The following is a 54,979-nucleotide window of genomic DNA, read 5'->3' on the forward strand; positions in this document are numbered from 1 at the left end:
GGGCTTTGTGGCGGAAACCCGCCGCATCGCCGAGTTGGTAGAGGCTGCATTGCAAGAGCTGGCTGAACTTCAGGCCGCGCATGTCTGAAAGCCTTCCTGATCTCCTTACTGGTGAATATCACGCCGTAAATCAGCAGCGGCGTGAAGTCTTTGGCATGTCCGCTCCGGCGGATATGTCCCTTTCTGAGCGCCGTCTCTGGAATGTGAATCCAGAGGACCACAACTGGCGCAGCCAATACCTGCAAAATATGCCGGATTATCTGGCCGGTTACTTTGCCGATCGCTACAGCAAAATCCTCTCAGCAAATAATGGCCGCCGTCGGGCCAATGCGTTTTTGCGCCAGACTATCGGTCAGAACGTATTGCCACGCCTGCAGCTGGTTCGCAGTCGCTATCGTCTTGATGAAGCCGCTCAACATGAACTGCCGTTCATCAAGCAGCTTGATCGGCTGCCCACGCTTGACCGGCAGGACGTGCGCGATCTGGCTTATAAAGTCGCATCCTATCTTTCGCTTAGCCTGGCTGAGTTTGTCGATAAAACCTCTATGCCGCAGGAAGCAGACGAGCAGACCGTAACCTGCATTGCGTATCGCTACGTTGCTGAACTGGCCGCATTGACAGGCACGCAGCCGCCATATTGGGCTGAGTTCAAAGCCTGCAAAGGTGAGCTTACTCTGCGCAAGGCACAATCGGGTCTATTGCGCATGATAGCGCCAGAGTGGTGGCGCGGCCGTCTTAAGCAGATGCGCGATCTCCAGCGCGAGCACATGGCAATCGCTGTTGGGCAGGTGCAAAAATCTGCTTCACCTTACGTTTCACGCGGCACGCTGGCGGAATGGGTCGAGCAGAAGAAACGCAACCGCGATTTCTTCAAACGCTACGACCTGATGAACAAAGAAACCGGTGACCGTATCGCAATGGATGAAATGGTCAACCGCAGCACCGCGAACCCGGCCATGCGCCGCCGTGAGCTGATGACCAGAATGCGCGGCTTTGAAGACATCGCCAATGAAACCGGCTGCGTAGGGGATTTTTATACGATCACCGCGCCGTCGCGTTATCACTCCGTTTACAGCCAGGGCGGTTTCATTACCAAATGGAACGGCTCAAGCCCGCGCGATACGCAGCGCTATCTCTGCCGCGTTTGGGCGCGCATCCGCGCCGCGTTGTCCCGCGGAGAAATCCATGTTTACGGCTTCCGTGTTGTGGAGCCTCATCACGACGGCACGCCACACTGGCACTTGCTGCTGTTTATGCTGCCGGAACATCGCGAGCGTGTGCAGCAGGTCATGCGTGAGCACGCCTGCAAAGAAGACGCCGACGAGCTGAACACGCCGCAGGCGCGCAAAGCGCGTTTTCACGTTGAGCCTATCGATCCCACCAAAGGCAGCGCCACGGGTTACATCGCTAAATACATCTCCAAAAATATCGACGGCTTCGCAATGGACGGCGAGAAGGACGATGAAACCGGTTCGAACATGCGTGATATGGCGAAAGCCGTTTGCGCGTGGGCGTCTCGCTGGTGCATCCGCCAGTTTCAGCAGATTGGCGGCGCGCCGGTCACTGTTTGGCGCGAGTTGCGCCGTCTCGGCGATACGCGCTTATCAAACGAGAAGATGGACGCCGTGCTGGCGTCTGCTTCCGTTGCCAGCTGCTGGGCGTCTTACACTATGGCGCAGGGTGGCCCGCTGGTCGCGCGTGATGACTTGGTGATCCGCCTTTGTTACGAGATCACCGAAATGGGCAACGAATACGCGGAGGACGTGCAGCGCGTTCAGGGCATCTACTCACCTCACTATCAGGATTCTGAAGTATTCACGCGTCTGGTGAAGTGGGAAGCCGTTGCCAAATTAGCCGACGCATCAGCGGAGGCTGGCCCTTCTGGCGGCATCGCCGCCCCTTGGAGTTCTGTCAATAACTGTACGGGGCCGGAGCGCCGGCGGTTAGAGCTGGAACTAAAAGCCCGTGGTTTTGAGGGGCATGAGGAGGAAATTAGCCTCCTTTCCCGAGGATGCAGCATAAATTCAGGCGCGCGAATGCGGCTGTTTTACCGAAACGGCAGACTTCAGGAACAAAAGATAACCATCTGATTAGTCCAGAGGATTTCTCACGGAAGGTAAAAAAACATTTCACATTTCGAAACTCATAATATACTGTACGTATAACCAGTTGTTCATTGTGCGGAGGGAATATGCAGGATTATTTTTTGGAGTCGATGAAGCTCCAGCGTATTGATTTATTTATGAAACTTGTTGCTGCTAGTGATTGCACGGATGACGAGAAGCAGCTTGCCATTCAGTGGGTCTCTGAACTGACCGATGAGCTGATGCGGAAAGTCAGAAGCCACGAATATTCGCGCATGATGCACGCTTCAGATTAGTTTTTTCAGATGTCACGCGTAGCAATATGTGATCGGATGGAAGCTACATATCACGCCGGGATGCTTACGGAAGGTGAGTCCGAACATAACGAGAGTTGCGAGGCGTTAAGCCATGGCTAAAAATCCCGAAAAATTCCAGATCGTTTACCGAGGTGAGGTACTCACTTACTACAAGCCAGGTGAATGGGTGTTTTTCCAACGGCCGAAAGAATGCGGCGGGGGTTACTGGCTCGGTAAAACCTACGACTTCGTTTTCATGCTTGAGATTCCACATCCCATTTCTTTACGGCAGGGCATGGATTTTCTGAACGAAGCAGAAGGAATTGGCACCCACAAACTCGATTCTGTGGACGACTTCAAACTGGAGTGAAGAGTGCATGACTATGCCGCATGAATTCGCATGATCCGAAAAGGATCGCTTTACCCTCGGCCCGCCAGTTCTGGCGGGCTTTCGTTTATGTCATGCAGGTGCATGAAAACCGCATCATAAAGCGGGCAGGCGTGGCGGGGGTACGAGCGCGCGCATCTTCACCTGATGTTTAATCGTAGCGATGTGATGAGAGTATTCAAAGCTGCACAAAGGTGGTTGACAAAGACTGAGATATGCACCAACATCCAAGTTGACAAAACATCATTTATGCACTCTTGGAGAGAGTTCTTTATGCCTAATCATTGTTCCCCATGGGAGTTTTACCCACAGCTTAGTGAAAGTCGTTTGAGTGTCATTGCTGAAGAACTACTTAAAGTCCTCGATGCTACTTATGAGCAGCTTTCAACGCCATTGGATGATAATTACACTCGTGGAACCTGCACTTTTGGCAGGCAACGCAACAAGATTTTGGAAATCGGTTTAAGTGATGAACATGAATGGATGGAAATTACTAACTCTGGAATGGATATAACATTCAATATTGGGAATATTCCAGTTCGTTTCTTCGCTGATGACCCGGAGAATCCTAAAAAACCTGGGTTCTACCGCCGTAACGAAGTTGATCAGTTGTTCGAGCCAGAAATCGCCGTCCCCACGATGCATCGTTTTGTCGTCGAGAAGCCAGAGTTTGAAGGGGAAGGCGCGAGAGTTCATTTCATTGGCTACAACGTCATGGAAGAAATTGTGTCAAAATGGACTTACGGTGAAGGGCGTATTACTACGCTTCATTCAACTGATGATACTCCTCCAACTCCTGTTACGATTGAACTGGATCCAATCAGTGCTTCGTTGCCTGAGAAGGACAAAAAAAGTAATTCTAAATAGTAGGTGAAAAGTGTTTAACGGTTCTAATTTACGCCTGGCTCGTCTGTATCACGAGCTATCACTTGAGCAAGTAGCTGAACGGGTCGAAAAGACCCGTCAATATATTCAGCGTCTGGAGTCTGGTGCAGCTGCACCTACTCCTGAGCTTGCTCATAAATTAGCTTCCGCTTTGCAGGTTAGTCCTGATTTTTTCATCGATGAACAACCTGTAGTTATTAATGAAGAAATTGTGCACTTTCGCAAACGCAGCTCTACTCGGTTAGCGACTAAACTGAGCACTATTGCTAAGGCTGAACTTTTTAAAAGACTTATTGATGTATTTGAAAATGAGCTAAATTTACCACCAGTAAAATTTCCTCAATTAAAAGTTTCGACACAAGAGGAAATTGAGAAGGCTGCTGAGCAGTGCCGAGTCGAATGGGGACTTGGTTTTGGTCCAATAGAAAATATGACTCGGCTGGCTGAAAAGCTCGGTGCTTTCGTAACCTCATTTGATTCAGTTTCTGATGAGGTTGACGCTCTATCTGTACCGTTAAGTCGGCCTTTTATTGTTAGAAACACTGCGAAAAAGTCTCCTTGTCGGCAGCGATTCGATATCGCTCATGAAGTTGCCCATCTAATACTTCATGAGGGTGTGTTAACAGGGGACCGTATTACTGAATCTCAAGCTAATCGTTTTGCTTCTGCTCTTTTATTACCAAGATCTGCTATGGCTAAATATTTTCCAAAGCCGGTGGGCGGTAGAATTGATTGGCAAGGTTTGAGTCAGTTTAAATTAACATGGAAAGTGAGCAAGGCTGCCATTATATATAGAGCGCATCAATTGTCATTACTTAGTGACGCACAATACAAGACTGCATTTTTTGGATTGAAACGTAAAGGTGAGGCTATTGATGAGAAGGAAGATTGTCTAATTATGCATGAAAGACCTGAGTTATTTAACAAGGCGCTAGCTTTTATTGTTAATGAATTGGGTTATGATGTTGATAAGATTTCTAATAAATTGAATGTTGAGCCTGGCTTAATATTGAATTTAGTTAATGATGAAGAACTCTTGAAAAAGAGAGCGTTAGTTGAGAATAACGTCATATCTTTATCCTCCTATCGCTCATAAGTGAGTTTAAGACCCTCTATAACTAGAGGGTCTTAATTTTCTTTATTAAGGATATATATGCTGCAAACCAGAAATGTTTTTATTGATACGCAGTGTTATGTAAAGGCAGGATTACATTTTGAAGGCGTAGCTTTTGAAGCTTTTAAAGAGCTTTGCGAAAAAGGGGAGTTGGCTTTAGTTATAACTTCCATCGTTGAGAGAGAAGTGAAAAACAAAATTGATGATTCAATTAAAGAAGCTCTGCAAGCAGTTAATGTTGTTCAGCGAAAGGCTAGAATACTAAAAAGTATTGATGGGAACCCTATTGAAGGTTTTTTTCAACCAATTGACGCTACTAGTGTTCATGAGTCGGCTAAAAAAGCTTTTAGTGATTTCCTTGATGATAGTAATGCAAAGATAGCACAATTAGAAGGCATAAATATCGATGGTATTTTTAATGATTACTTCGATGGAAATGCCCCATTTGGTGATGGGAAGAAAAAAAATGAGTTTCCTGATGCTTTTTCTCTAGCCGCAGTAAGGAATTATGTACAGGGTGACGGTGTTTACGTAATATCTGAAGATGATGATCTAAAAAGATTTTGTGCATCAAATCCAAATTGCCATCAGGTTGATACCCTTGACAAGCTTCTAGATATTTATAATGCACATGAAAACTCACTATCTAAAGCTATAACTAGTTATATATTGGATAATAAAGAATCATTGAATCAAGAGATTGAAGAGATATTCAACCGGTCAGAGGCATACAATGCATCGACATGGGATGATTCAGAGTTAGAGTCTTTTTCAGTCCTAAGTATCAGTGATCTCGATCCTTCAGTAATATCAATTGATGGCAATAGCTGTATAGTCACTATAGATGTGGCTGTTCAATTTGAAGTGACTGTCACTGGCCCTGACTTTACTAATGGTTACTATGACAGTGAAGATAAAGTTGTAATCCCAATGGATTCAACCAAAAATGTTGATATTGAAGAAAAAGAGTTTCTCATCGAAATAGAAATGGATTTTGATATCAATGGTGATGAGATAACCAATGTTCAGCATAGAATAAATATTGATAAGCTGTTTAGGGGTATCGAGTTTTCGGTAGAAGAAAATAGTTACGATTATTATTAAAAGCTTTGTCTCCCGGCGTCCTAAATGACGTCGGGAGACGGATTTATCCATTTATATTATATTCCTCAAATTTAATTATCTCGTCACCTAACCAATCATTAATCTCTTTAAAACGCTTTTGAAGGGGGAGTAACTCGTTTGTCACAAATACTCTGCTAGCCTTCTCAACATCCCCAAACCCCCCAACATTATTCGGCATAATCCCCATCATCTGCGGCGGGACGCGGTGCGCGGCCATCATGTCGTCACGGCTTACGTTTTTGATGTTAAGAAACTCATCTTTAGCCGCCACCTCTGACAGCGGGATGATCTGAATCCCATCTTTCTTCCCGTTCGGCGAGTACATAAACAGATTGCGGAAGTTGCCCGGTCCCTTGGCGCTTTTCATTGCATGGCGGATGTTGTTCACGTCTTCCTGATTCTGCGCGGCGTCGGTCATGTACATGATGAAACCGGCATGGCTGCCGTTCAGGTAGTATTTGCGGCGGAACAGCGTTGCCGACTCGTTTAGCAGGGTGGACGGGATCGCCGAAAGGTATTCTGGCAGGCCGTAAACCTCCTGATTTAAATCCGGCTCCATCAGGTGAAATACGCTGCCTTTGGTGAACTCATAAGGCTGCGTGTTCATGCCGTACTGCACGAACCAGTAGGTGTCTAAATCGGTGCCGCGCCGGGTGAATTTAGCCAGTGCCGGCTCAAGCGCCAGCACGCCGCCGAGCCTGTTGGTGCGCTTCTCCAGATAGGCGTTGCCGAAAACCAGATAGTCCTGCACGAAGCGGCTGAACGCCTGCTGACTAAGCAGCGGGTGAGGGATGAAGGTGCTGGTGAGGATGTTGCGCTTCACGTTGATCGGCGAACTGTGGTGCACGGCGGCGCGGAACGTGCGCGCAAGCCCGTCAAAGCTCACCGGTGGTTCATACCACTTATCCATTACCACGCACTCCACGTAATCCAGCAGCTCGCGGCGGTCCAGCACCGGCACCGGGTCGCCAAAGGTGAACGCTTCTGCCGCCGGGCCGCCGGTCATCTGTTCCTGCTGCACGGGCTGCGTACGCGTGCGGTTCCTGCGTTTTCTCATTTAAAAAATCTCCATAATGTTGCCGGTGTGGGCGGCTTCGCCCTGTAGCGGTTCGTTTGCCAGCGCGTGCATGGTCGCCCACGCCAGATCGGCGTGGCTTGCTTCTTCACTGCGGCTGGCTTCGTAGGTCGGGCGGTTTCCGCTGGCCGTGGTGGCGCGGCGGATTGCCATGAATGACTGGGCGATGTCGAGGTGTCCGGCGTCGAACTCCAGGCGCCCGCTGCTGATGATGTCGAACGCCTTCAGCACTAGGGCGTTTTTCACGTTCGGGTTATAAACAAACTCCTTCACCGCCGGATAAAACATCTTCACGTTCTCGTACACGCCGAGGCCGACGCCGGTGGAGTCGATGCCGATATAGGTCACGTTGTACTGCTGCGTCAGCTTTTTGATGGACTCGGCCTGCGCGCGGAAGTCCATGCCGCGCCACTGGTGGCGTTCCAGAATGCGGAACTTACCGCCCGGAACGGCAGGCGGGGCGATCACTACGCACCCGGCGCTGTCGCCGTTCTGCGTCCCTTTCGCCGGGTCGTAACCGATCCACACTTCGCGCCAACCGAACGGCCGCAGCGCCAGCGCTTCGAAGTCGCTCCAGATTTCCCAGCTGTCCACCATGCATTTCTGCAGCAGCTGCAGCGGGAACACGGACGCCAGATCGTCCACGAATTCGCACATCAGCAGGTTCTGGTATTCCGGCGGGCTGTATTCAAGGCGCAGCTGATCGAGGTCAAACAGGTTACAGCCACCGCGCACGGCGTCCTCAACGGTGACAATCTGGCGGAACTGGCCGTCATCGCAGAAGCGGCCCGGCGACAGATTCATGTGCGACAGGTCGATGTCCACGCGGTCCGCCTTCGCGCGGCCTCGGTTGAACAGGCCGCCGGACCAGAACGGATAGGCGCTATGCGTCAGGCTGGACGGGGTGGAGAAATAGGTTTGCCGCCACTTCTTGTGCAGCGCCATGCCGGACGCCACCTTGCGCAGCTCCTGAAATTTCGGGATCCAGAAGTATTCATCCAGGTACAAATTGCCGTGGTAGCTCTGCGCGGTGCGAGCGTTGGTGCCGAGGAAGTACAGGCACGCACCGTTGCTGAGCGTCATCGGGTCGCCTTTCAGCTCTACATCCACCTCTTTAGCGAACTCGATGATGTACTGCTTGAAGACGTGCGCCTGTGCCTTACTCGCTGACAGGAAAATCTGGTTGCGTCCGGTGGTCAGCGCATCCAGCAGCGCCTCACGCGCAAAGTAGTAGGTGGCACCAATTTGGCGCGACTTCAGCACGTTGCGGATGCGGTGCTTGTTGCCCGCATCCCACCACTGGCGCTGGTAGCCGAACATGGAGCCGTGGAAAATCTCCTGTAATTTCTCCACCTGCTCGTCGGTAAACACGTTCTTTTCCGGCGGCTTGCGCGGCCCGCTGTTGCGGTTCGCCACGTTCGGATTGAGATCCGCCTCGTTGCCGCCGTTGCTGAACTTGCCGATGCGGGCATGGCGCTCGGACTGACGCGCCAGCAGGTCAATCTCCTTGAAGTCTCTCCCTTCTTTTGTCTCCTTCATGATCAGCTGGCAGTAGCGCGCGGCGGTGGTCAGCTGCATCTGGTCAAGCGGGCCATAATCACCCCACTTGTCGCGCTTCTTCCAGCTGTGAACGGTTGCGGGTTTCTCTCCCAGCATTTCAGCAATGCGGGCGATACGGTATCCCTGAAAGTACAGCAGCATGGCCTGCCTGCGGGGATCGAGGTCTTCGGGGGCGAGTGTCGTTGTCATGGCCCCAAAATACGGCCCCGTTGATCCCTTTTCTGCCGCCTGCCGTTGTGTGGCTGCCCGCACAACGTGCCCGCGTTGTTTCGCCCCCCTCTGAACCGCAAACATAAGGCTTCTAAGCGATTTACCCAACGGAGCCTGACCTATGGCAGTTAAAGCAAAGCGTTTTCGTATCGGGGTGGAAGGTGCCACCACGGACGGACGCGAAATTTCCCGCGAATGGCTGGAGCAGATGGCCGCCGCCTACAACCCGGCGGTTTACACCGCGACCATCAATCTGGAACACATCAAATCGTACTCGCCGGACAGCACCTTTAACCGTTACGGCACGGTAAGCGCGCTGGGAACTGAAGAGATCACCGACGGCCCGCTGGCCGGAAAGCTGGCGCTGTATGCCGACATCCTGCCGACAGATTCCCTTGTGGCGCTGGTGAAGCAGGGCCAGAAGCTTTTCACCTCCATGGAAGTCAGCACCAAGTTTGCCGACACCGGCAAAGCCTATCTGGTTGGCCTGGCTGCCACCGACGACCCGGCAAGCCTCGGCACCGAAATGCTGGCCTTCAGCGCGAAAGCCGAGCTGAACCCGCTGGCGAACCGCAAGCAGCACCCGGAAAACCTGTTCACCGCTGCCACCGAAACCGTGATCGAGCTGGAAGAGGTGGAGGACAAGCCCGCACTGTTTGCCCGCATCACCGCTCTGTTTGGCAAAAAGCAGCTATCCGACGATGCCCGCTTTTCTGACGTGCATCAGGCGGTGGAGTTGGTTGCTACCGAGCAGCAGGAATTCAGCACCCGCACCGACAAGGTGTTGGGCGAGCAGGCGGATCGCCTGAGCCAGCTTGAATCCCTGCTTGAAACGCAGGTGAACGATTTCACCGAACTGAAGCAGCAGCTGGGCCGCGAAGACAGCCGCGCCGATTACCGCCAGCGCGCACCGGGTGGCAACGCGCCAGCCGCGAACATGACCAACTGCTAAAGGAGCAGCATATCCAATGAAAAAGAATACCCGCTTTGCCTTCAACGCCTACCTGATGCAACTGGCAAAACTCAACGGCGTGCCGGTTGAAGAGTTGTCCAGCAAGTTCAACGTTGAGCCATCAGTGGCGCAGACGCTGGAAGACACCATTCAGCAGTCGGCGGCCTTCCTGACGCTGGTCAACGTGATCGGTGTACCGGAACAATCCGGTCAACTGCTGGGCCTTGGCGTCGGCAGCACCATTGCCGGCACCACCGACACCACAGCCAAAGACCGTGAGCCAACCGATCCGACGGTGATGACGGATACTGAGTACCGTTGCGAGCAGACCAACTTTGATACGGCGTTGACCTACGCGAAGCTGGACCTGTGGGCGAAATTTCAGGACTTCCAGACGCGCATCCGTGACGCCATCGTGAAGCGTCAGGCGCTGGACCGCATCATGATCGGCTTTAACGGCACAGAGCGCGCCAAAACCTCCAATCGTACCGCCAACCCGCTGCTGCAGGACGTGAATAAGGGCTGGCTGCAGAAGGTGCGCGAAGATGCGCCGGACAACGTGCTGGGCAGCGTGACCAAAGACGGCGAAACCACCGCCGAGCCGGTGAAGGTGGGCAAGGGTGGCGTTTATGCCAACCTCGATGCGCTGGTAATGGACGCGGTCAACGAGTTGATTGACCCGATTTTCCAGGACGACGACGAACTGGTGGTGATCTGTGGGCGTGAGCTGCTGGCGGATAAGTATTTCCCGCTGGTCAATAACGAGCAGGACAACACCAACAAGCTGGCCGCCGATCTCATCATCAGCCAGAAACGCATGGGCGGCCTGCAGGCGGTGCGCGCGCCGTACTTCCCGGCCAACGCCGTGCTGATCACCCGCCTGGATAACCTGTCTATTTACTGGCAGGAAGAGTCTCGCCGCCGCTCACTCATCGACAACCCGAAACGTGACCGCATCGAAAACTTTGAATCGGTCAACGAGGCGTATGTGGTTGAGGACTACCGCTGCGCTGCGCTGGTTGAAAACATCACTATCGGTGATTTCACCGCTGGCGCGGGAGCGTAAGTCATGAGCCTGAGTCCCGCACGGCAGCACCGCCAGCGCGTCCAGGCTGAACAGGCCGCCCGTCAGGGCGGCAGTGTTCGCCACGCCAGCGGCTACGAGCTGATGCTGATGCAGCTCGGCGAGGACCGCCGCCGCCTCAAGGGCATTCAGTCCACCGTGAAGAAGGCCGAAATCAAGGTGGAAGTCCTGCCGAAATACGTGCAGTGGGTGAACGGCGTGCTGGCTGCCGACGGCGCGCAGCAGGACGACGTGCTGATGTACGTGATGCTGTGGCGCGTCGATGCAGGTGACTATGCCGGGGCGCTCACCATTGGCCGCCACGCTATCCGCCACGGCTGGTCGATGCCGCAGGGCTTTAGCCGCAACGTGCAGACGCTGCTGGCCGAGGAGATGGCCGACGCTGCCAAAAACGCCATCGTGGCTAAAACCGACTTTGACCCCGACCTGCTGATGCAGACGCTCGACGTGATCGGCGAACTGGATATGCCCGATCAGTCGCGCGCGCGCCTGCACAAGTCGCTCGGCTGGGTACTGCGCGAGAGCCAGCCCGTTGCCGCGCTGAACCATCTGCAGCAGGCCATGCAGCTCGACGAGCGCTGCGGGGTGAAAAAAGACATTGAGCAGCTGGAGCGGAAAATCCGCAACGCCAGCTGATAACCGGACGTGCCCACGCGCGGGGCGGCACGGGGTGGCGACAGGCAGCGCCGCATCAAAACCCCGTCCACCGCCCACCTATTCAGGAGAAACAAGGCCATGCAGTTTGTAGCGCCGGAAAAGGCGACGGGAACGCCGGAAATTATCCCCAACAACTCATTCTGGCCGGACATCGATCTGGCGACGTTTCGCAGCGTCATGCGCGTTGACGGCACCGTGACGCCGCAGCGTCTTAAGCAGGTGGTGCTTACCGCGATGGCGGAAGTTAACGCGGAGCTGTACCCGTGGCGCGAACAGCAGGAGCTGCGCGGCTTTAACGGTCTGGCCGACGTACCGGCTGAGCAGCTGGCCGGGCGCAGCGTGCGCCTGCACCACTATGAAAATGCGGTGTGGTGCTGGGCGCGCGCGGTGCTGAACGAGCGCTATCAGGACTTTGACGCCACCGCCGCCGCAGCGAAGCGCGGGGAAGAACTGGAAGACGCCACCGGCGACCTGTGGCGCGACGCGCGCTGGGCCGTCAGCCGCGTGCAGAACGCGCCGCACTGCACCGTCGAGCTTATCTGATGAAGGTGCGCGCGCAGCAGGGCGACACGGTAGACGAAATCTGCTGGCGTCACTACGGGCGCACGCAGGGCATGACGGAGCAGGTATTGCAGGCGAATCCGGGGCTGGCGGAGCACGGCCCCTTTTTACCGCACGGGCTGGAGGTGGAGCTGCCGGACGTGACGACGGCGGCCACCGTGCAGGCCGTCCAGCTTTGGGACTGAATCATGTGGGAAAGAATCCGCGCCGGGATCGTCTGGTTTATTGCTGTCGGTATGGCATGGCTGGGCGACCTGTCGCTAAAGGATGTTTCAACCGTGGCCGGGGTGTTAATCGGCCTGCTGATGGCGATCATCAGCTGGTACTACAAGCGCAAAACCTATCAGCTGCTGGCCGCCGGGCGCATTACGCGGGAGGAGTATGAATCTGCAAACCGTTAAGCGCTGCACCGTTGGCGCGGTGCTGGCCATTGCGGCGACGCTGCCGGGTTTCCCGCAGCTGCACACCTCCGTCGAGGGGCTGAAGCTTATCGCCGATTATGAGGGCTGCCGCCTGAAGCCGTACCTGTGCGACGCGGGCAAGTGGACCGACGGCATTGGTAACACCGTCGGCGTGGTGCCGGGCCGGACCATCACCGAGCGGCAGGCGGCGGGAAACTTCATCACCAACGTGTTACGCGTTGAGGCGGCACTGGCGCGCTGCGCTGCGGTTTCGATGCCGCAGCCGGTATACGACGCGCTGGTGTCGCTGGCGTTTAACGTCGGCACCGGCAACGCCTGCGGCTCAACCATGGTGGCGCTTATTAAACAGGAACGCTGGCGCGATGCGTGCTATCAGCTGCCGCGCTGGGTGTACGTGAAGGGCGTATTCAATCAGGGGCTGGATAACCGGCGCCAGCGCGAACTGGCGTGGTGCTTCAGGGGAGTGAAAGCATGATGCGCACGCTGGCGGCGGTGGTGCTTGTTCTGTTTGCCGCGCTTGGCGTGCAGTCGTGGCGACTCAGCACCGCCCACAACAAAATCGACGCGCAGGTGAAGGATTTAGCCGCGCAGGGTAAAAAGCTGTCGCAGAAAAACGGCCAGCTGCTTGCCCTCAACATCCTAACGCAGACCAGCAGCCGGGCGCAGACGCAGCTTTACGCCACCGCCGAGCAGAACGGCACGCTGCTGCGTGACCGGCAGCGCACCATTGAGGAACTTAAACGTGAAAATGACGAGCTTCGCCGCTGGGCTGATGCCGATTTGCCTGATCCTGTTATCCGGCTGCGCCAGCGTCCGGCCCTCACCGGAGGTCAGTCTTACCGTGAGTGGCTGTCCGCGAATCACCCCGTGCCGCATGGACGAAGCCGCACCGCGCCGTAACGGCGACCTGCTGGCGCAGCTGGACGACACCGAAGCCGCCTGGGCGGCCTGCGCCGATAAGGTAGACACCATCATCAGCTGTCAGGATAAAGACGATGAACAAGCCGCAGTCCTTGCGAAACGCCCTGAATAAAGCCGTGCCCTACGTGGCCGACAACCCGGACCGCCTGCACCTGTTCGTTGATAACGGCGCGGTGGTTGCCACCTCCGCCGCGTCGATTTCGTGGGAGTACCGCTACACCCTGAACGTGGTGGTGACGGACTTCACCGGCGACCAGAATCTGCTGATGGCACCCGTTTTATTCTGGCTCGGCGTCAACCAGCCGGACGCCCTGCAGAATGCCACCGAGCGTGAGCGGCTTTTCACCTTTGAAGCGGACATTCTCGGCAATGACCGCTGCGACATCAGCATGAACCTGAAGCTGACGGAGCGAGTGATCGCGAAGGAAGTGGACGGCGTGATGTCGGTTGAGGCAGTGCCGGAGCCGGAAGCGCCGGATGATGCTGACGAAGGCTGGACGGTGCGCCGTGGCTGAGTTGCATGAGGTCGAGGAGTGGTTGGGTGCGCTGCTGTCGCAGCTTGAACCGGCAATGCGCACAAAGATGCTGCGTGAAGTCGCGCGGGACGTGCGACGCATTCAGCAGAATAACATCACCATGCAGCGCAGCCCGGACGGCATGGCATGGGAACCGCGCCGCGTCACCGCCCGAACCAAACCGGGCCGCATTCGCCGCAAGATGTTTGCGAAGCTGAAAACGACGAAGTACCTCAAAGCGCAAGCAAACGCAAATATGGCAGAAATTGCGTTTGTGCCTGGCGTGCAGAAGCTGGTCCGCGTGCATCACTATGGACTGCGGGATCGGGTTAACCGGCGCGGCATGGAGGTCAAATATGCCGAGCGCCCGTTGCTGGGCATCAATGATGAGGTGGAAAGTAAGGTGCGGGAAGCATTGCTTCGCTGGCTTTCAGAATAACTAAGGGTGATGCTTTGTTTTCTCCCAGACTGCGCGTTCTCTCTGTAAGATTGGTACACAAATTTCCTTAGCTGACCATTCTGGTCGAATTGAAGTATGGAATATTGTTCGAAATGTATATTGGAAGCGATATTCAAAAAGCTCTTTCCCATACTGAGCTTCGAGAAGAATATGAATTGCAGCAACAGCATTAATTAATGCCTCAAACGTAGCTAGGTGTTTTGTTCCACCACGGTTATGCTTTACCTTATTGTATGCGTTATACCAGCTTAAAGATTTTGAATAGTTAGGTGCACTCCATTCTTTAAAGGGGCTGAATGAGCCTAACGAGGGAAAGGAGGGAAGTTCAACAACATACTCATTTAGTTTTTGAATGGGTAAGCACCAAATATAATCTTTTGTTGTATAATTGTCTTTACTATCGTTCAACGGTTTTTTACCATTTTCAATAACCGTTCGTTGTAATAAATATTCGACTTCAGTGCATGCAACTATCAGTTGCTCTCTTAATCTATTGCCATAAGCGTTGAAGTTTCCCTGCTCAGGCTCAATTGTTCTGAAAATTTCAACTAATGACTCCGCAATATTATCATAGGCTCGAATTTCATCTGCCCTTTCATTAGTATTAATTTGGTGATCGCTTAGGCCGGGTTCGTTGCGATTAATTCTTGGGAAGTAACTCCCTGCATCTATAACTTTAGATGTTTTTATTATTTTCTGTGCGCCAACATCAAAATGCTCCCGAATTTTTAATGACATAGCTTCATGTATCATTTCCTGAGTAATAATAAAAGACTCGGGGTCTCCTGAGAGAATTCTTTCAAACTCAAGGCCCGTTTTCCAAGAACCTCCACCAATGTAGTTCGCCGAATAATTATAGGGGAAAAATCTGCAACTCCCGTCTTCATCTTGAAAATACCCAATCAAGCCACCTGTTGTTTCATAGATATAGCTTTCAATCATGTGTGTTATCCATATCAACTTTTGTGCCATTGACCTTACAAGCTCAAAGTAGTGAGGTAAATATTTGTAGGTGCCATTGTGTGCTGATGAACGAAAAACTCACCGAAATCATGCGCCTTATCACCAACCTGATACGCACTGGCACCGTGTCCGATGTGGATCCGGCCAACTGGCTGTGCCGGGTGAAAACGGGCGAACTTGAAACCAACTGGATTAACTGGCTCACCTGCCGCGCCGGTAATACCCGTACGTGGTGGCAACCTTCCATTGGCGAACAGGTTGTGCTGCTGAGTCTCGGCGGCAATCTTGAAACCGCGTTTGCGCTGCCGGCCATTTATTCCGACGCCTTCCCGCCGCCCGATTATTCAGAGAACGGCAGCACCACCGTGTTCAACGACGGCGGCTGGTTCCAGTACGAGCCGGACACCGGCCAGCTGCTGATTAAAAACATCAAAAGCGTGCGCATTGAGGCCGCCGACGGCATACAGCTGATCACCGACCAGCTGGGCGTTGATGCCAGTCGGACGCTGATTAACAGCGAAATAGTGATGAACGGCGAGGTGACGCAGGGCGGCGGCGATATGAGTTCTAACGGCGTGGTAGTCGATAAGCATAAACACGGCGGCGTGAAGTCCGGCGGTGACACATCCGGAGGTCCGCATTGATGTATCTCGGCATGAACCGCGACACCGGCGCAGCCATCACCGACACCGAGCACATCCGCCAGAGCGTGCGCGACATCCTGATCACGCCGGAAGGCAGCCGCATCGGACGGCGTGAATACGGCTCGCTGCTGTCGGTGCTGATTGACCAGCCGCAGAACGACGTGGTGCGCCTTCAGGTGATGGCGGCGGTATATACGGCGCTGAGCCGCTGGGAGCCGCGTATCCGCCTCAGCTCTTTGAATATTACCAGCGCCTTTGATGGCTCCATGGTGGTTGAGCTGACCGGCCAGCGCGCCGACGGCTCACCGCTCGCAATGTCAGTGCCTACGGGGGTGAACAGTGGCAGTAATTGACCTTTCGCAGCTGCCCGCACCGGAAGTTATTGAGGTGCCGGATTTTGAAACGCTGCTTGCCGAGCGCAAGGAAGCGCTGATTGCACTCTATCCGGCGGACGAGCAGGCCGCCATGCGCCGCGTGCTGGCGCTGGAGTCCGATCCTGTCGTGAAGTGCCTGCAGGAAAATGTGTACCGCGAAATCCTGCTGCGCCAGCGCGTCAATGAAGCGGCGCAGGCGGTTATGGTGGCTTACGCGCTCGGCAGCGACCTCGACCAGCTGGCCGCGCGCAGCAACGTGCAGCGCCTGACAGTCACCCCGGCCAACCCGGACGCCGTGCCGCCGGTGGATGCGGTGATGGAATCCGACGACGCGCTGCGCGTGCGCGTGCCGGAGGCGTTTGAGGGGCTATCGGTTGCCGGTCCGACGGCGGCCTACGAGTTTCACGCCCGCAGCGCGGACGGACGGGTGCAGGATGTTTCCGCCATCAGCCCTTCACCGGCCACGGTGCTCATCACCGTGCTGAGCCGCGAGGGCAACGGCGCGGCCCCCGATGATTTACTGAGTACAGTGGACAAAGCGCTGAATGACGACAGCGTGCGCCCGGTGGCGGACCGCGTGACCGTGCAGGGTGCAACCATCAATGACTATCGCGTGCAGGCCAGGCTGCACCTGTTTGACGGCGTGGCCGCCGCGCCCTGTCTGGAGGCGGCAAACGCGCGGCTGGCCGCCTACCTCACCGAGCAGAAAAAGCTGGGCCGCAGCGTACGCCGCGAGTCGTACGGGGCGGTGCTGCGCGTGGCCGGTGTGGACTGGGTGGACATCACCGAACCGGCAGAGGACATCATCATGGACCGCACGCAGGCGGGCAACTGCACCGGGACGGACATCAGCGTGGCGGATGACGGGGTGATGGCATGAGTACCAGCCTATTACCGCCCGGTTCATCCGCGCTTGAGCGACGTCTGGTGCAGGCGTGCGCCGGAATCTCCGGCCTGAACGTGCCGCTGCGCGACCTGTGGAACCCGGACAGCTGCCCGGTAAGTTTCCTTCCCTATCTCGCCTGGGCGTTTTCGGTGGACCGCTGGGACGAAAGCTGGGCGGAAAGCGTGAAGCGTAAGGTGGTGATGGACGCGTTTTACATCCATCAGCACAAAGGCACCATCAGCGCGATCCGGCGCGTGGTGGAGCCGTTCGGCTTCCTGATCCGCGTGATTGAGTGGTGGAAGAACGGGGAAGCGCCCGGCACGTTTCGGCTGGACATCGGCGTGCAGGACGAGGGCATTACGGAGGAAACCTATCAGGAGCTGGAGCGGCTTATCAGCGATGCCAAGCCGTGCAGCCGTCATCTGATCGGTATGTCCATCAACCTGCAAACCAGCGGCCCGTATTTTGTCGGCGCAGGCACCTACATCGGCGAAGAAATCACGGTTTATCCCTACATCAACGAAACCATTATTTCCGGCGGCACCGCGTACGAAGGCGGGGCGCTGCAGATTATTGACACAGTGAGAGTGAACCCATGAGCGCAAAATTTTATACCCTGCTGACGGACATCGGCGCGGCAAAGCTTGCCAGCGCTGCCGCCCTCGGCGTGCCGCTGAAAATTACGCAGATGGCCGTTGGCGACGGCGGCGGCGTGCTGCCAACCCCGAGCGCACAGCAGACGAAGCTGATTGCGGAAAAGCGCCGCGCTGACCTGAATATGCTGTATATCGACCCGCAGAACAGCAGCCAGATTATCGCCGAGCAGGTTATCCCGGAAACCGAGGGCGGGTGGTGGATCCGCGAGGTGGGCCTGTTCGACGACACGGGCGCGCTGATTGCCGTGGGCAACTGCCCGGAGAGCTACAAGCCGCAGCTGGCCGAGGGCAGCGGGCGCACGCAGACCGTGCGCATGGTGCTGATTACCAGCAGCACCGACACTATCACGCTGAAAATCGACCCGGCGGTGGTGCTGGCGACACGTAAATACGTTGATGACAAAGTGCTGGAGCTGAAGGTGTACGTGGACGACCTGATGGCGAAGCACCTCGTCGCAGCCGACCCGCATACGCAGTACGCGCCAAAGGAAAGTCCGACGCTCACCGGCACGCCGAAAACGCCAACGGCGGCAGCGGGCAATAACTCGCAGCAGATTGCCAGCACCGCTTTTGTGGTGGCGGCGCTTCAGGTGCTGACCTCCGGCGCGCCGGGTACGCTGGACACGTTCAAAGAGCTGGCGGCGGCCATCAATAACGATCCGAACTTTGCCACCACCATCGCTAGTGCGCTGGCGCTGAAGGCACCGCTTGCAAGCCCCGCGCTGACCGGCACTCCAACCGCGCCGACGGCGGCGCAGTCGGTGAATAACACGCAGCTGGCGACCACGGCGTTTGTGAAATCAGCCATTTCTGCGCTGGTAGCGTCCTCACCGGCGGCGCTGGACACGCTGAACGAGCTGGCGGCGGCGCTCGGCAACGATCCGAACTTTGCCACCACCATGACCACCGCGCTGGCCGGAAAGATGGACATCAGCAAGAACGGTAGCGATATCGCGAACGTTCCGGCGTTTCTCGCAAACCTTGGTTTGGGCGAAGCGGCAAAGCGCTCAGTTGGTACAGGTGCCAATCAGATTCCGGATATGAGCAGCTTTCCTGCTCAGCGTGGCGGCGCATGGTACAGGCAGCACCCATCAGGGATGATTGAGCAAGGGGGATCATTCAGCGTTTCCGGCGCTTCTGGCGCTCAAAAAGTCACGGTGAATTTTCCTATTCCATTTCCTTCGGTGTGCGTAGGTATCTGGTTTACCTATCAGACTGAAGACCCAAGCTCTCGTTTTGTGGGTGTGTTTACTAAATCTGCAAGTTCATTCGTGGCATCAATCGTATGCAGCACAGCTAACACGATTTATTACAGGGCAGAGGGGTATTAAATGCACATGCTATGGTCAGCTAAAAACAATGTTTTCATTCCTGCTCAGATGCGTCAGCAGTATGAAGCCGCAGGATGGGATTTATCAGATTGCACAGAGGCCAGCAATGAGCTGGCTGCCGAATTTATGGGGCTGGCACCTTTAGGGAAAATGAGGATCGCAGGTGGGAATGGAATGCCTCAGTGGGGAGACATTCCGGTTAACCCTACTGAGCAGGAGCATCAGGCCAGCTGATAACTTCCGGTGATGTAACATCAAGAGCCTGGACTGCATCAATATAATCCAGCCAGTCGTTGAGACTTGCCTTATCTGCGTCACTGATGCGCCCAAGCAGTAACTTAGTTTGCCAGATGCTGATGGTGTCCTGCGCCATTTCCAGCAGGCTGGTTTTGCACTGCTCAGCCTGCTCTGACAACTGCGCGGGCGATGGCGGCGGAGTATCTGCCCATGCGGGTAAGCCATCAGGCCCGGCGCGCATAATTTTGTCTTGCGGTGCCTCCCCCATAAATTCCAGCGCGGTGGACGGCTCCAGCTCCACGGCGTCACCCGGCCATGTCCCCGCCAGCTCATAATCATGCTTTAGCGCGACGGCGCAAATCATATTCAGCGACGCGCTGTAAACGTAGTCTTTCATCAGTGGCCCACTCCCCATACGGTGACGGTTGACGTCGATTTGGAATAGCTGCTCGCTGCGGCAAACGTGGCGCGATCAATGGAGGCTGACGACGTGAAAGGCGTGCCATTGGTTGCGTAAATGAGCGAGTTGGTTAACGCCTGGATGGTTGACAGGCACGCCGTCGGAAACGCCACGGGCCATGATGTATTGACCACCTGCATGGTGCCGTCTGTCGACATCGGGACGCTCACCGATTTCCACTGCAGAATGATATTGCGGGTGACGCCGCCAATCAGCACAGGAATGGACAGCCAGCCCGCACCGTTGGTGATGGCGGATGCGGCGGGCATTTTCGCGGCTTCGCCCAAACCAAGGTTTATGACACTGATAGTAATGTCTCAGCGTTATTAGTCCGCTGTGTGCCAGAAGCGGACGTTTGTGCTTGAGACTATTCAAAAGCTACACTGGAAAGGCGCTATAGCGATTTGGGATGTGATCGACAATAACAGCCATATCATGTATCGTTAAATTCATGACAAAAGCTTTAAATACCATATTAAATGTTAAATTTCGGCATGCCACATGATAATAAAGCTTGATGTAAATTTAAAAGATTCTCGTTATTCTAAACAGGATATAATTTATGAGTGAATTAATAAAACAAATTGACACTAGAAGAAAGGAGATATTTACAGACTCCTATCCTATGTCTATTGGTGAGCTTGTTAATCTATATAAAGACGGAGAAATTGATATAAACCCGTCCTTCCAAAGGTTTTTTAGATGGAGTCACCAGCAAAAAGTAAGCTTAATTGAGTCTGTTTTGTTAGGAATACCCATACCGTCTATATTCGTTGCGCAAAGGGATGATGGCGTTTGGGATCTCGTTGATGGCTTGCAAAGAATATCAACCATATTAGCCCTTATGGGTGAATTAAAAGATGACAAAGGTGAGTTACAACCATCTTTAGTTTTAAAAGGAACCAAATACCTCCCGGGTTTAGATGGTAAGGTTTGGAACGGAGATGAAAATAACGAGATTGAAAAATCCATTAAGATGGCATTTAAGAGGGAAAAAATAGAAATAAAAATAATAAAAAAGGAAAGCGATGTAAATACTAAATTTGAACTGTTTCAAAGGCTGAATACTGGTGGTAGTGAACTATCTGAACAGGAGGTTCGAAACTGTCTTCTTATCATGCTCGATAAAAATGCATATGATCGTTTAGATGAACTATCAAAATACCAAACATTTAAAGATTCAATATCCATTACGGAAAGGCTATATGATGAAAGATACGATATGGAATTGGTTCTAAGGCTATTTGTTTTAGGTAACTCCAATGCACAAGAACTTCGCGGCATTGAAGAAGTATCTGAATACTTAACAAATAAGGTGACTGATCTTACCAGTGATAAATTTGATTGGGACAATGAATCTCAGTTGTTTAAAAAAACCTTTGATTTTATATATGAAGTTTTGGAAGATAATTCATTTAAAAAGTTTGATTTTCAAAGGGATGCTTTCCGAGGTGGATTCCACCTATCAGCTTATGAGGTTTTAGCTACTGGAGTTTACAAAAGCTTGAAAACTGGTCGAATGAGTGACAATGATGTTAAAAACACTTTGCACCAATCTTCAAGAGATATTTTTGCAGATGATGTATTCATCAAGCACAGTGGTTCAGGTGCTAAAGCAAACTATAGATGGCCGCGTTTTCAAGAATTAATTGATAAGGTGTTTCTAAATGGAAATAAACCTTAAAGATAAACTGCAGTCATTCATTGAGAGTGACAAGGCATGGCGAAAAAAAGAAATGACTTTACTCAAGTCGTTCGTTTTCTCTTCATCGGGAATGAACGAACATACTCATATAAGAGCTGGTGTTGCGCTTTTATACTCTCATTGGGAAGGGCATATAAAAGCCGCATCTTTACACTACATTGAGTATCTCAACTGCCTTCAGCTTAAGTTAAGCCAACTTTCAGATAATAATGTAACTTCATATATTTATGATAAATTAATTTCTCTTAATGGCTCAAAAGTCATAAGCTCTTATTCAGGGCTGTCAAATGCCATTTGTAATAATCTGGATAATGAGATTTTTAATATCACGGCATTAAGAGTAATTAAAACTGAAAGTAACCTTAAAATGAGGCGACTTGAGGATATTTTGCATGTTATTGGGTTGGATAATTCGGTTTTCATGGCGAACAAAGTACATATTGATGAGGTTTTACTGAATTATAGAAATAAAATTTCTCATGGGGAACGAACTGAAGGATGGCAAACCAGTACTCTAAGTAAATCTTCATATAATGATCTGCATGATAAGGTAATTGAGTTAATAGACCATTTTGATGAGCTGCTTATTCAGCATGTTTTGGATGAGAAATACCTTAAAGTATCTTCCTGATGATTTTAATGTTAATAATTTTTTTGTCAGACAAGACCCTCAGTAAAAGAGGGTCTTCTTGACATTATTATATGTATTTCTGTTATTTTTAATATTAAACATGACGACATAAAAATCTTCATGTCCGCTTCTCGCTCAAAGCGGACATATTCAAATAACAATGTTTGAGAGAAAGATATTCCTGGCACTTATTAACGGTCTGCTGGCACACTTCGCGGCTTTTAACGGAATGAATCCATGCTGATTGGCTATATCCGGGTATCAACAAATGAGCAGAATACGGATTTACAGCGCAACGCACTCAAGAGCGCAAATTGCGACCTGATTCTCGAGGATAAAATAAGCGGAAAATCCCGCGACAGGCCGGGACTTAAAAAGGCGCTGCGCACGCTGGGGCAGGGAGACACGCTCGTTGTGTGGAAGCTCGATCGGCTGGGGCGCAGCATGCAGCATCTGGTTATGCTTACCGAGGAGCTGCGCGAGCGGGGCGTTAACTTTCGCAGCCTGACGGACAGCATTGATACCAGCACGCCCATGGGGCGATTCTTTTTCCACGTGATGGGCGCGCTTGCCGAAATGGAACGTGAGCTAATCGTGGAGCGAACACGCGCCGGTCTGGCGGCCGCCCGCGAGAAAGGTCGCATTGGTGGCAGGCGGCGGTTAATGACGCCGGAAATCACGGAGCGCGCCCGGCGAATGCTGGCGCAGGGGGCGACGCTTCTCCAGGTGTCACTGGTGATCGGCGTATCGGTTAAAACGCTTTACCGCTATATCCCCGCATCAGAGCAGCGGGCGCTGCGCTCGTCGGTTGTGTCATCACCCACACAACAGCAAATCAGTGCCCCGAAGTAACATAGCGCCGACCATAGCGGAACCCCTTCACAGGAGAACCGCCATATGGCACAGGATTATCACCACGGCGTGCGCGTTGAGGAAATCAACGAGGGCACCCGAACCATTACCACCATCAGCACGGCGATTGTCGGACTGGTCTGCACCGGCGACGACGCCGACGCAGCCACGTTCCCGCTTAACCGTCCGGTACTGCTGACCGACGTCCTAACCGCGAGCGGCAAGGCGGGCGAGTCCGGCACGCTGGCCCGCTCGCTGGACGCCATCGGCGACCAGGCTAAACCCGTCACCGTCGTAGTGCGCGTGCCGCAGGGCGAAACCGAGGCCGAAACCACCGCCAACATCATCGGCGGCGTCACCGACGGCCAGCGCACCGGCATGAAAGCCCTGCTGGCCGCGCAGGCGGTGTGCGGCGTCAAGCCCCGCATTCTCGGCGTGCCGGGCCATGACACGCAGGCCGTTGCAACCGAGCTGCTGAGCGTGGCGCAGAGCCTGCGCGGCTTCGCCTACCTGTCGGCGTACGGCTGTAAGAGCGTGGAAGAGGCGATCGCCTACCGCGCGAACTTCAGCCAGCGCGAGGGCATGCTCATCTGGCCTGACTTCATCAACTTTGACACCGTGCTGAAGGCGGACGCGACGGCCTTCGCCACCGCCCGCGCGCTCGGCCTGCGCGCCAAAATCGACGAACAGACCGGCTGGCACAAATCCCTGTCGAACGTCGGCGTGAACGGCGTCACCGGCATCTCAAAAGACGTGTTCTGGGACCTGCAGGATCCGGCTACCGACTCCGGCCTGCTGAACCAGAACGACATCACCACGCTTATTCGTAAAGATGGCTTCCGCTTCTGGGGTTCGCGCTGCCTGAGCGACGACCCGCTGTTTGCGTTTGAGTGTTATACCCGCACGGCGCAGGTGCTGGCCGACACCATGGCCGAGGCGCACATGTGGGCGGTGGACGGCCCGCTTAACCCGTCGCTGGCCCGCGACATTATCGAGGGCATCCGCGCGAAGCTGCGCAGCCTCGTGAATCAGGGCTATCTCATCGGCGCGGACTGCTGGCTGGACGAGAGCGTAAACGACAAGGACACGCTGAAGGCGGGCAAGCTGCTGATTGACTACGACTACACGCCGGTGCCGCCGCTGGAAAACCTGCTGCTGCGCCAGCGCATCACCGATCAGTACCTGGTCGATTTCGCCAGCCGTGTCAGCGCATAAGGAGACTGAATCATGGCATTACCCCGCAAGCTCAAGCACCTGAACCTGTTCAACGCAGGCAACAACTGGCAGGGGCTGATTGAGTCCGTGACGCTGCCAAAAATCACCCGCAAGTTCGAAAAGTATCGCGGCGGCGGCATGGCCGGTGCGGTGGACATCGACATGGGCCTGGACGACGGCGCGCTGGACACGGAATTTACCTGCGGCGGCGTTGAGGCGCTGCTGTTCAAACAGATGGGCACCCAAACCGTGGACGGCGTGCAGCTGCGCTTTACCGGCTCAATTCAGCGCGACGACACCGGCGAGGTGCAGGCGGTGGAGCTGGTGACGCGTGGCCGCCACAAGGAGCTGGACTCCGGCGAGTGGAAGACCGGCGAATCCAGCACCACCAAGGTGTCCGGCACCAACAGCTACGCCAAGCTGACCATCAACGGCGAAGTGCTCTACGAGATTGACCTGGTGAACATGGTTCACATCGTAGACGGCACGGACCTGATGGAAGCGCACCGCAACGCGCTCGGCCTGTAATCAACCCGGCAGGGGAGACCCTGCCGCCTTTTACCCTTTAGCGAGACATCATCATGACCGACAAAACTACCGAAAAGACCGTTGAGCTGGACACCCCGATTTCGCGCGGGAAAACCGAGATTAAGAGCGTCGTCGTGCGCAAGCCGCAGTCCGGCGCGCTGCGCGGCACGCGCCTGCAGGCGCTGATGGACATGGACGTGAACGCCATGATCACCGTGCTGCCGCGCGTCACCACCCCGGCGCTGACCGTGCAGGAAATCACCGAGATGGACCCCGCCGATCTGGTGAGCCTGTCGGTTGAGGTGGTCACTTTTTTACTGAAGAAGTCGGTGCTGTCGGATTTAGCGACGGCCTGACGGTAGACGATCTGGTGGCGGACATTGCCACCGTCTTTCACTGGCCGCCGTCCGTTACCGAGTTCATGACGCTGACCGAGGTACTCGAATGGCGGCATAAGGCGATAATGCGACACGGGACCAGCGATGAGTGATAAAGACTTGCGCCTGCAGCTTGTTCTTAACGCGGTAGACAAACTAACCCGCCCCTTCCGTTCTGCAAAGGCCAGCACCCGCGAGCTGGCCGACTCCCTGCGCACCGCGCGCGCCAGCCTGAAAGATTTAGACGCGCAGGCCGCGCGCATCGACGGCTTCCGTAAAGCCCGGTCACAGCTTGCCATCACCGCAAACAATCTTAAGGGCGCGCGCGAAGAGGCGGCGAAGCTGGCGACGCAGTTCAGCGAGACCAACCGGCCCACCGCCGCGCAGGCGAGGGTGCTGGAGCAGGCGAAGAACCGCGTGCGCGAGCTGCAGCAGAGCTATAACGGGCTGCTGGGATCGGTACAGCGCCAGCGCGCCGCGCTCACCGAGTCCGGCGTTGATACCAAAAAGCTGAGCCAGGCACAGCGCGACCTGAAAGGCCGTGCCGACGAGGCACGCGCGGCGATTGACCGCCAGCAGAAGTCGCTGAAGCGGCTCGGCGAGCAGCAGGCGAAGCTCAACGCGGTGCGGGAGCGCCACGCCCGCTCGCTGGAGGTGCGCGATAAAATTGCCGGTGCCGGTGCGGCGACCACCGTCGCCGGGCTGGCGATGGGCGCGCCGGTGATGGCCGCCGTGAAAGCCTCGGCGGACATGGAAGACGCTATGAAGGGCGTGGCGAAGCAGGTTAACGGCCTGCGCGACAACAACGGCAACCGCACGGCGCAGTTCTACGACATGCAGGCCGCCATCAAGGCCGCCAGCGAGCAGCTGCCGATGGACAACGGCGCGATTGACTACGCCGCGCTGGTCGAGGGCGGGGCACGAATGGGCGTGACCAACCAGAACGATTCTTACGAGGACCAGAAGCGCGACCTGCTGGCGTTTGCCACCACGGCGGCGAAGGCGTCCACCGCGTTTGAGCTGCCCGCCGGTGAGCTGGCCGAGGGGCTGGGCAAGATTGCGCAGCTCTACAAAATCCCCACGCGCAACATCGAGCAGCTGGGCGACGCGCTGAACTACCTGGACGACAACGCGATGTCCAAGGGATCGGACATTATCGACGTGCTGCAGCGCATGGGCGGCGTGGCGGACAGGCTGGACTACCGCAAGGCCGCCGCGCTCGGCTCCACGTTCCTGAGCCTCGGCGCGACGGCGGAAACCGCCGCCAGCGCGGCGAACGCCATGGTGCGCGAACTCTCCGTTGCCACCATGCAGGGCAAGTCCTTCATGGGCGGCATGGCGCTGCTGAAGCTCGATCCGAAACAGATTGAAAAGCAGATGACTACCGACGCGATGGGCACCATTCAGCGCGTGCTGGAGAAGGTGAATAACCTGCCCGCCGACAAGCGTCTTACCGCGATGACCATGGTGTTTGGCAAGGAGTTCGGCAAGGACGCGGCGAAGCTCGCCAACAACATGCCGGAGCTGCGTCGCCAGCTGCAGCTGACGCAGGGCAACGCGGCCAGCGGCTCCATGCAGAAAGAGTCCGACATCAACAAGGACTCGCTGTCCGCGCAGTGGCTGCTGGTGAAAACCGGCGCGGCCAACACGATGAGCGGCCTCGGTGACACGCTGCGCCAGCCGCTGCTGGAAATCATGGACGCTGTGAAGCGCGTCACCGGCACCATGCGCCGCTGGGTGGAGTCGAACCCGGAGCTGGTCGGCAGGCTGATGAAAATCGCCGCCGTGGTGGCAACGGTCACGCTGGCGCTCGGCACGCTTGCCGTGGGCATGGCCGCCGTGCTGGGGCCGATCCTGATGCTGCGCTTCGGATTAAGCATGCTCGGCCTGAAGGGGCTGGCGACGCTCTCGCCGCTGCTGGGCGGGCTGGGCAAGGCATTCGCAAAACTGGCGCCCGGCCTTACATCTTCGAGTGACGGCATCAAAAAGCTGTTCTCACTGTTCAGCGGCGGCGAGGCCGGGGAGTCGGTGAACTGGCTGGAGAAAATCCGCGACGCGCTGGCCTCCCTTCGCGGCGGTGACGATGACGACGAGGACGGCGGCATACTGAACGCCTTCCGTGAAGGGGCGCTGGAGAAAATTAAGGAGAAGGCGCAGGACGCCGGGCAGACGCTGGTTGCCTCCTTCCGTAACCCGATGGCCGGTGTACGGGCGCTCGGCGCGCAGGTGCGCGGGCTGGCCGGTGCCGCCCTTGCGCCGCTGGCCGCCTCGGTGCGCGGTGCCGGTGGTGCGCTGATGTGGCTGGTGAAGTCGCCGCTGGCGCTGCTGCGCACGGTGCTGACCGGCGTAATCTGGGCGCTGGGTGCGCTGCTGAGTCCCGTCGGGCTGGCCGTCGCCGCGCTTGCCGGGGTGGCGCTGGTTATCTGGAAATACTGGGCGCCGATTAAGGCATTTTTAGGCGGCGTGGTGGACGGCTTCAGGGCCGCCGCCGGGCCGATCAGCGAGGCGTTTTCACCGCTGCAGCCGGTTTTCCAGTGGATAGGCGACAAGGTTCAGGCGCTTTTCGGCTGGTTTAAAGACCTGCTGACGCCGGTGCAGTCCACGGCGGCCGAACTGGACAGCGCCGCCGCGAAGGGCAAAGCGTTCGGGCAGGCGCTGGCCGACGGGCTGAACATGGTGATGCACCCGCTTGACTCTCTTAAGGCCGGGATCGGCGAGCTGCTGGACAAGTTCGGCCTCGTCAGCAAGGCGGCGGCTGACACCAGGCTGCCGCAACCGCCAAAAGCGGCCAGCGTCAGTGCGGGCGGGGTAACGTTGCCTACGGGCGGCTTCCCGGCGTTTGCGGGCATGTACGACACCGGCGGCAACATCCCGGCGGGCCAGTTTGGCGTCGTGGGAGAAAACGGGCCGGAAATCGTCGGCGGCCCGGTGAGCGTGACGAGCCGGAAACGCACTGCGCAGCTGGCGGCCATGGCGGCGATGACGCTCGGCATTGCGTCCGGAACGGCGGAGGCGAAGCCGCTGCACCCGCTGAGCCTGCCCGCGCAGGCGTACCGGCAGGACGCGCCGCGCCAGCAGCCCGGCATAAGCGCCGCGCCCGTGAGCATTCACGCGCCGATCACCATCGTGCAGCAGCCGGGCCAGAACGCGAAGGACGTGGTGGACGAGGTGATGCGCAGGCTGGAGGCAAAAGAGCGGCAGGCGCAGTCCCGCGCCCGCAGCAGTTACCGGGATCGAGGAGGGTTTGAATAATGATGATGACGCTGGGCCTGTTTGTTTTCATGCTCAAGACGGTGCCGTATCAGGAGCTGCAGCTCCAGCGCAGCTGGCGCTTCCCGTCGAACAGCCGCGTGGGCGTGCGCCCGGCGCTGCAGTTCCTCGGTCCGGATAACGACACCATCACGCTGTCAGGCGTGCTGCTGCCGGAAATCACCGGCGGCAGGCTGTCGCTGTTTGCGCTCGAGCAGATTGCCGAGCTGGGGCGCGCGTGGCCGCTGATTGAGGGCAGCGGCACGATTTACGGCATGTTCGTGATCGAGAGCCTGAGCCAGACCAAAGCGGAGTTCTTCAGCAACGGCGTGTGCCGCCGCATTGAGTTCACGCTGACGCTGAAGCGCACCGACGAATCGCTGGGTGAGATGTTCGGCAGCCTCAGCGATCAGCTGTCGGCCATGCAGGGCGCGGCCACCGACGCCGCCGGAAAAGTCGGTGCAGCAGTGGGCGGGCTGTTCTCATGATGGCGGGCAGCTGGATTAACGGGCAGGCAAACGCGCCCGCCTTCAGGCTGACGCTTGCCGGGGCGGACATCACGCAGAAGATAGAGCAGCGGCTCATCAGCCTGACGCTGACCGACAACCGGGGCTTTGAGGCGGACCAGCTGGACATCGAGCTGGACGACGCGGACGGCCAGCTGCTGATGCCGCGCCGGGGCGTTGAGCTGTCGCTGGCGCTGGGCTGGAAAGGGGAGGTGCTTTTCCCGAAAGGCACCTACACCGTGGACGAAATCGAACACAGCGGCACACCGGACCGGCTGACCCTGCGCGCGCGCAGCGCGGACTTCCGCCAGACGCTGAACACCAAGCGCGAGAAGTCGTGGCACCAGACCAGCGTCGGCGAGGTGGTTAAAGAGATTGCCGGGCGCCACAAGCTCAAAACGGCGATGGGCGACGACGTGGCGAAAATGGGGCTCGATCACATCGACCAGACCAACGAGTCAGACGCCAGCTTTTTGATGCGCCTGGCGAAACAGTGCGGCGCGGTGGCGTGCATCAAGGACGGCAACCTGCTGTTTATCCGTCAGGGGCAGGGCAAAACGGCCAGCGGCAAAGTGCTGCCCGCCATCACCCTCGTGCGCAAAGACGGCGACGGCCATCGCTTTACCCTGGCTGACCGGGACGCCTACACCGGCGTGATCGCAAGCTGGCTGCACACCCGCGAGCCGGACAAAAAGCCGGAAGCCACGGTGAAGCGTAAGCGGCGAAAGCCCGCCGCGCAGAAGAAGGAGCCGGAGGCGAAGCAGGGCGACTATCTGATTGGCACGGATGAAAACGTCCTGGTGCTGAGCCGCACCTATGCGAACCGGGCCAACGCCGAGCGCGCCGCAAAAATGCAGTGGGAACGGCTGCAGCGCGGTGTGGCAACGTTCTCTATTCAGCTGGCACGTGGCCGGGCCGATCTCTACACGGAAATGCCGGTGAAGGTCAGCGGGTTTAAACAGCAGATTGATAAAGCGGAATGGATTATCACGACGCTGACGCACGGACTGAGCGCGGAGAACGGCTACACGACCAGCATTGAACTTGAAGTGAAAATAGATTCACTTGAAATGGAATAGTGCTATCTCAAAAGGGTTAAATTGAGTAGTATTTATCTCAATTGGGGTTTGGAGACGACATTATGATGAATTGCCCTTTGTGCGGGAATGCCGCACATACACGCAGCAGCTTTCAGGTTTCAGCGACAACCAAAGAACGTTATAACCAGTGCCAGAACATTAATTGCAGTTGTACTTTTAAATCTCATGAAACGGTCTCTGAGATCATTATGAAGCCGGGTAGCGTTAAACCTGTGCCGCCGCATCCGGGAAGAAATCAGCAGCAACCATTGTGGTTATGATCGCTGCAAATATTAAATAGCCTGCTAATGTGGGCTATTATGCTTCAGGAATTTCACCCGTTTTCAAAAAATCTCCGAATTGATTTTCATCAAGTATTACAACACCTTTCATACGGGCAGCCGTTACTTTTGTTGGCCCAGCATTATATCCACAGCAAAGTAATTGAAGATTCTGTGTAACAGAGCTTCTTACTGTCATGCCATTGGCAATAGCGCATTCTATTAATCGATCTTTATCTGCTTTTTTAAAGCCAGTGAAGCAAACGTCAAAAGTTACTTTTTGAACTTTAGGCCTGCTCAATTGAATGTGAGAGTAATCACTTTCTTTCACCGTTATGAGAAATGCAGAAGCTGCGTCCGCTGTTTCAACAAGTTTAATTACTCTGTCTTTGCGAAAGGTTCTTAATTGTTTGATGACGTTGCAGACGCCTTGCACATGCTCGGCACTGTGGCTGACATTAAAAATCGATTGGGCGCTAACTTGCCCTTTTGCATTGATATAGACGAAGTGCATTTCTTCCATGTGATCACCTTCAGAGGCTGTGGGGACGAACGAAAAAATAGCCGTCAAACATGAAGGGCAGGGCAACAGAAGAAAACGGGAAAAAATCTGCTGCCATTTTGCTGCCAATCAGATTTTTGGCTACAAAAAAAGCCGCTGAAAAAGCGGCTTAAGTGCATGATTTTAATCACTAAATTTGGTGGCCCCTGCTGGGTTTGAACCAGCGACCAAGCGATTATGAGTCGCCTGCTCTAACCACTGAGCTAAGGGGCCAGCGGAGCGGGGATTATAGAGTATCTTGTTGGGGTGATCCAGAGTTCGCCATTTGGATGGCGAAAATTACAGCAATGGCTGAGCCCTTGATCTCAAAAAGAAAAATGCATTATCACCCGCTTTATCGCGCATATAGCGCTCAATCATCATCGCTTTTTGAGACCAGGCTGACTAAAAAGGTCATCATTGCTACAAATAACGCGATGCTGGCTTGTTTAATGAAATAAAAGGCAATATTGCGCGGCGTGCGTCATCGTAAGTCTGCCAAAGGTCCATGTCTTCCACTGATGGGATGGTCACTAGCTCGCCGGCATCAAGTCCATGCAGGGCCGCTGAGACTAAATCATCTACCTCCATCAGCATTTCTGCGGGAAGGTCATTGATAGATTTACCCGCGCGTTCGAAGATCTCGGTACGCGTCAGACCAGGCAACATAGCCTGCATACGCACGCCACTTTCGGCTAATTCACGATGCATATTGCGCGTTAGGGAAAGGACATAAGCTTTGCTGGCGTTATACGCGCCATTCGCAGACTCATTTACCAATGCTAATACCGATGCAATATTCACGATTGTGCCGTTGCGGCGTGCTCGAAAGGCCTGCGCGGCACTGTGAGCCAGCTGTGTTAGTGCAACGATGTTTAGGGTCAGCATGGTTTGTATTTTTACGATATCACCATCAACAAATTCGCCTTCTACCGTCATGCCAGCGTTGTTAACCAGCAGCGTGATCAGCTTATTTTCCTGAATTTCCCGAACGACTTTTTGCACATCATCCTGATGCGTTAGGTCTGCAGTCAATACGCTGACCTCCACGCCGTGCGCCTCGCGCAGAGATCGTGCCAATTGATTAAGTCTGGCTTCATCGCGTGCCACCAGAATCAGGTTGCTTCCGCGTGCTGCTAGCTGTTTGGCATAGGTGGCGCCAATACCACTTGATGCGCCGGTAATCAAAGCCAGTTGTTGTGACATGTTAGGTTCCTCGAGATGATGGTTATCATATTTGCGTAGTTTAATATGACGATCATAATATTTACCGTCAAGCTGGAATATGATGATCGTAATAATTACACTGATTGCCATAAGCGATGAGTGAGGGAAGTGGAGATGGAAAAGCTGAGCCACAAAGCACGTACGCGGCAGCGCATCTTGAATGAGGCAGCGGTGGTGATGCGCGAGAGCGGTACTGAAAGCATTGGCGTAGCCGCGCTGATGAAGCGCGTAGGCTTAACGCACGGTGGTTTTTACGCGCATTTCACTTCACGTGAGGATTTGGTACAAGCCGTGATTGCAGAGATGTTTGCCGATTCAGCCCGCCGCTTCGCTGCTATTACTGCCCTAAAAGATCCACTGGAACGATTTAATCAGCTGATTGATAGCTACCTGTCAGAGCAGCATTGTGACTCGCCGGGTGAAGGCTGCCCGCTACCTGCGCTGGTGAGTGAAATGGCGCATCTGCCATTGGATGCGCGCACGCTGTTTTCTCAGCAGCGTGCAGAGATGCGACAGCGTTTAGCGCAGACGCTACGTGAGCTTAACCACCCGCAAGCAGATGACGCCGCAACGACGATTCTGACTGAGATGGTCGGGGCAGTGGCGCTGGCTCGTTCTTGTGCTGATAAAAAGGAAGCAGGAAATTTGCTGGCGCTCAGCCGTCGTTCCGTGAAACAACGTGCCGGAGTGGAGACACCATGAGTGAGCACGATATCCGCGATATCATCGCGCCCGATTTGCAGGTGCTGTTTTGTGGTATCAATCCGGGAAAATCATCAGCACATACCGGTTATCACTTCGCGCATCCTGGCAATCGCTTCTGGAAAGTAATCTATCAGGCGGGATTCACCCGGGAGTTACTTAAGCCCGATCAGGAGCAGCGACTAATGGAAACCGGCTGTGGTATCACCATGCTGGTGGAGCGTCCGACGGTGCAGGCCAACGAACTGGATGGTGATGAGTTACGTGACGGTGGTTCACGTTTGCAGCACAAGATTTTGCATTATCAACCGCGCGCGTTGGCGGTATTGGGCAAGGACGCCTTTCAGAAAGCGTTTCGTCAGCGCAAAGTGGAGTGGGGCGAGCAGCCGCAAATGTTGGGTAAGACGCGATTATGGGTGTTGCCCAATCCCAGCGGTCTAAATCGTGCGACGCTGGAAGAGATGGCGGCATCCTATCGTCAGCTGCATGATTGGCTACAGGGCAATAGGTAAAAATGCGGTTCTGCAGATAATAAAAAACCCCGGCAAGCCGGGGTTTTTCGTCTCGACGCTGATTAATCGTCGAGGAAGCTACGCAGCACTTCAGAGCGGCTTGGATGACGCAGTTTACGCAGCGCCTTCGCTTCAATCTGACGAATACGCTCACGCGTTACATCAAACTGTTTGCCTACCTCTTCCAGCGTGTGGTCGGTGTTCATATCGATACCGAAACGCATACGCAGAACTTTCGCTTCACGCGCGGTCAGGCCAGCCAGCACATCGTGGGTGGCTGAGCGCAGGCTTTCCGAGGTAGCGGAATCCAGCGGCAGCTCCAGCGTGGTGTCTTCGATAAAATCGCCCAGATGCGAATCTTCATCATCACCAATCGGCGTCTCCATCGAGATAGGCTCTTTAGCGATTTTCAGCACTTTGCGGATCTTATCTTCTGGCATCAGCATGCGTTCGGCCAGCTCTTCCGGTGTCGGCTCACGACCCATCTCTTGCAGCATCTGACGCGAGATACGATTGAGTTTGTTGATGGTCTCAATCATATGCACCGGAATACGGATGGTACGTGCCTGGTCAGCGATGGAACGGGTGATAGCCTGACGAATCCACCAGGTGGCGTAAGTTGAGAACTTATAACCACGACGGTATTCAAACTTATCAACCGCTTTCATCAAGCCAATGTTGCCTTCCTGAATCAGATCGAGGAACTGCAGACCACGGTTGGTATATTTCTTAGCGATAGAAATAACCAGACGCAAGTTTGCTTCAACCATCTCTTTCTTCGCACGACGCGCTTTGGCCTCGCCGATAGACATGCGACGGTTAATGTCTTTGACCTGCTCGATGGTCAAGCCGGTTTCTTCTTCAATCTGCTGCAGTTTGTACAGCGAACGATTCACATCATCTTCAACTTCGAGCAGTTTTTCCGACCAAGGCTTGTTCATGGCCAGCGCGGCTTTGAACCAACTTGGATTGGTTTCATTGCCGGTAAACAGCGTGATGAAGTTCTTCTTCGGCATTTTGCACAGTTCAATACACAGCTTCATGATCAGGCGCTCTTGCGTACGCACGCGCTCCATCATTTCACGCATATTGTTCACCAGGTAATCGAATTGCTTCGGTACCAGGCGGAACTGTTTAAATACTTCAGACAGATTTTGGATTTCAGCGACGGCGTCTGCGTGGCTGCGACCTTTAGCTTTAATTACAGTACGCGTTGTTTCGTACTGTGTACGCAGGTCACCAAACTTCTCGCGAGCCAGTTCTGGGTCGATGGAGTTGTCATCATCAGAACTGTCGTCATCCTCTTCGTCTTCTTCTTCATCATCATCGCGATCTTCCTGCGATAACTCAGAACCAACGTGAGTCGCGGTCGGCGCAATATCTTCTTCGGCGTTAGGATCGATAAAGCCGATGATTAAATCAGACAGGCGAGAGTCGCCCGCTTCTACGCGATCGTACTGATCGAGCAAATAGGTGATCGCTTCCGGATATTCGGCAACAGAGCATTGAACCTGGTTGATACCGTCTTCGATGCGCTTAGCGATGTCTATTTCGCCTTCACGCGTCAGCAGTTCAACGGTACCCATTTCACGCATATACATGCGCACCGGGTCGGTGGTACGGCCAATTTCAGATTCAACACTGGATAAAACCTGAGCGGCGGCTTCTGCAGCATCTTCGTCAGTATCGGAGCTGTTTTCATTCAGGATCAGGTCATCAGCATCAGGCGCTTCTTCAACGACCTGAATACCCATGTCATTAATCATCTGAATGATGTCTTCGATCTGATCGGAGTCGACGATATCTTCCGGCAGATGGTCATTGACCTCAGCATAGGTCAGATAGCCTTGCTCCTTACCACGGGTGACAAGTAGCTTAAGCTGTGACTGCGGGTTTTGCTCCATAAGACGGTATCCACACTTCTGTTAATTAGATTGGTGTCGGTCGGCGCGAGCCAACTATAACAGTGAAGGCGTTGTGTTTTTGCCGCTGCCTACATCGCGGCCAGGGCCTTTGCCCTCATATAATCGGCACTTAAGCCGCTTGTGTTCGTTCCGAGGCTAACTTACTTGCCATTTTCAGCGCTGGCAGTGCTCGCAATCCTCACGTACTTAAGTACGCTCCGGGTGCTGCGCGCTGGCAGCACTGAAACTGGCTGCGACGTTAACGCCTCTAAATCTTGAGCTGTTTGTTTTCCGGTTCGCTTATGGCGTCTAAAAATCCGGAAATGACTGAGCCAGAATGCGGTTTTTAATGTGCTTGCAGTTCTGACCGAGTTAAAATCTTATTTTTTTGCTAATGCCTGGCTTAAAGCCCAGAACTCGCGGCGTTCGATGGCGCTTAAGCCTTCTGTTCGCTCGCGGGCGATCAGCGCTTCAAGACGCTGTTCAAGCGCGGAATCATAAATGCTGGCCAGTGAATCCTGGAACACTTCTTCCGCCTCTTCATCCACTATCATGTGGTTCCAGGTGGCCAGTGTTTCAAGGGGCTGGCTAAAATTTGTCCCGCGATATAACTCTAGTAGCTGTCCGGTAGTCAGGCCAGGATTCTCTGTACAACGGCTGACTAACTCCACAAATAGCGGTAAACCTGCCATTTTCGACTGCTCCAGTCCATCCAGCGTCGGTACGATGGAGGCGAACTGTGGATTCTGCACTAATAACGCAATCAGCACGCGCATGGTGGTACGCTTCAGCGGTGGTGCAGTGGGCAGCGCGCCACTTTCGGCCAGCTTCGGCATCAGCTTGTCTAACTGGTTATCGTCAAGAATACCGAGTTTATTACCCAGAGTTTGGCGCATATAAATACGCAGCGTTTCACCGGGAATCTGACTAATCAGTGGTAACGCAAGTGTCGCCAGCTTGGTCTTACCATCGCGGGTACTCAAATCTACCTGCGGCATCAGGCTGTCGAACAAAAACGTGGAGAGCGGTGTAGCCTGCTCCATCCGCGCTTCAAAGGCTTCTTTGCCCTCTTTGCGTACCAGCGTGTCCGGATCTTCGCCATCGGGCAAAAACATAAAGCGTAGCTGACGACCATCATTCATGTAAGGCAATGCGGTTTCGAGCGTACGCCATGCTGCTTCACGTCCGGCGCGGTCGCCGTCATAACAGCAAATCACGGTATCCGTTGAGCGGTACAGCAGCTGAACGTGCTCAGCGGTAGTCGAAGTGCCCAGCGATGCTACGGCATAATCGATGCCAAATTGCGCGAGCGCCACCACGTCCATATAACCTTCAACAACCAGCAAACGCGCAGGCTGCGGATGATTTTTTTGCGCTTCATAAAGTCCGTATAACTGGCGGCCTTTATGGAAAATCGGTGTTTCAGGTGAGTTCAGATACTTCGGCGTATCGTTGCCCAGCACGCGACCACCAAAACCGATGACGCGGCCGCGCTTATCGCGGATAGGGAACATCACGCGATCGCGGAAACGATCATAGGTGCGGCCTGAGTCATTGCTGACCAGCATGCCGGCTTCCATCAGTGATTCGCGATCGTCTTTTTGCTGACCAAAACGCTTCAGTGCATTATCCCAGCCGGCGGGCGCATAGCCGATAGCAAAGTGATCGATCACTTCCTGGCTGAGTCCGCGCGTGGCGAGATATTTCTGGGCAGATTGCGCTTGCGGATTACGCAGGCTCTGTTGATAAAAGCCGTTCAGGCCTTCCAGCAACTGATAAAGACTTTGACGCTGATGGCGCTCCATCGGGCTAGGACCGTTGCCCGCTTCATACGGCACTTCTAAGCCGTGAAGCGTGGCCAGCTCCTCAACGCTCTCAACAAATTCCAGACGATCGTGATTCATCAGGAAATCGATGGCGTTGCCCTTGGCACCACAGCCAAAGCAGTAATAAAACTGCTTCTCACCGCTTACGGTGAAAGAGGGCGTTTTTTCGTTATGAAAAGGACAGCACGCGTGATAATTCTTACCCTGCTTTTTCAGCTTAACGCGGGCATCGATAATATCCACGATGTCCGTGCGGGCAAGTAAGTCGTTGATAAATATGCGTGGAATTCGTCCAGCCATAAGCCCCGATTTTTCAGCTCATAAACGACAACAAGCCGCGCTTCCTTTCGGAAAGCACGGCCTTTTACTTGACTCTGTCTGCGTTTATCACGCGGCGGAAGCGAACTTCCGCAAGAAATTAGTACAGACGAGTGCGGCGTGCGTTTTCGCGAGCCAGTTTCTTGGCGTGACGCTTAACTGCAGATGCTTTAGCGCGCTTACGCTCAGTGGTAGGCTTCTCGTAGAACTCACGGCTACGAACTTCTGCCAAAACACCTGCTTTCTCGCATGAACGCTTGAAGCGACGCAGTGCTACGTCGAACGGCTCGTTTTCACGTACTTTAATTACCGGCATGTAACTCTTACCTCGATAAAATTCGGTTTTTGCTGCTGACTGCGGCGCCAGCACATTTCAAAATGGTGCAGCATTTTACTCCAGCCGCGGCTGACTTGTAAAGCACCATGTATAATTTAGAACCAACAGGGGCATTTGCCATCGCGGCTGCCGGTTTTTTCAGGCCGTGGAGTATAGCGCACTCTTTATGCGACAGAAAAACACTTTTTCCTGGCCAAAGTCTCTGGGGTGTGATTTGCCTGTGCTACACTGCGCGCCGCAAGAAGAGGGTGATAAAAGCTATGCGAGTTCTGGGTATTGAAACGTCCTGCGATGAAACCGGCATCGCGATTTATGACGATGCGTCCGGTCTGCTGGCAAATCAATTATATAGCCAGGTCAAACTGCATGCCGATTACGGCGGCGTGGTGCCGGAACTGGCATCGCGCGACCACGTGCGTAAAACCGTGCCGCTGATTCAGGCGGCACTAAAAGAAGCGGGTCTTGAGCCACAACAAATTGATGGTGTTGCCTATACGGCTGGACCGGGCCTGGTCGGTGCGTTGTTGGTGGGGGCAACCATTGGCCGCGCGTTGGCGTTCGCCTGGAATGTGCCGGCGGTACCGGTCCATCATATGGAAGGGCATCTGCTGGCGCCGATGCTGGAAGAGAATCCGCCTGAATTCCCATTTGTGGCGCTGCTGGTTTCCGGCGGTCACACGCAGTTAATCAGCGTGACCGGTATTGGCGAATATACTTTGCTGGGCGAATCGATTGATGATGCAGCCGGTGAAGCGTTCGATAAAACCGCCAAGCTGCTCGGTCTGGATTATCCCGGCGGGCCAATGTTGTCGCGTATGGCGCAGCAGGGCACGGCCAACCGCTTCAAATTCCCGCGTCCGATGACCGATCGTCCGGGGCTGGATTTTAGCTTCTCCGGGCTAAAAACCTTTGCGGCGAATACCATTCGCGAGCATCAGGGCGACGAACAAGCACGTGCTGATATTGCTCGCGCGTTTGAAGATGCAGTGGTCGATACCTTAATGATTAAGTGCAAACGCGCGCTGGAGCAGACCGGTTTTAAACGTTTAGTGATTGCCGGCGGCGTCAGTGCCAACCGCACGCTGCGTGAGCGGATGGCCGAAATGATGCAAAAGCGCGGTGGCGAAGTGTTTTACGCGCGCCCTGAGTTTTGCACAGATAATGGCGCGATGATCGCTTACGCTGGCATGGTGCGGCTGAAAGGGGGCACGCGTGGAGAACTTGGCGTTAGCGTGCGACCGCGTTGGCCGCTATCCGAATTGCCCGCCATCTAAAACGCAAAAAACCGGCTTTGCGCCGGTTTTTTTATTTCTTCTTCTTCCGTTTCCAGATTTTCGTTTCCTGGCCGCGCCACAGGCGTTGAATGTTGTCGTGATGTCGCAACAGAATCAAACAGGAGAGCATGGAAACGGGGAAGGTAAATTGCGGTTTAAACCACCACACATAAAACGGTGCGATCAGCGCACTGACAATGGCGCCAAGCGATGAATAGCCGCTTAGCAGTACCGTTAACAGCCAGGTACCGGTCATCAATCCCGTTAAATCCCAGCCAATCGGCGCAATTGCGCCAAATGCGGTCGCTACGCCTTTACCGCCGCGAAAACGAAAGAATACCGGATAGATGTGGCCAAGGCAGGCGGCAATCGCCGTCAGTCCAAGATAGAGGGGCGCAACGTGCAGCAGGTAGGCGATCCACACTGGGAGCATGCCTTTCGCCACGTCGAAAATAAGTACCGCCGCAGCGGCAGCTTTGCCACCAATGCGCAAAACGTTGGTAGCGCCAGGGTTGCCTGAGCCTTGCGAGCGCGGATCGGGTAAACCAGCCAGTTTACAAACCAGTATCGCACTGGAAATCGAACCGCAAAGATACGCGAAAATAATCATACCAAGCGCGATAGCACTCATAGCTTCGTACCGTTCCTTTTGGGTCGTTTTGTTCTCGATAAGCGTGGATAATACGCATAATCCGCCGGAAGTGGTATCCGGCTTAGCCAAAAACAGAGACTGACATCATGGATATCGTATTTATCGAGCAGCTTACCGTGTTCACGACTATTGGCGTTTACGACTGGGAGCAGGGCATGCAGCAGAAGCTGGTGCTCGATGTCGAACTAGCCTGGGATAACCGCCAGGCCGCCGCCAGCGACGATGTGAATGATTGCCTGAGCTATGCCGATGTGACTGAAGCGATCCTCAATCATCTGCAAGGCCAGCGTTTTGCCCTCGTTGAAAGGGTAGCGGAAGAAATCGCCGTTCTGTTGATGAATCGTTTCAAAACGCCTGGAGTGCGCATAAAGGTAGCAAAACCGGGGGCTATCGCCCAGGCGGGCAGCGTTGGCGTGCGTATTGAGCGCGGGACTATTCCGAAATAAATCTTCCGTGATTGCCATCACAATGAAACCAAACCAAATTATGGTGTGTCTCACTTGAGGCCGCTGCGCTAACTAACAGATCGTGCCCGAATTTCTTAAGGTTTCCTTCAGCGTGGCGCAGGCATAATTTCAGGCGGTAGCCCTTTGCGACCGCCTTTTTACTGTTTAAAACGGATAGAGGAAATAATTTTGATGGCAGACATTCATCAGCTTTGGGTAGCTGCAATCCTGGGGATTGTAGAAGGCCTCACGGAATTCCTGCCGGTCTCTTCCACGGGCCATATGATTATCGTTGGCCACCTGCTGGGCTTTGAAGGCGAAACTGCAGAAACCTTCGAAGTGGTGATTCAGCTGGGTTCAATCCTGGCGGTGGTGGTGATGTTCTGGCGTCGCCTGTTTGGCTTGATCGGCATCCATTTCGGTGAGGTTAAGCACGAAGGCGTCGGCACCGGGAAATTGACGCTGATTCATATTCTGCTGGGTATGGTGCCGGCGGTGGTGATTGGTCTGCTGCTGCACGATCAAATCAAAACGCTGTTTAACCCGATCAATGTGATGTACGCGCTGGTTGTCGGTGGTGTGCTGCTGTTGGTCGCGGAATATTTTAAGCCAAAGCAACCGAAAGCCGTCGGCGTGGACGATATCACTTATCGCCAGGCGTTTATGATTGGCTGCTTCCAGTGTCTGGCGCTGTGGCCGGGCTTCTCGCGCTCGGGTGCAACGATTTCAGGCGGTATGCTGATGGGCGTGAGTCGTTATGCGGCGTCGGAATTCTCGTTCATTCTGGCGGTGCCGATGATGATTGGCGCTACCGGCCTCGATCTCTATAAGAGCCTCGGATTCCTGACGATGCAGGATCTCCCGATGTTTGCCGTTGGTTTTGTCACCGCCTTCATTGTGGCGCTGCTGGCAATCAAAGTGTTCCTGGAACTGATCAAGCGTATTTCGTTTGTCTCTTTCGCCATCTACCGCTTCATTGTCGCGGCAGTGGTTTACGCCATCTTTATGTAATGCGTAACACGCGGCCAGTTAAGCTGGCCGCGTGTTAATCAACTCCGCTTGCAGCATCGCAACACGTCGACGCGTTAACTCTTCCCGCACTTCTGCCCCTTTAAAGCCTGCGGCCACCACATCTTTGGTTGGCACGGCTTGCGCCAGCGTAAACGCCTGACGTAAATAGTCACCTTGCGGATAAGCCATACTTTCCAGACCTGCGCGACCGCGCGCATCGGCTTCACTGGTCAGCGCCATCTTTTCCACACGATCGGGCTTGCGCCATGCATCAATACGATCAAACAACGCGATCAGCGCCTCAGCTGGCTGGCGCTCAATGGTGTGCACCACATCGTGAAATTCGGTTACCACTAACGCTAAATCACGCACCTGATTGGGCACACGCAGGCGCTGGCACAGCGCTTCAACCAGCGGTACACCCGCCAGGCCATGACCATGATGACTCGGCCATTTTTCTGGAGGCGTTAGCGCTTTGCCAATATCGTGGAATAGCGTGGCGAAACGCACGTCAAGTTGATCGGAAAGCGCAGCCGAGAGGGTGAGCGTCATCAGCGCATGCACGCCAGTATCAATTTCGGGATGCCACTTAATCGGTGCTGGAATGCCGTACAGATTATCGATTTCCGGGAACAGCACCTGCAGCGCACCGCAATCACGCAGCACCTGGAAATAGACCTGTGGATTACGCGTCAGCAGCGCTTTTTCCGTCTCTTTCCACACGCGTTCGGCGGTGAGATGCGCCAGTTCGCCACTGCTGGCCATTTCACGCATTAGCGCCTGAGTTTCATCTGCAATGCGGAAATTAAGGTGGGCAAAGCGGGCGGCAAAACGCGCCACGCGTAATACACGCAGCGGATCTTCATTGAAGGCGGCGGAAACATGGCGCAGCAGGCGTTGAGCTAAATCGCGTTGGCCACCATAAGGATCGATGAGTTCGCCGCTGTCGCTTTGTGCGATGGCGTTGATAGTGAGATCGCGGCGCTGTAAATCTTGCTCCAGCGTGACATCTGGCGCGAATTGGGTCACAAACCCGGTGTAACCGTTACCGCTTTTGCGCTCGGTACGTGCCAACGCATACTCTTCACGGCTACGCGGATGCAGGAAAACCGGAAAATCCCGCCCAACCTGCTGATAACCTTCAGCCAGCATCGTATCGGGCGTAGCGCCCACCACGACCCAATCTTTATCTTTTACCGGCAAACGCAGTAAGGCATCGCGCACTGCGCCACCGACCAGAAACGTCTTCACTCAACCACTCCAGAGGCAAATCAGAAATTGCGTGCTCAACACGCTTGTTACTTTATTGTTGCATACTTTGGCTAAAAATCGGGCACGCCAAAAAGGGCATCTTACGATCCCCTCAAATAAAAGAACAAATCTGCGTGGAGTATTAGTTCATCCAGCGATCGTTTTTCTTGCGGCGCGGCACCATGTGCGGCAGCAACAGACCCAGCAGCAGACCAACGCCCAGCACGCCGCCACCATACATAAACCACTGCATGATGATGGTGCGCTGTTTGTCATCCAACTGCACATTGGCGGCACTGACTTTCTTCTGCGCGACAATCAGCTCGTTTTTCAGCTTTTGATTCTCAGCTTTCAGGCCATCAATGGTGCCGTCGCTATTGGCGACTTTGTTCTGCATCTCAGAAGTGCGCTGATTCCAGCTGTTATCAATGTTCGCCAGCTTAGCTGTCAGGTCTTTGACCTGCTGCTCCAGCTGCGGCACGCGAGTGCGCAGGCTGGGATTGGCGCTCAGCTGTGACAGTGGGATCCAGTTAGTTTTGCCTTCTGCATCACGAATCTGGCCATATTGCGAGTCGTTGTTGGTTTGCAGCAAGGTCACTTCCTCTCCGGCGTTCAGCTTGCCGATCAGGCGATATTGATCGCCCGGACCGCTGCGCACCCAAGTGGATAATTCATCGGAGATGTAACGCTTTTCGTCAGCAGCATGAGCAGGTGTGATGGCGCTGAAAGCCAGCAAAGAAAGGGCAGCAAGTGTGATTTTTTTCATTCGATGTCGTTTTTTCTTAATGGCGTAAAATTACCGGCACAGTCTGGAGACGCTTCTCATAAATCTGAATGAGAACTATCCTGGTCTCAATCTGGTGCGAAAAGGGTCGTAAAAGCACAAGAAAGCGGAGACAGCGGGCTTCCGGTGCATTACTCTTCGCCAGATTAAACTCGTAAGTGCCAGCAGCGTATTGAATAAAAAATTATGACCATTGAAATCGAATTAAAGTTCATTGCCACACCGCAAGCCGCCGAAAAACTGGCTGAAAAGCTTGCCGCCTGGCCACATCAGCACGTCGCCGCGCGCGATCTGACCAACATCTATTATGAAACCGACGATAACCAATTGCGTCGCTGGGATATGGGTCTGCGTATTCGGGGTATTGACCAACGCTATGAGATGACGTTAAAAGCCGCCGGTAAGACCGTTGGCGGTCTGCATCAACGTCCGGAATACAACGTCGATATCACTGAGCCGCAGCTGGATATTGCGCGCCTGCCGGCAGAGATCTGGCCACAGGGCACCGATGTCGCCCTGCTGCAATCGCGGCTGGAACCACTGTTCAGCACACACTTCCAGCGTGAAGCCTGGCTGGTGCAGTTTGGCGACAGTGAAATTGAGGTCGCGTTTGACCGCGGCGCAGTAACAGCGGGTGAGTTCAGTGAGCCGCTTTATGAAGTCGAGCTGGAGCTCAAAAGCGGTCAGCGCGCAGATATATTGAAATTTGCCGAAGCGCTCATCGCCATGGGGGGATTACGTCTCGGCAGCCTGAGTAAAGCAGCACGCGGTTATCAACTGGCACAGGGCAACCTGCCACGTCCACGTCGTCCACTTCCGCTGCAGAAGATTGCCGCCAAGGCTTCGGTAGAGCAGGGCATGATTAATGCCATGACCGCTGCACTGAATCATTGGCAATATCATGAGGAAGTGTGGCTGCGCGGCAATAAAGAAGCTAAAGCGTCGGTGGTTGAAGCGCTGGAAACGCTGCGCCAGGCATTCTCGCTATTCGGTGCATTGGTGCCGCGCAAGGCGAGCAGCGATCTGCGACAGCAATTAACCCGTCAGGAAGAGCTGCTGGCCGACGAAGAGATAAATGCCGAGGCCGCATGCTTCTCATCCATCTCCGTTGAAGCTCAGTTAGCGCTTACTCACTGGCTCGTTGAGTCACAATGGCAACGCTGGCTCGATGACAAGAGCAAAAGCAAGCTGCAGGGATCGTTCAAACGTTTTAGCGACATTATGCTGAGCCGTATTGCGGCCGATCTCAGAGAAACATTCGTCGACGTGCAACTCTTTAGTGAATTCCAGGATAAAGCCACACGTTTGAATCGCCAGCTGCTGGCGGTGAACTTGCTGGCGGGTGCTTATCCAGCTGAAGAGGTAAACAGTTGGCTGGAAGGCTGGCTGGAGCTGCAGCATGCTATTCGCATCAAGCAAAATCACGGTTTGATTCAGCTGGTTAATCTGGCAATTAAAACCACGCCGTTCTGGCTCAACAGCGGAACAAAACGCTAACGAAAAATCCAATCAGGGAGAGAAGATGTTGTTACCGTTACCGGCGCTAATGCAGGCGCAGTTAGCTAATGTGGCAGAGAGACTTAATTTGCCGCCCTCAGCGTTCACGCCAGAGCAGGCAGGTGCGCTGGCCTTTAGTGACTTTATCCTTGATAACCTGCAGCAGCATCCCGAATGGTGGCAGCATCTGCAGCAACAAGCCCCTGCGCCGGATGAGTGGCAGCATTACGCCCGCTGGCTGAGCGATGCGTTGCAATCTGTTGATAATGAAACCTCCCTGATGCGTGAACTGCGATTGTTCCGCCGTCATATGCTGGTGCGAATCGCCTGGATGCAGGCGCTGCAGCAATCCAGCACCGAACAGAGTTTGCAACAACTGAGCTCGCTGGCGGAGATTCTCATCGCCGCGGCGCGCGATTGGGTTTGGCAGGATTGCAGCCGTGATTTCGGTACGCCTTGCAATGCTGCCGGTGAAGCCCAGCCAATGCTGATTCTTGGCATGGGTAAACTCGGCGGCTGCGAGCTTAACTTCTCATCTGATATCGATCTGATTTTTGCCTGGCCGGAAAACGGCGTGACGCAGGGCGGTCGGCGCGAGCTCGATAATGCGCAATTCTTTACGCGCATGGGGCAGCGGCTCATTAAGGTATTGGATCAGCCAACCGTGGATGGATTTGTCTACCGCGTTGATATGCGGCTACGTCCCTTCGGCGACAGCGGTCCGCTGGTGCTGAGCTTTGCTGCACTGGAAGATTATTACCAGGAGCAAGGTCGCGACTGGGAACGTTATGCCATGGTTAAAGCGCGGCTGATGGGCGACGATCACGGTCATTGGAGCCAGGAGTTGCAGCAAATGCTGCGTCCTTTTGTCTATCGACGTTACATCGATTTCAGCGTGATTCAGTCGTTGCGTAATATGAAAGGTATGATTGCACGCGAAGTGCGTCGGCGTGGACTGAAAGACAACATCAAGCTCGGTGCTGGCGGCATTCGCGAAACGGAATTCATCGTGCAGGTGTTTCAACTGATTCGAGGCGGACGTGAGCGCTCACTACAACTGCGCTCCTTGCTGCCTACGCTAAAAGCTATCGGCGAGCTGTCTCTGTTAAGCCAGCAGCAGGTTGATCATCTGCGCGCAGCCTATCTGTTCCTGCGTCGGCTGGAAAACCTGCTGCAAAGTATTAATGACGAGCAAACCCAAACGCTGCCGGAGAATGAACTCGATCGTCAGCGTTTAGCCTGGGCAATGGGCGCGGCAGATTGGGACGCATTAATGGCGCAGCTCGAGCAGCAAATGGCAGGCGTGCGCGCTATTTTTGATGAGCTGATTGGTGACGATGCACCGGATGTGGACGATCAGCCACAGTTGGCCGAATTTGCTGGCCTATGGCAGGACGCGCTGGAAGAGAGCGATCTCATCCCCGTCGTACCGCAGTTAGCGGATGCGCAACGTCATGCGCTTTACCATGCGCTTAACAATTTCCGCCAGGATGTTAGCCGTCGCACTATCGGCCCACGTGGTCGTCTGGCGCTCGATCAGCTAATGCCGCGTCTGCTCAGTGAAGTCTGCCCACGGGATGATGCGGATGTCCTGCTGAACCGACTGACACCGCTGTTGCTGGGGGTGCTGACGCGCAGTACCTATCTTGAGCTGCTCACCGAATACCATGGCGCACTGCGTCATCTGATTCGCCTGTGCGCTGCATCGCCGATGGTTGCCAGCCAGCTGGCGCGCTATCCGCTCTTGCTCGACGAGTTGCTTGATCCTGCCACGCTCTATCAACCCACCGCTACCGATGCATACCGCGACGAGCTGCGTCAGTATCTGCTGCGTATTCCCACCGATGATGAAGAGCAACAGCTGGAAGCTTTGCGCCAGTTCAAACAGGCGCAGCATCTGCGCATCGCCGCTGCCGATATTGCTGAAACTTTACCGGTAATGAAAGTGAGCGATCACTTAACCTGGCTGGCTGAGGCGATTATCGAGTCGGTGGTGCAGCAAGCCTGGCAAATGATGGTGCAGCGTTATGGTCGTCCATCGCATCTCACCAGCGATAGCGAGCGCGGTTTTGCGGTTGTCGGTTACGGCAAACTCGGTGGCTGGGAGCTGGGGTATAGCTCGGATCTCGATTTGGTGTTCCTGCACGACTGTCCGGATGATGCTGAAACCGATGGTGAACGCATTATTGATGGCCGGCAGTTCTACCTGCGCCTGGCGCAGCGTGTAATGCATCTATTTAGTACGCGAACGTCGTCCGGCATTTTGTATGAAGTTGATGCGCGCCTGCGTCCTTCAGGTGCCGCAGGCATGCTGGTGAGTACCTTTGCTGCCTTCGATGAGTATCAGCGCAGCGAAGCCTGGACCTGGGAGCATCAGGCGTTGGTGCGTGCGCGTATCGTGTTCGGCGAACCCGCGCTGTGTGAACGCTTTGACGATATCCGACGGGGCATTCTATGCCTGCCGCGTGAGGCGGGCGTGTTGCAAACAGAAGTGCGCGAAATGCGCGAAAAAATGCGTTCCCATCTCAGTAACAAACATAAAGGCCGCTGGGAAATTAAGACCGATGAGGGCGGTATCACTGATATTGAATTCATCGCGCAATACCTTGTCTTAGGCTACGCCGCCGAGCAACCGGCGTTAACGCGCTGGTCCGATAACGTGCGTATTTTTGAACTGATGGCACGGCATAACATTATGCCGGAAGAGGAAGCGCAGGCGTTGACGCATGCCTACGTGACGCTGCGTGATGCGCTGCATCACCTCGCGCTGCAGGAGTTGCCGGGACATGTCGCCCCTGATGCCTTTGCCGCAGAGCGAGCGGTGGTAAACAACAGCTGGCAGCGTTGGTTAAGCGCTGCCGAATCTGATCGCGCGGAACGGTGAGCCACAAAGCTTATATGTTATTATCCGCGCATAATTTTGACCGTAGTCTGGAGTCTCTGGAATGAAAGTAACACTGCCCACTTTTGGCAAGGCCACTGTGCTGGTCGTCGGCGATGTCATGTTAGATCGCTATTGGTATGGCCCTACCAGCCGTATTTCTCCGGAAGCGCCGGTGCCGGTGGTCAAGGTGGATACCATTGAAGAGCGTCCAGGCGGAGCGGCTAACGTTGCGATGAACATTGCTGCGCTCGGTGCCGCTTCACGCTTAATTGGCCTTACCGGCGCCGATGACGCCGCGCGCGTGCTGAGTGAAACTTTACAGCAGGTGAATGTCGACTGCGATTTTGTGGCGGTAAAAAGCCATCCAACCATCACTAAACTACGCGTATTGTCGCGCAATCAGCAGCTCATTCGCCTCGATTTCGAAGAGGGTTTTGAGCAGATTGACCCGCAGCCGATTCACGATCGTATGCGTCAATCGCTGACTGAGATTGGTGCGCTGGTGCTGTCTGATTACGGCAAAGGTGCGCTAAACAGCGTCCAGACGATGATTCAGCTGGCACGTGAAGCCAAAGTGCCAGTATTGATTGATCCCAAAGGCACCGATTTCGAGCGTTATCGCGGTGCGACGCTGCTGACACCAAATTTATCTGAATTCGAAGCGGTAGTGGGCAAGTGTAAAACCGTCGACGAAATCGTTAGTCGTGGTATGCAGTTAATCGCAGATTACGAACTCTCCGCACTGCTGGTGACGCGTTCAGAAAACGGCATGACGCTGCTGCAGCCGGGCAAAGCACCGCTGCATCTGCCAACGCAGGCGCAGGAAGTGTATGACGTTACTGGTGCGGGCGATACGGTAATTGGCGTGCTGGCTGCCGTGCTGGCGGCGGGTGACAACCTTGAAGAAGCCTGTTTCCTCGCCAATGCTGCAGCTGGCGTGGTGGTCGGCAAGCTGGGTACCTCAACAGTCAGCACGGTTGAGCTGGAGAACGCGATCCATGCGCGTCCGGAAACCGGATTTGGTGTGATGACCGAAGCCGAGCTGAAAACTGCCGTTGCTCATGCGCGTCAGCGCGGTGAAAAGGTGGTTATGACCAACGGCGTGTTTGACATCCTGCATGCGGGACACGTTTCTTATCTGGCGAATGCGCGCAAGCTGGGCGATCGACTGATTGTGGCTGTTAACAGCGATGCTTCTACCAAACGTTTGAAAGGCGAAACGCGTCCAGTCAATCCGCAGGAAAACCGCATGATTGTGCTCGGTGCTTTGGAAGCGGTCGATTGGGTGGTGTTGTTCGAAGAAGATACGCCGCAACGTCTGATTGCTGAAGTGCTGCCGGATTTGCTGGTGAAAGGTGGCGATTACAAGCCTGAGGATATCGCGGGAAGCAAAGAAGTGTGGGCGAACGGCGGCGACGTGCGTGTGCTCAACTTTGAAGATGGCATCTCAACCAGCAACATTATTAAAACCATTCGTAGCCATTAAAGACTAGCGGGCGGGAGAGGGCTCCCGCCCAAAAAATCACTGTGGCGTATCGATTTTACCAGCAGGATCTGGCGTGATAATCGCTGGGGCTGGTGCCGCAGGACTTTCACTCTCTAATTTCGCCAGGCGCTGTTCCAGTGCGGCTAATTTCTCGCGGGTACGCAGCAGAACCTGTGTCTGCACATCAAACTCTTCACGGTTAACCAGGTCCATACGCGTCAACTGCGCCTGCAGGACCTGACGGATTTTCTTTTCGACATCGTCGCCAAAATCGCGAATACCTTTCGGCATAGCTTCATGTACCTGGCGAGCCAGTTGTTCAATTTTTTTCGTGTCGATCATGATTATTTCCTGGTTACGGTGGCCGATAGCAGCGCGTGTTCGGACTCAATAAGTATTAAGTGTAATGCCTGAAACGAAAAGGTTAAACCTGAAATCAGCAACGCAGGAAATGCAAAAGCATTTGCACTTTTGTCGATTGCCCGACCAGATGATTGGCGTTATAGTTTACCCGCTTATTCTCAGGGCGGGGCGAAATTCCCCACCGGCGGTAAATCAGCTTCGGCTGAAAGCCCGCGAGCGCTTTCTCTGCAAAGTGAAAGGTCAGCAGATCCGGTGTAATTCCGGAGCCGACGGTTAGAGTCCGGATGGGAGAGGGTAACGACATCAGCCGGGCTTCGCCCGCGTCACGTTTTTGCCATGTGTTTTGTACGCACTCCTAAGCACGCCCTGGTTCTGGTAACTCATATTTTATAAGGTTTTTTACCATGAATCAGACGCTTCTTTCTGAATTTGGCACGCCTGAACAGCGTGTAGAACGCGCCATTAATGCGCTGCGCAACGGCCGCGGTGTAATGGTGCTTGACGATGAAAATCGTGAAAACGAAGGTGATATGATCTTCCCGGCAGAAACCATGACCGTTGAACAGATGGCATTAACCATCCGTCACGGCAGCGGTATAGTTTGCCTCTGCATCACTGAAGAACGCCGTCAGCAGCTTGAACTACCGATGATGGTGGAAACAAATACCAGCGCTTACGGCACCGGTTTTACGGTGACGATTGAAGCCGCGACCGGCGTGACAACCGGCGTTTCTGCCGCCGATCGCATCACCACTATTCGTGCTGCAGTTGCAGATGGCGCTAAGCCTTCGGACTTAAACCGACCGGGCCATGTTTTCCCGCTGCGTGCGCGTGAAGGCGGGGTTTTATCACGTGGTGGACATACTGAAGCCACCATCGATCTGGTAACGTTGGCTGGATTTAAGCCGGCAGGCGTACTGTGCGAGCTCACTAATGATGACGGCAGCATGGCGCATGCGCCAGAAGCAATCGTGTTTGCGAAACAACATGATATGCCGGTAGTCACTATTGAAGATCTGGTTGCGTATCGTCGTCAGCGTGAAACGCGTCAGGCCAGCTAACTGAAGTGATTGAGAAGAAAGAGGCCGGATGAAATATCCGGCCTCTTTTTTTATGGCTTAACGGCTGGCGTAAAAAACATGATTGCCAATGACAACCGTGCGTTCGAAGGAGTGACGCCATGCGGGTTTAACGCTATGGGCATGAAAAAAGGTTGCTCCTTTCGTTACATCCTGTAATTCCCCTTCCACAATTTTCTTTGCCAAATTTCTGGCGCGTTGCCAGCTTTTGTCCTCTTTAGGTGGATGACGATAGGGATCTTTCTTTAGAGATGTCCAGGAGAACTGTTTAGGTGCGTACACCACGGGACAGATCTCTTTGACATCCCAGTTGGCCCGATTCATGGTAACCGTGCCAACGGCGATTTGCCCTTTAATCGGCTCTCCACGCGCTTCATGGTAGATATTCAGCGCCAGACACAATATTGCTCCCTGAATTAACATAACTTTCCATTGCTCATTTTTCTAAAATCGCGTGGAGTTTAGAAACAGGATTCAATGGATGTAACAAGACCGGTCTGGCTCGGTCTTACGTGTAAGCTATATCACTGATTTATCAAAAGAGCTGGCACCATATTGCGACAAATCTTGCATCGGCTTTTTCAACGAAGTTCCTTAAGTCCCTCCTTTATCTTTTAAAGAGTACTGAGTTTTATGCGTTATTTTTTATTCAAATTCCCTGATGAAGATCATCACGCTTATCAGCGTTAATCCCAGCGCCAAAGCGCGTATCGTAGCGATTAACAAAGCAACACTTCGTCAGAGGATTAATTATGAGTCACGCTCGCATGCCCGCGCTTTTCCTTGGCCACGGTAGCCCAATGAACGTACTGGAAGATAATCGCTATACCCAAGCCTGGCAGCAGCTGGGCGAGATATTGCCACGCCCACGCGCTATTCTTGCCGTTTCAGCGCACTGGTATACACGCGGCACGGCGGTGACGGCGATGAAAAATCCACGCACTATCCATGACTTCGGCGGTTTCCCGCAGGCATTGTTTGATGTGCGCTATCCAGCACCAGGTTCGCCTGAACTGGCTCAACAGGTGATTGATTTACTTTTGCCGATTGCTGTTCATGCCGATCAGGAGTGGGGCTTTGATCATGGATCCTGGGGCGTGCTGGCAAAAATGTATCCAGACGCCGATATTCCGGTCGTGCAGCTCAGCATCGATGGTACTCAACCTGCCGAATGGCACTATCAGCTGGGCCAAAAGTTGGCGTCATTGCGTGATGAAGGGGTGATGATCGTTGCCAGCGGTAACGTGGTGCACAATCTGCGTATGTTGCGCTGGCAGGGTGCTGAAACCGCGTATCCGTGGGCAGAGAATTTTAATCAGTTCGTCCGTGAAAATTTAAACTTCAAGGGCGACGCAGCAGATCATCCGTTGGTGAACTTTATGCAGCATCCCGATGCGCAGCAGTCCAATCCAACGCCTGAACACTATTTACCGCTGCTGTATATCCTGGGTGCACGCGCTACGGATGAGGCAATCACGATTCCGGTGGAAGGAATGGAGATGGGTGCTATCAGTATGCTGTCGGTACAGATTGGCTAAAAAGCGCAGCCGCCCGATAATCGCGGGCGGCGCAGCCTTTAATCGATAAAGGTGTGTGGATAGAAACGGGAGAGATCCTGAGTGATCAATGCGCGATCTTCTCGCAAACCGATGCCGGCAGGCTGATCGTCAATTAGCCAGCTACCAATCAAGGTGTAGCTATCACCAAATTTAGGTAACGGGTAGAACTGCTGGATGATCATGCCTTCTTCGCCATATGGCCCATCGGCACGCGCGATTTCCTGCCCGTTTTCAATAATGCGAATATTGGCGCCTTCGCGCGAAAACAGCGGTTTCACCACATACTTGTCCATCTGCGGGGCATTTTCATCATCGGCGAAATAGGCTGGCAGCAGGTTGGGATGATTAGGGAACATCTCCCACAGCAGCGGTAACAGCGCTTTATTGGAAATAATGCTTTTCCACGCGGGTTCAAGCCAACGTACGCCCGCATCTGCTAGCTTGGTAGAGAACACCTCGCGAAGCATGAATTCCCACGGATAGAGCTTAAACAGATTACTGATGACCTGATCGTTTACATCAGTAAACTGGCCCCTTTCACCCAAGCCTATCTCATCAATATAGAGAAATTCACTCGGCATACCGGCTTCAGTCGCGCAGTCTTGCAAATATTGCACTGTCGCGCGATCTTCGTCGGTATCGCGACAGCAGGAGAAGTGCAGCCAGTTAAAACCATTCTGCTGATGTAGCGTGGCGAAGCGCTCAATCAGTTTTTCTTGCAGGCTATTGAACTGATCGCTGCCCTGCGGCAGATTGCCCGCCTGGATTTGATCTTCCAGCCAGATCCATTGAAAGAATGCCGCTTCGTAGAGTGAGGTTGGCGTATCGGCGTTATTTTCCAATAGCTTAGCGTCACCCTTACCATCCCAGGCGAGATCAAGGCGCGAATAGAGCGAAGGTTGGCGCAGCTTCCACGAGTCACGCACGAAATCCCATGTGTGCTTAGGAATGCAGAAACGCGTGAGCAGCGCATCGCTGTTCACCACTTTTTCTACCACTTGCAAACACATCTGATGCAGTTCGGCGGTGGTCTCTTCCAGCTGTTCAACCTGAGCAAGCGTGAACTGGTAGTAAGCATCTTCACACCAGTAAGGCTCGCCATACATGGTATGAAACTGAAAACCGTACTCGGCTGCTTTTTCACGCCAGTTGGGGCGTTCGGGGATGGCAATACGTTGCATGCTACGACTTAGCCTCCCAGCGAGCGGCTGCCCGTGCCGGAGGCACTGCTGCGCTGCATGGTGTTTTGTTTTGCCACGCTGTCACCAAAGCCGCCGCGAGTAATGGTGGAAGTGGTCGCCGGTTTAGGCGCCATTGCCGTTTTCGGCACGTTCATGGTGCGGCCCGAGGTAGCATTGCCGTAATTTTTACCCGCCGCATCAACAAATTTACCGTTTGCCGGGCTGTTTGGATTTTTCGGTGAGAAGAGCGGCTGCTGAGCGAAGCCTGCACCGCCACTCATCATTCGGCCCATCATGTAACCGGCCATCAGTGGCATCCAGAAGCTACCGCTCTGCTGCGCTTCTGCATTGTTAGCGGTGGTACCAACGCCCGCTTGCGCAGGTGTTTGCTGACACTGATTTTCGCCAAACTCAGCAACACAATCTTCGCGTGTCTTATATTTTGGCGCCGTGCGTTCGGCTTCTTTCAGAGCGTTGTTATACGCAGTGGTACATTGCGCGCTCTGGCTTGGGTTGGCTTTTGCACAATCATCGGCGTTTTGATACAGCGATACCGTTTCATCACTCTGCTCGCAGCCTGCCAGCATAAACACTGCGCTAACGGCAAATGCGACCGGCGTTAAGTGGCGTGCCTGCCAGCTTTTACGAAAAGCAGCATGGCGAATATTTTTCGTCCGTTTCATTATTTTCATCCTGTGCCCAAAGGTGGGTTTAGGATAGGGGATGAGCGGTGGAAAATGAAGCGCGAAGCCAGATGGGGAAAGGATCTTTACGAAGCTATACGAATGAATGCGAAAGGGGCCGCATGCGGCCCCTTAGGGAATTAATTACCGAATGGATTTCCGCTGCTGCGCGCGGCAGCTGGACGGGCTTGTGCGGCGGCTGAAGGCGATGACGCCTTAGGACCGTTATCCACACGCGCGGCTTGCTGATTATTCTCCGGCGCCACCACTTCTGGCGTCGTGGTTATCTCTTTGCCTAGCGTGCTGTTCAGCTGCTGCAGATCCTGCTCGTTCAGCGTACCCAGCGCATATTTAATATTCAGCTGGTTAATCAGATAGCTGTAACGTGCATCTGAAAGCTGCTGCTTGGCATTAAACAGCGTAGTGGTCGCATCCAGCACATCAACGATGGTACGGGTACCAACCTGATAGCCAGCTTCCATCGCATCCAATGAGCTTTGCGCAGACACGACAGCCTGCTTATAAGCATCAATGCTGCTGATCGACGCATTCACGTTGTTGAATGACGAACGTACAGTCTGCACAGCGCTACGGTGTGCGCCTTCCAGTTGTTCGCTGGCAGCGACATAGTTGTACTGCGCCTGTTTCACCTGAGAGGTGACCGAGCCACCGCTGTACAGTGGCATGGTGAAGCTCAGACCAACCTGGTTAGAACCGGTGATTGAATCAGTGCTGCCTGCGCTCTGGTTAGCGCGGCTACCGCCGTATTTACTGTTGGACATACCGGTTGAAGCGGTCAAATCCAGCGTCGGCATATGGCCGGTTTCTGCGGAGCGAATCTGCTCACGTGCCAGGTCCTGGCTCAGACGCGCTGACAGCAAAGTCAGGTTGCGGCTTTCTGACTCTTTCAACAGGTTGGCAACGGCGTCCGGACGTGCGGTTTTGAAACGATCGATATTCAGTGAAGCCAGCGACAGATAATCCATGCCGGTAATCTGGCGCAGAGATTCCACGGCGTTATCGAGGTTGTTACGCGCGGTGACTTCATTAGCCAGCACGGTGTCATATTGCGCACGGGCGTTTTGCACGTCAGTGATTGCCACCAAACCTACGTTGAAGCGCTGAGTGGTTTGATCCAATTCGCGGTAGATCGACTGTTTCTGTGCTTCGGTGTAAGAA

The 54,979-nt window shown here is 54.3% G+C and carries 63 protein-coding genes, 1 tRNA gene and 1 riboswitch (2 of these 65 only partly in view); of the genes, 45 read left to right on the forward strand and 19 right to left on the reverse strand.

Annotation, left to right across the window (positions count from 1 at the left end):
* The 7 genes from AC790_RS00370 to AC790_RS00400 form a co-directional block, all read left to right on the forward strand.
* Positions 1 to 88, forward strand: partial view of a DUF5405 family protein gene (locus AC790_RS00370; protein ID WP_235440708.1) — the 3' portion only. 290 nt of this gene lie to the left of the window's left edge; 88 of the gene's 378 nt are visible here — the last part of the coding sequence; the start codon falls outside the window, past its left edge; its stop codon occupies positions 86 to 88.
* Positions 81 to 2,090 (forward strand): replication endonuclease, encoded by a 2,010-nt coding sequence (locus AC790_RS00375; protein ID WP_049850573.1) that lies wholly within the window; start codon positions 81 to 83, stop codon positions 2,088 to 2,090. The genes AC790_RS00370 and AC790_RS00375 overlap by 8 nt, the downstream gene beginning before the upstream one ends.
* 101 nt (positions 2,091 to 2,191) lie before the next feature.
* Positions 2,192 to 2,380 (forward strand): hypothetical protein, encoded by a 189-nt coding sequence (locus AC790_RS00380; RefSeq protein ID WP_049850574.1) that lies wholly within the window; start codon positions 2,192 to 2,194, stop codon positions 2,378 to 2,380.
* 112 nt (positions 2,381 to 2,492) lie between these two features.
* On the forward strand, positions 2,493 to 2,750 hold the full coding sequence (locus AC790_RS00385; RefSeq protein WP_049850575.1) for a hypothetical protein: 258 nt from the start codon (positions 2,493 to 2,495) through the stop codon (positions 2,748 to 2,750).
* Positions 2,751 to 3,041: 291 nt separating this feature from the next.
* Positions 3,042 to 3,635 carry a hypothetical protein gene (locus tag AC790_RS00390; protein WP_049850718.1) on the forward strand — a complete coding sequence of 198 codons (594 nt, stop codon included), beginning with the start codon at positions 3,042 to 3,044 and terminating at the stop codon, positions 3,633 to 3,635.
* Positions 3,636 to 3,645: 10 nt separating this feature from the next.
* Complete coding sequence (locus tag AC790_RS00395) at positions 3,646 to 4,749, forward strand: ImmA/IrrE family metallo-endopeptidase (RefSeq protein WP_049850576.1); 1,104 nt, start codon at positions 3,646 to 3,648, stop codon at positions 4,747 to 4,749.
* Between the two features lie 57 nt (positions 4,750 to 4,806).
* Positions 4,807 to 5,871: a PIN domain-containing protein gene (locus AC790_RS00400; RefSeq protein WP_049850577.1), complete on the forward strand. Its 1,065-nt coding sequence runs from the start codon at positions 4,807 to 4,809 to the stop codon at positions 5,869 to 5,871.
* Positions 5,872 to 5,914: 43 nt separating this feature from the next.
* Here the strand turns inward: AC790_RS00400 and AC790_RS00405 are convergent, their stop codons facing one another.
* Both AC790_RS00405 and AC790_RS00410 read right to left on the reverse strand, forming a co-directional pair.
* A complete protein-coding gene (locus AC790_RS00405) occupies positions 5,915 to 6,949 on the reverse strand; it encodes a phage portal protein (RefSeq protein ID WP_049850578.1) in 1,035 nt (344 codons plus the stop codon).
* Positions 6,950 to 8,716: a terminase ATPase subunit family protein gene (locus AC790_RS00410; RefSeq protein ID WP_049850579.1), complete on the reverse strand. Its 1,767-nt coding sequence runs from the start codon at positions 8,714 to 8,716 to the stop codon at positions 6,950 to 6,952. It lies immediately after the preceding gene.
* A 142-nt stretch (positions 8,717 to 8,858) separates the two neighbouring features.
* Between AC790_RS00410 and AC790_RS00415 the strand changes: the two genes are divergently transcribed.
* The 11 genes from AC790_RS00415 (at position 8,859) to AC790_RS00460 (ending at position 14,288) form a co-directional block, all read left to right on the forward strand.
* Positions 8,859 to 9,689, forward strand: a complete 831-nt coding sequence (locus AC790_RS00415; RefSeq protein ID WP_049850580.1) for a GPO family capsid scaffolding protein — start codon at positions 8,859 to 8,861, stop codon at positions 9,687 to 9,689.
* A 16-nt stretch (positions 9,690 to 9,705) separates the two neighbouring features.
* Positions 9,706 to 10,755: a phage major capsid protein, P2 family gene (locus AC790_RS00420; protein WP_049850581.1), complete on the forward strand. Its 1,050-nt coding sequence runs from the start codon at positions 9,706 to 9,708 to the stop codon at positions 10,753 to 10,755.
* A 3-nt stretch (positions 10,756 to 10,758) separates the two neighbouring features.
* Complete coding sequence (locus AC790_RS00425) at positions 10,759 to 11,409, forward strand: terminase endonuclease subunit (RefSeq protein ID WP_049850582.1); 651 nt, start codon at positions 10,759 to 10,761, stop codon at positions 11,407 to 11,409.
* A gap of 99 nt (positions 11,410 to 11,508) precedes the next feature.
* The gene (locus AC790_RS00430; RefSeq protein WP_049850583.1) at positions 11,509 to 11,973 is read left to right on the forward strand and encodes a head completion/stabilization protein; all 465 of its coding nucleotides are present in this window, start codon (positions 11,509 to 11,511) and stop codon (positions 11,971 to 11,973) included.
* Entirely contained in the window at positions 11,973 to 12,176 is a 204-nt protein-coding gene (locus AC790_RS00435; RefSeq protein ID WP_049850584.1) for a tail protein X, read from the forward strand. Before AC790_RS00430 ends, AC790_RS00435 begins: the two co-directional genes overlap by 1 nt.
* Before the next feature lie 3 nt (positions 12,177 to 12,179).
* Positions 12,180 to 12,392 carry an HP1 family phage holin gene (locus tag AC790_RS00440; protein WP_039390631.1) on the forward strand — a complete coding sequence of 71 codons (213 nt, stop codon included), beginning with the start codon at positions 12,180 to 12,182 and terminating at the stop codon, positions 12,390 to 12,392.
* The gene (locus AC790_RS00445) at positions 12,373 to 12,888 is read left to right on the forward strand and encodes a lysozyme (protein WP_049850585.1); all 516 of its coding nucleotides are present in this window, start codon (positions 12,373 to 12,375) and stop codon (positions 12,886 to 12,888) included. The genes AC790_RS00440 and AC790_RS00445 overlap by 20 nt, the downstream gene beginning before the upstream one ends.
* Entirely contained in the window at positions 12,885 to 13,313 is a 429-nt protein-coding gene (lysB, locus tag AC790_RS00450; RefSeq protein WP_049850586.1) for an Rz-like lysis system protein LysB, read from the forward strand. Before AC790_RS00445 ends, lysB begins: the two co-directional genes overlap by 4 nt.
* Positions 13,204 to 13,446 carry an Rz1-like lysis system protein LysC gene (gene lysC, locus AC790_RS24945; RefSeq protein ID WP_235440717.1) on the forward strand — a complete coding sequence of 81 codons (243 nt, stop codon included), beginning with the start codon at positions 13,204 to 13,206 and terminating at the stop codon, positions 13,444 to 13,446. Before lysB ends, lysC begins: the two co-directional genes overlap by 110 nt.
* Positions 13,409 to 13,849, forward strand: a complete 441-nt coding sequence (locus AC790_RS00455) for a phage tail protein (RefSeq protein ID WP_049850587.1) — start codon at positions 13,409 to 13,411, stop codon at positions 13,847 to 13,849. The genes lysC and AC790_RS00455 overlap by 38 nt, the downstream gene beginning before the upstream one ends.
* Positions 13,842 to 14,288 carry a phage virion morphogenesis protein gene (locus AC790_RS00460; protein ID WP_049850719.1) on the forward strand — a complete coding sequence of 149 codons (447 nt, stop codon included), beginning with the start codon at positions 13,842 to 13,844 and terminating at the stop codon, positions 14,286 to 14,288. The genes AC790_RS00455 and AC790_RS00460 overlap by 8 nt, the downstream gene beginning before the upstream one ends.
* Here AC790_RS00460 and AC790_RS00465 read toward each other — a convergent pair whose 3' ends face one another.
* Entirely contained in the window at positions 14,289 to 15,251 is a 963-nt protein-coding gene (locus tag AC790_RS00465) for a hypothetical protein (protein WP_049850588.1), read from the reverse strand.
* 86 nt (positions 15,252 to 15,337) lie between these two features.
* On the opposite strand from AC790_RS00465, the gene AC790_RS00470 reads away from it, so the two are divergent.
* From AC790_RS00470 to AC790_RS00495, 6 genes are read left to right on the forward strand one after another with little or no spacing between them, the layout of a single operon-like run.
* Entirely contained in the window at positions 15,338 to 15,916 is a 579-nt protein-coding gene (locus AC790_RS00470) for a phage baseplate assembly protein V (RefSeq protein ID WP_049850589.1), read from the forward strand.
* Positions 15,916 to 16,269 carry a GPW/gp25 family protein gene (locus tag AC790_RS00475; protein WP_049850590.1) on the forward strand — a complete coding sequence of 118 codons (354 nt, stop codon included), beginning with the start codon at positions 15,916 to 15,918 and terminating at the stop codon, positions 16,267 to 16,269. Before AC790_RS00470 ends, AC790_RS00475 begins: the two co-directional genes overlap by 1 nt.
* Complete coding sequence (locus tag AC790_RS00480) at positions 16,256 to 17,170, forward strand: baseplate J/gp47 family protein (protein WP_049850591.1); 915 nt, start codon at positions 16,256 to 16,258, stop codon at positions 17,168 to 17,170. Before AC790_RS00475 ends, AC790_RS00480 begins: the two co-directional genes overlap by 14 nt.
* Complete coding sequence (locus AC790_RS00485) at positions 17,167 to 17,775, forward strand: phage tail protein I (protein ID WP_049850592.1); 609 nt, start codon at positions 17,167 to 17,169, stop codon at positions 17,773 to 17,775. Before AC790_RS00480 ends, AC790_RS00485 begins: the two co-directional genes overlap by 4 nt.
* A complete protein-coding gene (locus AC790_RS00490; RefSeq protein ID WP_235440711.1) occupies positions 17,772 to 19,163 on the forward strand; it encodes a phage tail protein in 1,392 nt (463 codons plus the stop codon). Before AC790_RS00485 ends, AC790_RS00490 begins: the two co-directional genes overlap by 4 nt.
* Positions 19,164 to 19,397, forward strand: a complete 234-nt coding sequence (locus AC790_RS00495) for a tail fiber assembly protein (protein WP_049850593.1) — start codon at positions 19,164 to 19,166, stop codon at positions 19,395 to 19,397.
* On the opposite strand, the gene AC790_RS00500 is transcribed toward AC790_RS00495, so the two are convergent.
* Positions 19,369 to 19,797, reverse strand: coding sequence for a tail assembly chaperone (locus AC790_RS00500; protein WP_049850594.1), 429 nt, complete (start codon positions 19,795 to 19,797; stop codon positions 19,369 to 19,371). The two genes, AC790_RS00495 and AC790_RS00500, sit on opposite strands and share 29 nt — an antisense overlap.
* Entirely contained in the window at positions 19,797 to 20,147 is a 351-nt protein-coding gene (locus tag AC790_RS00505) for a hypothetical protein (RefSeq protein ID WP_152929104.1), read from the reverse strand. The genes AC790_RS00500 and AC790_RS00505 overlap by 1 nt, the downstream gene beginning before the upstream one ends.
* Positions 20,148 to 20,422: 275 nt before the next feature.
* On the opposite strand from AC790_RS00505, the gene AC790_RS00510 reads away from it, so the two are divergent.
* The 11 genes from AC790_RS00510 (at position 20,423) to AC790_RS24015 (ending at position 30,283) form a co-directional block, all read left to right on the forward strand.
* A complete protein-coding gene (locus AC790_RS00510; RefSeq protein WP_049850596.1) occupies positions 20,423 to 21,544 on the forward strand; it encodes a DUF262 domain-containing protein in 1,122 nt (373 codons plus the stop codon).
* Complete coding sequence (locus AC790_RS00515; RefSeq protein WP_049850597.1) at positions 21,528 to 22,196, forward strand: MAE_28990/MAE_18760 family HEPN-like nuclease; 669 nt, start codon at positions 21,528 to 21,530, stop codon at positions 22,194 to 22,196. Before AC790_RS00510 ends, AC790_RS00515 begins: the two co-directional genes overlap by 17 nt.
* A gap of 237 nt (positions 22,197 to 22,433) precedes the next feature.
* Complete coding sequence (locus tag AC790_RS00520; protein ID WP_049850598.1) at positions 22,434 to 23,048, forward strand: recombinase family protein; 615 nt, start codon at positions 22,434 to 22,436, stop codon at positions 23,046 to 23,048.
* Between the two features lie 45 nt (positions 23,049 to 23,093).
* Positions 23,094 to 24,263, forward strand: coding sequence for a phage tail sheath protein (locus tag AC790_RS00525; protein WP_049850599.1), 1,170 nt, complete (start codon positions 23,094 to 23,096; stop codon positions 24,261 to 24,263).
* A gap of 12 nt (positions 24,264 to 24,275) precedes the next feature.
* Positions 24,276 to 24,791, forward strand: a complete 516-nt coding sequence (locus AC790_RS00530) for a phage major tail tube protein (protein WP_049850600.1) — start codon at positions 24,276 to 24,278, stop codon at positions 24,789 to 24,791.
* Between the two features lie 53 nt (positions 24,792 to 24,844).
* Complete coding sequence (locus AC790_RS00535) at positions 24,845 to 25,147, forward strand: phage tail assembly protein (RefSeq protein ID WP_049850601.1); 303 nt, start codon at positions 24,845 to 24,847, stop codon at positions 25,145 to 25,147.
* Between the two features lie 14 nt (positions 25,148 to 25,161).
* Positions 25,162 to 25,281 carry a GpE family phage tail protein gene (locus AC790_RS24010; RefSeq protein ID WP_071531062.1) on the forward strand — a complete coding sequence of 40 codons (120 nt, stop codon included), beginning with the start codon at positions 25,162 to 25,164 and terminating at the stop codon, positions 25,279 to 25,281.
* Positions 25,274 to 28,420, forward strand: coding sequence for a phage tail tape measure protein (locus AC790_RS00540; RefSeq protein ID WP_049850602.1), 3,147 nt, complete (start codon positions 25,274 to 25,276; stop codon positions 28,418 to 28,420). The genes AC790_RS24010 and AC790_RS00540 overlap by 8 nt, the downstream gene beginning before the upstream one ends.
* On the forward strand, positions 28,420 to 28,905 hold the full coding sequence (locus tag AC790_RS00545) for a phage tail protein (protein WP_049850603.1): 486 nt from the start codon (positions 28,420 to 28,422) through the stop codon (positions 28,903 to 28,905). Before AC790_RS00540 ends, AC790_RS00545 begins: the two co-directional genes overlap by 1 nt.
* Complete coding sequence (locus AC790_RS00550; protein ID WP_049850604.1) at positions 28,902 to 30,002, forward strand: phage late control D family protein; 1,101 nt, start codon at positions 28,902 to 28,904, stop codon at positions 30,000 to 30,002. Before AC790_RS00545 ends, AC790_RS00550 begins: the two co-directional genes overlap by 4 nt.
* A 62-nt stretch (positions 30,003 to 30,064) precedes the next feature.
* Positions 30,065 to 30,283, forward strand: coding sequence for an ogr/Delta-like zinc finger family protein (locus AC790_RS24015; protein ID WP_013510553.1), 219 nt, complete (start codon positions 30,065 to 30,067; stop codon positions 30,281 to 30,283).
* 37 nt (positions 30,284 to 30,320) lie between these two features.
* Here AC790_RS24015 and AC790_RS00555 read toward each other — a convergent pair whose 3' ends face one another.
* The 3 genes from AC790_RS00555 to AC790_RS00565 all read right to left on the reverse strand — a co-directional run bounded on the left by AC790_RS00555 (position 30,321) and on the right by AC790_RS00565 (position 32,030).
* The gene (locus AC790_RS00555) at positions 30,321 to 30,806 is read right to left on the reverse strand and encodes a hypothetical protein (RefSeq protein WP_049850605.1); all 486 of its coding nucleotides are present in this window, start codon (positions 30,804 to 30,806) and stop codon (positions 30,321 to 30,323) included.
* A gap of 176 nt (positions 30,807 to 30,982) precedes the next feature.
* Positions 30,983 to 31,058: transfer RNA gene (locus AC790_RS00560), tRNA-Ile, on the reverse strand.
* Between the two features lie 189 nt (positions 31,059 to 31,247).
* Entirely contained in the window at positions 31,248 to 32,030 is a 783-nt protein-coding gene (locus AC790_RS00565; protein ID WP_049850606.1) for an SDR family oxidoreductase, read from the reverse strand.
* A 135-nt stretch (positions 32,031 to 32,165) separates the two neighbouring features.
* Here AC790_RS00565 and AC790_RS00570 point away from each other — a divergent pair, with 135 nt between their 5' ends.
* Both AC790_RS00570 and mug read left to right on the forward strand, forming a co-directional pair.
* The gene (locus AC790_RS00570) at positions 32,166 to 32,753 is read left to right on the forward strand and encodes a TetR/AcrR family transcriptional regulator (RefSeq protein WP_049850607.1); all 588 of its coding nucleotides are present in this window, start codon (positions 32,166 to 32,168) and stop codon (positions 32,751 to 32,753) included.
* Positions 32,750 to 33,265 (forward strand): G/U mismatch-specific DNA glycosylase, encoded by a 516-nt coding sequence (gene mug, locus AC790_RS00575; protein ID WP_049850608.1) that lies wholly within the window; start codon positions 32,750 to 32,752, stop codon positions 33,263 to 33,265. The genes AC790_RS00570 and mug overlap by 4 nt, the downstream gene beginning before the upstream one ends.
* A 62-nt stretch (positions 33,266 to 33,327) precedes the next feature.
* Here the strand turns inward: mug and rpoD are convergent, their stop codons facing one another.
* The 3 genes from rpoD to rpsU all read right to left on the reverse strand — a co-directional run bounded on the left by rpoD (position 33,328) and on the right by rpsU (position 37,629).
* Positions 33,328 to 35,169, reverse strand: a complete 1,842-nt coding sequence (rpoD, locus tag AC790_RS00580; protein ID WP_009127647.1) for an RNA polymerase sigma factor RpoD — start codon at positions 35,167 to 35,169, stop codon at positions 33,328 to 33,330.
* Positions 35,170 to 35,549: 380 nt separating this feature from the next.
* Positions 35,550 to 37,295: a DNA primase gene (gene dnaG, locus AC790_RS00585; protein WP_049850609.1), complete on the reverse strand. Its 1,746-nt coding sequence runs from the start codon at positions 37,293 to 37,295 to the stop codon at positions 35,550 to 35,552.
* A 118-nt stretch (positions 37,296 to 37,413) separates the two neighbouring features.
* Positions 37,414 to 37,629 (reverse strand): 30S ribosomal protein S21, encoded by a 216-nt coding sequence (rpsU, locus tag AC790_RS00590; RefSeq protein WP_008103436.1) that lies wholly within the window; start codon positions 37,627 to 37,629, stop codon positions 37,414 to 37,416.
* Between the two features lie 281 nt (positions 37,630 to 37,910).
* Between rpsU and tsaD the strand changes: the two genes are divergently transcribed.
* Positions 37,911 to 38,924, forward strand: a complete 1,014-nt coding sequence (gene tsaD / locus AC790_RS00595) for a tRNA (adenosine(37)-N6)-threonylcarbamoyltransferase complex transferase subunit TsaD (RefSeq protein ID WP_009127654.1) — start codon at positions 37,911 to 37,913, stop codon at positions 38,922 to 38,924.
* Positions 38,925 to 38,955: 31 nt separating this feature from the next.
* Here tsaD and plsY read toward each other — a convergent pair whose 3' ends face one another.
* Positions 38,956 to 39,555, reverse strand: a complete 600-nt coding sequence (plsY, locus tag AC790_RS00600; RefSeq protein ID WP_009127656.1) for a glycerol-3-phosphate 1-O-acyltransferase PlsY — start codon at positions 39,553 to 39,555, stop codon at positions 38,956 to 38,958.
* Between the two features lie 107 nt (positions 39,556 to 39,662).
* Between plsY and folB the strand changes: the two genes are divergently transcribed.
* Positions 39,663 to 40,022, forward strand: a complete 360-nt coding sequence (gene folB / locus AC790_RS00605) for a bifunctional dihydroneopterin aldolase/7,8-dihydroneopterin epimerase (protein WP_009127658.1) — start codon at positions 39,663 to 39,665, stop codon at positions 40,020 to 40,022.
* A 192-nt stretch (positions 40,023 to 40,214) separates the two neighbouring features.
* Positions 40,215 to 41,033 (forward strand): undecaprenyl-diphosphate phosphatase, encoded by an 819-nt coding sequence (bacA, locus tag AC790_RS00610; RefSeq protein ID WP_049850610.1) that lies wholly within the window; start codon positions 40,215 to 40,217, stop codon positions 41,031 to 41,033.
* Positions 41,034 to 41,051: 18 nt separating this feature from the next.
* Here the strand turns inward: bacA and AC790_RS00615 are convergent, their stop codons facing one another.
* Both AC790_RS00615 and AC790_RS00620 read right to left on the reverse strand, forming a co-directional pair.
* The gene (locus tag AC790_RS00615) at positions 41,052 to 42,284 is read right to left on the reverse strand and encodes a multifunctional CCA addition/repair protein (RefSeq protein WP_049850611.1); all 1,233 of its coding nucleotides are present in this window, start codon (positions 42,282 to 42,284) and stop codon (positions 41,052 to 41,054) included.
* A gap of 142 nt (positions 42,285 to 42,426) precedes the next feature.
* Positions 42,427 to 43,050 (reverse strand): TIGR04211 family SH3 domain-containing protein, encoded by a 624-nt coding sequence (locus AC790_RS00620; RefSeq protein ID WP_008103426.1) that lies wholly within the window; start codon positions 43,048 to 43,050, stop codon positions 42,427 to 42,429.
* Positions 43,051 to 43,254: 204 nt separating this feature from the next.
* Here AC790_RS00620 and AC790_RS00625 point away from each other — a divergent pair, with 204 nt between their 5' ends.
* The 3 genes from AC790_RS00625 (at position 43,255) to hldE (ending at position 48,935) form a co-directional block, all read left to right on the forward strand.
* Positions 43,255 to 44,565: an inorganic triphosphatase gene (locus AC790_RS00625; protein WP_049850612.1), complete on the forward strand. Its 1,311-nt coding sequence runs from the start codon at positions 43,255 to 43,257 to the stop codon at positions 44,563 to 44,565.
* Positions 44,566 to 44,590: 25 nt separating this feature from the next.
* Entirely contained in the window at positions 44,591 to 47,449 is a 2,859-nt protein-coding gene (gene glnE / locus AC790_RS00630) for a bifunctional [glutamate--ammonia ligase]-adenylyl-L-tyrosine phosphorylase/[glutamate--ammonia-ligase] adenylyltransferase (protein WP_049850613.1), read from the forward strand.
* 61 nt (positions 47,450 to 47,510) lie between these two features.
* A complete protein-coding gene (gene hldE / locus AC790_RS00635) occupies positions 47,511 to 48,935 on the forward strand; it encodes a bifunctional D-glycero-beta-D-manno-heptose-7-phosphate kinase/D-glycero-beta-D-manno-heptose 1-phosphate adenylyltransferase HldE (RefSeq protein WP_009127668.1) in 1,425 nt (474 codons plus the stop codon).
* Between the two features lie 36 nt (positions 48,936 to 48,971).
* Here the strand turns inward: hldE and AC790_RS00640 are convergent, their stop codons facing one another.
* On the reverse strand, positions 48,972 to 49,277 hold the full coding sequence (locus tag AC790_RS00640; protein WP_008103418.1) for an accessory factor UbiK family protein: 306 nt from the start codon (positions 49,275 to 49,277) through the stop codon (positions 48,972 to 48,974).
* Positions 49,278 to 49,448: 171 nt separating this feature from the next.
* Positions 49,449 to 49,598: riboswitch (FMN riboswitch) on the forward strand.
* Between the two features lie 104 nt (positions 49,599 to 49,702).
* On the opposite strand from AC790_RS00640, the gene ribB reads away from it, so the two are divergent.
* Positions 49,703 to 50,359, forward strand: coding sequence for a 3,4-dihydroxy-2-butanone-4-phosphate synthase (ribB, locus tag AC790_RS00645; protein WP_049850614.1), 657 nt, complete (start codon positions 49,703 to 49,705; stop codon positions 50,357 to 50,359).
* Between the two features lie 57 nt (positions 50,360 to 50,416).
* Here ribB and AC790_RS00650 read toward each other — a convergent pair whose 3' ends face one another.
* The gene (locus AC790_RS00650; protein ID WP_009127672.1) at positions 50,417 to 50,800 is read right to left on the reverse strand and encodes a cell wall hydrolase; all 384 of its coding nucleotides are present in this window, start codon (positions 50,798 to 50,800) and stop codon (positions 50,417 to 50,419) included.
* 329 nt (positions 50,801 to 51,129) lie between these two features.
* Here AC790_RS00650 and ygiD point away from each other — a divergent pair, with 329 nt between their 5' ends.
* A complete protein-coding gene (ygiD, locus tag AC790_RS00655) occupies positions 51,130 to 51,915 on the forward strand; it encodes a 4,5-DOPA dioxygenase extradiol (RefSeq protein WP_049850615.1) in 786 nt (261 codons plus the stop codon).
* 38 nt (positions 51,916 to 51,953) lie between these two features.
* On the opposite strand, the gene AC790_RS00660 is transcribed toward ygiD, so the two are convergent.
* From AC790_RS00660 to tolC, 3 genes are all read right to left on the reverse strand, one after another.
* Entirely contained in the window at positions 51,954 to 53,117 is a 1,164-nt protein-coding gene (locus AC790_RS00660) for a glutathionylspermidine synthase family protein (RefSeq protein ID WP_049850616.1), read from the reverse strand.
* 8 nt (positions 53,118 to 53,125) lie between these two features.
* On the reverse strand, positions 53,126 to 53,800 hold the full coding sequence (locus AC790_RS00665; protein ID WP_009127679.1) for a DUF1190 family protein: 675 nt from the start codon (positions 53,798 to 53,800) through the stop codon (positions 53,126 to 53,128).
* Positions 53,801 to 53,940: 140 nt separating this feature from the next.
* Positions 53,941 to 54,979, reverse strand: partial view of an outer membrane channel protein TolC gene (gene tolC, locus AC790_RS00670; RefSeq protein ID WP_009127681.1) — the 3' portion only. Its footprint extends 434 nt past the window's final position; only the last 1,039 of its 1,473 coding nucleotides appear in the window; its start codon lies off the right edge, out of view; the stop codon is at positions 53,941 to 53,943.

The organism is Pantoea sp. RIT-PI-b (assembly GCF_001187905.1).
GTDB classification, from domain to species: domain Bacteria; phylum Pseudomonadota; class Gammaproteobacteria; order Enterobacterales; family Enterobacteriaceae; genus Pantoea; species Pantoea nemavictus.

Bases quoted from the DNA above. Each gene is read 5' to 3' on its own strand.
- AC790_RS00375 (WP_049850573.1), top strand. From the start codon at position 81: ATGTCTGAAAGCCTTCCTGATCTCCTTACTGGTGAATATCACGCCGTA.
- AC790_RS00380 (WP_049850574.1), top strand. From the start codon at position 2,192: ATGCAGGATTATTTTTTGGAGTCGATGAAGCTCCAGCGTATTGATTTA.
- AC790_RS00385 (WP_049850575.1), top strand. From the start codon at position 2,493: ATGGCTAAAAATCCCGAAAAATTCCAGATCGTTTACCGAGGTGAGGTA.
- AC790_RS00390 (WP_049850718.1), top strand. From the start codon at position 3,042: ATGCCTAATCATTGTTCCCCATGGGAGTTTTACCCACAGCTTAGTGAA.
- AC790_RS00400 (WP_049850577.1), top strand. From the start codon at position 4,807: ATGCTGCAAACCAGAAATGTTTTTATTGATACGCAGTGTTATGTAAAG.
- AC790_RS00405 (WP_049850578.1), bottom strand. From the start codon at position 6,949: ATGAGAAAACGCAGGAACCGCACGCGTACGCAGCCCGTGCAGCAGGAA.
- AC790_RS00410 (WP_049850579.1), bottom strand. From the start codon at position 8,716: ATGACAACGACACTCGCCCCCGAAGACCTCGATCCCCGCAGGCAGGCC.
- AC790_RS00415 (WP_049850580.1), top strand. From the start codon at position 8,859: ATGGCAGTTAAAGCAAAGCGTTTTCGTATCGGGGTGGAAGGTGCCACC.
- AC790_RS00420 (WP_049850581.1), top strand. From the start codon at position 9,706: ATGAAAAAGAATACCCGCTTTGCCTTCAACGCCTACCTGATGCAACTG.
- AC790_RS00425 (WP_049850582.1), top strand. From the start codon at position 10,759: ATGAGCCTGAGTCCCGCACGGCAGCACCGCCAGCGCGTCCAGGCTGAA.
- AC790_RS00430 (WP_049850583.1), top strand. From the start codon at position 11,509: ATGCAGTTTGTAGCGCCGGAAAAGGCGACGGGAACGCCGGAAATTATC.
- AC790_RS00435 (WP_049850584.1), top strand. From the start codon at position 11,973: ATGAAGGTGCGCGCGCAGCAGGGCGACACGGTAGACGAAATCTGCTGG.
- AC790_RS00440 (WP_039390631.1), top strand. From the start codon at position 12,180: ATGTGGGAAAGAATCCGCGCCGGGATCGTCTGGTTTATTGCTGTCGGT.
- AC790_RS00445 (WP_049850585.1), top strand. From the start codon at position 12,373: ATGAATCTGCAAACCGTTAAGCGCTGCACCGTTGGCGCGGTGCTGGCC.
- lysB (WP_049850586.1), top strand. From the start codon at position 12,885: ATGATGCGCACGCTGGCGGCGGTGGTGCTTGTTCTGTTTGCCGCGCTT.
- AC790_RS00455 (WP_049850587.1), top strand. From the start codon at position 13,409: ATGAACAAGCCGCAGTCCTTGCGAAACGCCCTGAATAAAGCCGTGCCC.
- AC790_RS00465 (WP_049850588.1), bottom strand. From the start codon at position 15,251: ATGATTGAAAGCTATATCTATGAAACAACAGGTGGCTTGATTGGGTAT.
- AC790_RS00470 (WP_049850589.1), top strand. From the start codon at position 15,338: ATGAACGAAAAACTCACCGAAATCATGCGCCTTATCACCAACCTGATA.
- AC790_RS00475 (WP_049850590.1), top strand. From the start codon at position 15,916: ATGTATCTCGGCATGAACCGCGACACCGGCGCAGCCATCACCGACACC.
- AC790_RS00485 (WP_049850592.1), top strand. From the start codon at position 17,167: ATGAGTACCAGCCTATTACCGCCCGGTTCATCCGCGCTTGAGCGACGT.
- AC790_RS00490 (WP_235440711.1), top strand. From the start codon at position 17,772: ATGAGCGCAAAATTTTATACCCTGCTGACGGACATCGGCGCGGCAAAG.
- AC790_RS00495 (WP_049850593.1), top strand. From the start codon at position 19,164: ATGCACATGCTATGGTCAGCTAAAAACAATGTTTTCATTCCTGCTCAG.
- AC790_RS00500 (WP_049850594.1), bottom strand. From the start codon at position 19,797: ATGAAAGACTACGTTTACAGCGCGTCGCTGAATATGATTTGCGCCGTC.
- AC790_RS00510 (WP_049850596.1), top strand. From the start codon at position 20,423: ATGAGTGAATTAATAAAACAAATTGACACTAGAAGAAAGGAGATATTT.
- AC790_RS00515 (WP_049850597.1), top strand. From the start codon at position 21,528: ATGGAAATAAACCTTAAAGATAAACTGCAGTCATTCATTGAGAGTGAC.
- AC790_RS00520 (WP_049850598.1), top strand. From the start codon at position 22,434: ATGCTGATTGGCTATATCCGGGTATCAACAAATGAGCAGAATACGGAT.
- AC790_RS00525 (WP_049850599.1), top strand. From the start codon at position 23,094: ATGGCACAGGATTATCACCACGGCGTGCGCGTTGAGGAAATCAACGAG.
- AC790_RS00530 (WP_049850600.1), top strand. From the start codon at position 24,276: ATGGCATTACCCCGCAAGCTCAAGCACCTGAACCTGTTCAACGCAGGC.
- AC790_RS00535 (WP_049850601.1), top strand. From the start codon at position 24,845: ATGACCGACAAAACTACCGAAAAGACCGTTGAGCTGGACACCCCGATT.
- AC790_RS00540 (WP_049850602.1), top strand. From the start codon at position 25,274: ATGAGTGATAAAGACTTGCGCCTGCAGCTTGTTCTTAACGCGGTAGAC.
- AC790_RS00545 (WP_049850603.1), top strand. From the start codon at position 28,420: ATGATGATGACGCTGGGCCTGTTTGTTTTCATGCTCAAGACGGTGCCG.
- AC790_RS00550 (WP_049850604.1), top strand. From the start codon at position 28,902: ATGATGGCGGGCAGCTGGATTAACGGGCAGGCAAACGCGCCCGCCTTC.
- AC790_RS24015 (WP_013510553.1), top strand. From the start codon at position 30,065: ATGATGAATTGCCCTTTGTGCGGGAATGCCGCACATACACGCAGCAGC.
- AC790_RS00555 (WP_049850605.1), bottom strand. From the start codon at position 30,806: ATGGAAGAAATGCACTTCGTCTATATCAATGCAAAAGGGCAAGTTAGC.
- AC790_RS00565 (WP_049850606.1), bottom strand. From the start codon at position 32,030: ATGTCACAACAACTGGCTTTGATTACCGGCGCATCAAGTGGTATTGGC.
- AC790_RS00570 (WP_049850607.1), top strand. From the start codon at position 32,166: ATGGAAAAGCTGAGCCACAAAGCACGTACGCGGCAGCGCATCTTGAAT.
- mug (WP_049850608.1), top strand. From the start codon at position 32,750: ATGAGTGAGCACGATATCCGCGATATCATCGCGCCCGATTTGCAGGTG.
- rpoD (WP_009127647.1), bottom strand. From the start codon at position 35,169: ATGGAGCAAAACCCGCAGTCACAGCTTAAGCTACTTGTCACCCGTGGT.
- dnaG (WP_049850609.1), bottom strand. From the start codon at position 37,295: ATGGCTGGACGAATTCCACGCATATTTATCAACGACTTACTTGCCCGC.
- rpsU (WP_008103436.1), bottom strand. From the start codon at position 37,629: ATGCCGGTAATTAAAGTACGTGAAAACGAGCCGTTCGACGTAGCACTG.
- tsaD (WP_009127654.1), top strand. From the start codon at position 37,911: ATGCGAGTTCTGGGTATTGAAACGTCCTGCGATGAAACCGGCATCGCG.
- plsY (WP_009127656.1), bottom strand. From the start codon at position 39,555: ATGAGTGCTATCGCGCTTGGTATGATTATTTTCGCGTATCTTTGCGGT.
- folB (WP_009127658.1), top strand. From the start codon at position 39,663: ATGGATATCGTATTTATCGAGCAGCTTACCGTGTTCACGACTATTGGC.
- bacA (WP_049850610.1), top strand. From the start codon at position 40,215: ATGGCAGACATTCATCAGCTTTGGGTAGCTGCAATCCTGGGGATTGTA.
- AC790_RS00620 (WP_008103426.1), bottom strand. From the start codon at position 43,050: ATGAAAAAAATCACACTTGCTGCCCTTTCTTTGCTGGCTTTCAGCGCC.
- AC790_RS00625 (WP_049850612.1), top strand. From the start codon at position 43,255: ATGACCATTGAAATCGAATTAAAGTTCATTGCCACACCGCAAGCCGCC.
- glnE (WP_049850613.1), top strand. From the start codon at position 44,591: ATGTTGTTACCGTTACCGGCGCTAATGCAGGCGCAGTTAGCTAATGTG.
- hldE (WP_009127668.1), top strand. From the start codon at position 47,511: ATGAAAGTAACACTGCCCACTTTTGGCAAGGCCACTGTGCTGGTCGTC.
- AC790_RS00640 (WP_008103418.1), bottom strand. From the start codon at position 49,277: ATGATCGACACGAAAAAAATTGAACAACTGGCTCGCCAGGTACATGAA.
- ribB (WP_049850614.1), top strand. From the start codon at position 49,703: ATGAATCAGACGCTTCTTTCTGAATTTGGCACGCCTGAACAGCGTGTA.
- AC790_RS00650 (WP_009127672.1), bottom strand. From the start codon at position 50,800: ATGTTAATTCAGGGAGCAATATTGTGTCTGGCGCTGAATATCTACCAT.
- ygiD (WP_049850615.1), top strand. From the start codon at position 51,130: ATGAGTCACGCTCGCATGCCCGCGCTTTTCCTTGGCCACGGTAGCCCA.
- AC790_RS00660 (WP_049850616.1), bottom strand. From the start codon at position 53,117: ATGCAACGTATTGCCATCCCCGAACGCCCCAACTGGCGTGAAAAAGCA.
- AC790_RS00665 (WP_009127679.1), bottom strand. From the start codon at position 53,800: ATGAAACGGACGAAAAATATTCGCCATGCTGCTTTTCGTAAAAGCTGG.